Origin of the sequence: Rhizobium mongolense USDA 1844 (genome assembly GCF_000419765.1) — a bacterium.
GTDB lineage: Bacteria > Pseudomonadota > Alphaproteobacteria > Rhizobiales > Rhizobiaceae > Rhizobium > Rhizobium mongolense.
Window position 1 is genome coordinate 172,566 of the sequence record NZ_ATTQ01000011.1, and the last position, 57,671, is coordinate 230,236.

General features: G+C 59.2%; 45 protein-coding genes and 3 pseudogenes (2 of these 48 cut by a window edge). 19 read left to right on the forward strand and 29 right to left on the reverse strand.

Going from position 1 to position 57,671, the window contains the following annotated elements:
• The 3 genes from treS to A3C3_RS0121990 form a co-directional block, all read right to left on the reverse strand.
• Positions 1 to 1,283 carry the start of a maltose alpha-D-glucosyltransferase gene (treS, locus tag A3C3_RS0121980; protein ID WP_022716744.1) on the reverse strand. 2,035 nt of this gene lie to the left of the window's left edge, so 1,283 of the gene's 3,318 nt are visible here — the first part of the coding sequence; the start codon lies at positions 1,281 to 1,283; its stop codon lies off the left edge, out of view.
• 13 nt (positions 1,284 to 1,296) lie between these two features.
• The gene (locus A3C3_RS0121985) at positions 1,297 to 4,542 is read right to left on the reverse strand and encodes a maltotransferase domain-containing protein (protein WP_022716745.1); all 3,246 of its coding nucleotides are present in this window, start codon (positions 4,540 to 4,542) and stop codon (positions 1,297 to 1,299) included.
• Positions 4,543 to 4,845: 303 nt separating this feature from the next.
• The gene (locus A3C3_RS0121990; protein WP_084797000.1) at positions 4,846 to 5,406 is read right to left on the reverse strand and encodes an NAD(P)/FAD-dependent oxidoreductase; all 561 of its coding nucleotides are present in this window, start codon (positions 5,404 to 5,406) and stop codon (positions 4,846 to 4,848) included.
• Between the two features lie 270 nt (positions 5,407 to 5,676).
• Here A3C3_RS0121990 and A3C3_RS0122005 point away from each other — a divergent pair, with 270 nt between their 5' ends.
• On the forward strand, positions 5,677 to 7,212 hold the full coding sequence (locus tag A3C3_RS0122005) for a cation:proton antiporter (protein ID WP_022716749.1): 1,536 nt from the start codon (positions 5,677 to 5,679) through the stop codon (positions 7,210 to 7,212).
• A gap of 75 nt (positions 7,213 to 7,287) precedes the next feature.
• Here A3C3_RS0122005 and A3C3_RS0122010 read toward each other — a convergent pair whose 3' ends face one another.
• Complete coding sequence (locus A3C3_RS0122010; protein WP_022716750.1) at positions 7,288 to 8,529, reverse strand: flavin monoamine oxidase family protein; 1,242 nt, start codon at positions 8,527 to 8,529, stop codon at positions 7,288 to 7,290.
• A 122-nt stretch (positions 8,530 to 8,651) separates the two neighbouring features.
• Positions 8,652 to 9,600, reverse strand: a pseudogene (locus A3C3_RS41690) (IS110 family RNA-guided transposase); the annotation flags it as partial.
• A 189-nt stretch (positions 9,601 to 9,789) separates the two neighbouring features.
• Here A3C3_RS41690 and A3C3_RS0122030 point away from each other — a divergent pair.
• The 3 genes from A3C3_RS0122030 (at position 9,790) to A3C3_RS0122045 (ending at position 14,059) form a co-directional block, all read left to right on the forward strand.
• Entirely contained in the window at positions 9,790 to 11,565 is a 1,776-nt protein-coding gene (locus A3C3_RS0122030; protein WP_022716751.1) for an adenylate/guanylate cyclase domain-containing protein, read from the forward strand.
• A 423-nt stretch (positions 11,566 to 11,988) separates the two neighbouring features.
• A complete protein-coding gene (locus A3C3_RS0122040) occupies positions 11,989 to 12,654 on the forward strand; it encodes a response regulator (protein WP_022716753.1) in 666 nt (221 codons plus the stop codon).
• A gap of 25 nt (positions 12,655 to 12,679) precedes the next feature.
• Positions 12,680 to 14,059 (forward strand): sensor histidine kinase, encoded by a 1,380-nt coding sequence (locus A3C3_RS0122045; protein WP_022716754.1) that lies wholly within the window; start codon positions 12,680 to 12,682, stop codon positions 14,057 to 14,059.
• 62 nt (positions 14,060 to 14,121) lie between these two features.
• Here the strand turns inward: A3C3_RS0122045 and A3C3_RS0122050 are convergent, their stop codons facing one another.
• The 3 genes from A3C3_RS0122050 to A3C3_RS0122060 form a co-directional block, all read right to left on the reverse strand.
• Positions 14,122 to 14,997, reverse strand: a complete 876-nt coding sequence (locus A3C3_RS0122050) for an ABC transporter permease (RefSeq protein WP_022716755.1) — start codon at positions 14,995 to 14,997, stop codon at positions 14,122 to 14,124.
• Between the two features lie 13 nt (positions 14,998 to 15,010).
• A complete protein-coding gene (locus A3C3_RS0122055; RefSeq protein WP_022716756.1) occupies positions 15,011 to 15,829 on the reverse strand; it encodes an ABC transporter ATP-binding protein in 819 nt (272 codons plus the stop codon).
• A gap of 84 nt (positions 15,830 to 15,913) precedes the next feature.
• Entirely contained in the window at positions 15,914 to 16,930 is a 1,017-nt protein-coding gene (locus A3C3_RS0122060; RefSeq protein WP_022716757.1) for an ABC transporter substrate-binding protein, read from the reverse strand.
• A gap of 645 nt (positions 16,931 to 17,575) precedes the next feature.
• On the opposite strand from A3C3_RS0122060, the gene A3C3_RS0122065 reads away from it, so the two are divergent.
• Positions 17,576 to 18,046, forward strand: a complete 471-nt coding sequence (locus A3C3_RS0122065) for a transposase (protein ID WP_022716759.1) — start codon at positions 17,576 to 17,578, stop codon at positions 18,044 to 18,046.
• Positions 18,047 to 18,335: 289 nt separating this feature from the next.
• Positions 18,336 to 18,953 (forward strand): hypothetical protein, encoded by a 618-nt coding sequence (locus A3C3_RS0122070; RefSeq protein WP_022716760.1) that lies wholly within the window; start codon positions 18,336 to 18,338, stop codon positions 18,951 to 18,953.
• Positions 18,954 to 19,010: 57 nt separating this feature from the next.
• On the opposite strand, the gene A3C3_RS0122075 is transcribed toward A3C3_RS0122070, so the two are convergent.
• Genes A3C3_RS0122075 through A3C3_RS0122095 form a run of 5 tightly spaced genes read right to left on the reverse strand, consistent with a single transcriptional unit; the run spans position 19,011 to position 24,976 of the window.
• Entirely contained in the window at positions 19,011 to 20,528 is a 1,518-nt protein-coding gene (locus A3C3_RS0122075; protein WP_022716761.1) for an ABC transporter substrate-binding protein, read from the reverse strand.
• A 19-nt stretch (positions 20,529 to 20,547) separates the two neighbouring features.
• Complete coding sequence (locus A3C3_RS0122080; RefSeq protein ID WP_022716762.1) at positions 20,548 to 22,251, reverse strand: dipeptide ABC transporter ATP-binding protein; 1,704 nt, start codon at positions 22,249 to 22,251, stop codon at positions 20,548 to 20,550.
• A complete protein-coding gene (locus tag A3C3_RS0122085) occupies positions 22,248 to 23,099 on the reverse strand; it encodes an ABC transporter permease (protein ID WP_022716763.1) in 852 nt (283 codons plus the stop codon). Before A3C3_RS0122085 ends, A3C3_RS0122080 begins: the two co-directional genes overlap by 4 nt.
• On the reverse strand, positions 23,096 to 24,034 hold the full coding sequence (locus tag A3C3_RS0122090; RefSeq protein WP_022716764.1) for an ABC transporter permease: 939 nt from the start codon (positions 24,032 to 24,034) through the stop codon (positions 23,096 to 23,098). Before A3C3_RS0122090 ends, A3C3_RS0122085 begins: the two co-directional genes overlap by 4 nt.
• A 51-nt stretch (positions 24,035 to 24,085) precedes the next feature.
• Positions 24,086 to 24,976: a proline iminopeptidase-family hydrolase gene (locus A3C3_RS0122095; protein ID WP_022716765.1), complete on the reverse strand. Its 891-nt coding sequence runs from the start codon at positions 24,974 to 24,976 to the stop codon at positions 24,086 to 24,088.
• A gap of 127 nt (positions 24,977 to 25,103) precedes the next feature.
• Here A3C3_RS0122095 and A3C3_RS0122100 point away from each other — a divergent pair, with 127 nt between their 5' ends.
• Both A3C3_RS0122100 and A3C3_RS0122105 read left to right on the forward strand, forming a co-directional pair.
• A complete protein-coding gene (locus tag A3C3_RS0122100; RefSeq protein WP_022716766.1) occupies positions 25,104 to 25,886 on the forward strand; it encodes a LuxR family transcriptional regulator in 783 nt (260 codons plus the stop codon).
• A gap of 103 nt (positions 25,887 to 25,989) precedes the next feature.
• On the forward strand, positions 25,990 to 26,904 hold the full coding sequence (locus A3C3_RS0122105) for a proline iminopeptidase-family hydrolase (RefSeq protein ID WP_033419752.1): 915 nt from the start codon (positions 25,990 to 25,992) through the stop codon (positions 26,902 to 26,904).
• Positions 26,905 to 27,109: 205 nt separating this feature from the next.
• Here the strand turns inward: A3C3_RS0122105 and A3C3_RS0122110 are convergent, their stop codons facing one another.
• The gene (locus A3C3_RS0122110) at positions 27,110 to 28,081 is read right to left on the reverse strand and encodes a 3'-5' exonuclease (protein ID WP_022716768.1); all 972 of its coding nucleotides are present in this window, start codon (positions 28,079 to 28,081) and stop codon (positions 27,110 to 27,112) included.
• 847 nt (positions 28,082 to 28,928) lie between these two features.
• Here A3C3_RS0122110 and A3C3_RS0122120 point away from each other — a divergent pair.
• Positions 28,929 to 29,441, forward strand: a complete 513-nt coding sequence (locus tag A3C3_RS0122120) for a hypothetical protein (protein ID WP_145611727.1) — start codon at positions 28,929 to 28,931, stop codon at positions 29,439 to 29,441.
• A 182-nt stretch (positions 29,442 to 29,623) separates the two neighbouring features.
• Here the strand turns inward: A3C3_RS0122120 and A3C3_RS0122125 are convergent, their stop codons facing one another.
• From A3C3_RS0122125 to A3C3_RS0122165, 5 genes are all read right to left on the reverse strand, one after another.
• Positions 29,624 to 30,040 carry a helix-turn-helix domain-containing protein gene (locus A3C3_RS0122125; protein ID WP_022716771.1) on the reverse strand — a complete coding sequence of 139 codons (417 nt, stop codon included), beginning with the start codon at positions 30,038 to 30,040 and terminating at the stop codon, positions 29,624 to 29,626.
• A 1,646-nt stretch (positions 30,041 to 31,686) separates the two neighbouring features.
• Positions 31,687 to 31,980 carry a hypothetical protein gene (locus tag A3C3_RS45415; RefSeq protein WP_156890792.1) on the reverse strand — a complete coding sequence of 98 codons (294 nt, stop codon included), beginning with the start codon at positions 31,978 to 31,980 and terminating at the stop codon, positions 31,687 to 31,689.
• A 379-nt stretch (positions 31,981 to 32,359) separates the two neighbouring features.
• Complete coding sequence (locus tag A3C3_RS0122155) at positions 32,360 to 33,256, reverse strand: SMP-30/gluconolactonase/LRE family protein (protein WP_022716778.1); 897 nt, start codon at positions 33,254 to 33,256, stop codon at positions 32,360 to 32,362.
• A gap of 67 nt (positions 33,257 to 33,323) precedes the next feature.
• Entirely contained in the window at positions 33,324 to 34,355 is a 1,032-nt protein-coding gene (locus A3C3_RS0122160; protein ID WP_022716779.1) for an L-idonate 5-dehydrogenase, read from the reverse strand.
• A gap of 11 nt (positions 34,356 to 34,366) precedes the next feature.
• Positions 34,367 to 35,314: a 2-hydroxyacid dehydrogenase gene (locus A3C3_RS0122165; RefSeq protein ID WP_022716780.1), complete on the reverse strand. Its 948-nt coding sequence runs from the start codon at positions 35,312 to 35,314 to the stop codon at positions 34,367 to 34,369.
• Positions 35,315 to 35,400: 86 nt separating this feature from the next.
• Between A3C3_RS0122165 and A3C3_RS0122170 the strand changes: the two genes are divergently transcribed.
• From A3C3_RS0122170 to A3C3_RS0122190, 5 genes are all read left to right on the forward strand, one after another.
• Entirely contained in the window at positions 35,401 to 36,159 is a 759-nt protein-coding gene (locus A3C3_RS0122170; protein WP_022716781.1) for an SDR family oxidoreductase, read from the forward strand.
• Positions 36,160 to 36,172: 13 nt separating this feature from the next.
• Entirely contained in the window at positions 36,173 to 36,664 is a 492-nt protein-coding gene (locus A3C3_RS0122175) for a gluconokinase (protein ID WP_028739892.1), read from the forward strand.
• Positions 36,661 to 37,548: an NAD(P)-dependent oxidoreductase gene (locus A3C3_RS0122180; RefSeq protein WP_022716783.1), complete on the forward strand. Its 888-nt coding sequence runs from the start codon at positions 36,661 to 36,663 to the stop codon at positions 37,546 to 37,548. Before A3C3_RS0122175 ends, A3C3_RS0122180 begins: the two co-directional genes overlap by 4 nt.
• A complete protein-coding gene (locus A3C3_RS0122185; protein ID WP_022716784.1) occupies positions 37,545 to 37,877 on the forward strand; it encodes a hypothetical protein in 333 nt (110 codons plus the stop codon). The genes A3C3_RS0122180 and A3C3_RS0122185 overlap by 4 nt, the downstream gene beginning before the upstream one ends.
• A gap of 181 nt (positions 37,878 to 38,058) precedes the next feature.
• Positions 38,059 to 39,078: a LacI family DNA-binding transcriptional regulator gene (locus tag A3C3_RS0122190; RefSeq protein ID WP_028739893.1), complete on the forward strand. Its 1,020-nt coding sequence runs from the start codon at positions 38,059 to 38,061 to the stop codon at positions 39,076 to 39,078.
• Positions 39,079 to 39,127: 49 nt separating this feature from the next.
• Here the strand turns inward: A3C3_RS0122190 and A3C3_RS0122195 are convergent, their stop codons facing one another.
• The 4 genes from A3C3_RS0122195 to A3C3_RS0122210 form a co-directional block, all read right to left on the reverse strand.
• Complete coding sequence (locus tag A3C3_RS0122195) at positions 39,128 to 39,859, reverse strand: amino acid ABC transporter ATP-binding protein (protein ID WP_022716786.1); 732 nt, start codon at positions 39,857 to 39,859, stop codon at positions 39,128 to 39,130.
• Entirely contained in the window at positions 39,840 to 40,499 is a 660-nt protein-coding gene (locus tag A3C3_RS0122200; RefSeq protein WP_022716787.1) for an amino acid ABC transporter permease, read from the reverse strand. Before A3C3_RS0122200 ends, A3C3_RS0122195 begins: the two co-directional genes overlap by 20 nt.
• Positions 40,496 to 41,200 carry an amino acid ABC transporter permease gene (locus A3C3_RS0122205; RefSeq protein ID WP_022716788.1) on the reverse strand — a complete coding sequence of 235 codons (705 nt, stop codon included), beginning with the start codon at positions 41,198 to 41,200 and terminating at the stop codon, positions 40,496 to 40,498. Before A3C3_RS0122205 ends, A3C3_RS0122200 begins: the two co-directional genes overlap by 4 nt.
• 65 nt (positions 41,201 to 41,265) lie before the next feature.
• The gene (locus A3C3_RS0122210; protein WP_028739894.1) at positions 41,266 to 42,069 is read right to left on the reverse strand and encodes a transporter substrate-binding domain-containing protein; all 804 of its coding nucleotides are present in this window, start codon (positions 42,067 to 42,069) and stop codon (positions 41,266 to 41,268) included.
• A 213-nt stretch (positions 42,070 to 42,282) separates the two neighbouring features.
• On the opposite strand from A3C3_RS0122210, the gene A3C3_RS0122215 reads away from it, so the two are divergent.
• Complete coding sequence (locus A3C3_RS0122215; RefSeq protein ID WP_022716790.1) at positions 42,283 to 43,302, forward strand: LacI family DNA-binding transcriptional regulator; 1,020 nt, start codon at positions 42,283 to 42,285, stop codon at positions 43,300 to 43,302.
• A 97-nt stretch (positions 43,303 to 43,399) separates the two neighbouring features.
• Here A3C3_RS0122215 and A3C3_RS0122220 read toward each other — a convergent pair whose 3' ends face one another.
• The 3 genes from A3C3_RS0122220 to A3C3_RS0122230 are packed head-to-tail and all read right to left on the reverse strand — an operon-like array spanning position 43,400 to position 47,116.
• The gene (locus A3C3_RS0122220; protein ID WP_022716791.1) at positions 43,400 to 44,500 is read right to left on the reverse strand and encodes an ABC transporter substrate-binding protein; all 1,101 of its coding nucleotides are present in this window, start codon (positions 44,498 to 44,500) and stop codon (positions 43,400 to 43,402) included.
• A 38-nt stretch (positions 44,501 to 44,538) separates the two neighbouring features.
• Positions 44,539 to 45,603 carry an ABC transporter permease gene (locus A3C3_RS0122225; protein ID WP_022716792.1) on the reverse strand — a complete coding sequence of 355 codons (1,065 nt, stop codon included), beginning with the start codon at positions 45,601 to 45,603 and terminating at the stop codon, positions 44,539 to 44,541.
• Positions 45,604 to 45,619: 16 nt separating this feature from the next.
• A complete protein-coding gene (locus A3C3_RS0122230; protein WP_022716793.1) occupies positions 45,620 to 47,116 on the reverse strand; it encodes a sugar ABC transporter ATP-binding protein in 1,497 nt (498 codons plus the stop codon).
• Positions 47,117 to 47,973: 857 nt separating this feature from the next.
• Here A3C3_RS0122230 and A3C3_RS43865 point away from each other — a divergent pair.
• Both A3C3_RS43865 and A3C3_RS41695 read left to right on the forward strand, forming a co-directional pair.
• Positions 47,974 to 48,132 (forward strand): annotated as a pseudogene (locus tag A3C3_RS43865) (SDR family oxidoreductase); the annotation flags it as partial.
• Positions 48,133 to 48,158: 26 nt separating this feature from the next.
• Positions 48,159 to 48,378: pseudogene (locus tag A3C3_RS41695) on the forward strand (tautomerase family protein).
• Positions 48,379 to 48,520: 142 nt separating this feature from the next.
• Here A3C3_RS41695 and htpG read toward each other — a convergent pair.
• Positions 48,521 to 50,413 (reverse strand): molecular chaperone HtpG, encoded by a 1,893-nt coding sequence (htpG, locus tag A3C3_RS0122245; RefSeq protein WP_022716795.1) that lies wholly within the window; start codon positions 50,411 to 50,413, stop codon positions 48,521 to 48,523.
• Positions 50,414 to 50,546: 133 nt separating this feature from the next.
• Between htpG and A3C3_RS0122250 the strand changes: the two genes are divergently transcribed.
• Both A3C3_RS0122250 and A3C3_RS0122255 read left to right on the forward strand, forming a co-directional pair.
• Positions 50,547 to 50,777, forward strand: a complete 231-nt coding sequence (locus A3C3_RS0122250) for a hypothetical protein (RefSeq protein ID WP_145611722.1) — start codon at positions 50,547 to 50,549, stop codon at positions 50,775 to 50,777.
• A gap of 518 nt (positions 50,778 to 51,295) precedes the next feature.
• Positions 51,296 to 52,042, forward strand: a complete 747-nt coding sequence (locus A3C3_RS0122255) for a Crp/Fnr family transcriptional regulator (RefSeq protein ID WP_022716797.1) — start codon at positions 51,296 to 51,298, stop codon at positions 52,040 to 52,042.
• Between the two features lie 552 nt (positions 52,043 to 52,594).
• On the opposite strand, the gene atzF is transcribed toward A3C3_RS0122255, so the two are convergent.
• Positions 52,595 to 54,421 carry an allophanate hydrolase gene (atzF, locus tag A3C3_RS0122260; protein WP_022716798.1) on the reverse strand — a complete coding sequence of 609 codons (1,827 nt, stop codon included), beginning with the start codon at positions 54,419 to 54,421 and terminating at the stop codon, positions 52,595 to 52,597.
• Positions 54,421 to 57,671 carry the 3' portion of an urea carboxylase gene (gene uca, locus A3C3_RS0122265; RefSeq protein WP_022716799.1) on the reverse strand. The gene runs 286 nt beyond the window's last position, so 3,251 of the gene's 3,537 nt are visible here — the last part of the coding sequence; its start codon lies beyond the right edge, outside the window; it ends in the stop codon at positions 54,421 to 54,423. The genes atzF and uca overlap by 1 nt, the downstream gene beginning before the upstream one ends.

The following is a 57,671-nucleotide window of genomic DNA, read 5'->3' on the forward strand; positions in this document are numbered from 1 at the left end:
TTCGAGAAACCGCCATTGCGGTCCGGGGACCATTGCATCGGCGTTCGCACGCCATCGCGGTCGCCTAGATAGATGTTGTCGCCCATGCCTATCTCGTCGCCGTAGTAGATCACGGGAGTACCGGGCATCGAAAGCAGAAGCGCGTTCATCAGTTCGACGCGGCGGCGGTCGCGCTCCATCAGCGGCGCAAGACGTCGCCTGATTCCGAGGTTGATGCGCGCGCGACGATCGGCGGCGTAGATGTTCCAAAGATAGTCCCGTTCATCGTCGGTGACCATCTCGAGTGTCAGCTCGTCATGATTTCTCAGGAAGATCGCCCATTGGCAACTCTCCGGAATTTCGGGCGTTTGCCGCATAATATCGGTGATCGGAAACCGATCTTCCTTGGCGATTGCCATATACATGCGCGGCATCAAGGGGAAGTGGAATGCCATGTGGCATTCATCGCCGTTGCCGAAATAATCGCGGGTATCCTCCGGCCATTGATTGGCCTCGGCAAGCAGCATCTTGCCAGGGTGAGTGGAATCGAGTGCTGCACGGATCTTCTTCAGGATTCCATGCGTCTCTGGCAGGTTCTCGTTGATTGTCCCCTCGCGCTCGACCAGATAGGGGATTGCGTCCAGTCGGAAACCATCGATTCCGGTTTCCAGCCACAAGCGCATCACGCTTAGAAGCTCTTTCAGCACCAGCGGATTATCGAAATTGAGGTCGGGCTGGTGGGAATAGAACCGGTGCCAGTAATAGGCGCCGGCGACAGGATCCCAGGTCCAGTTGGACTTTTCAGTGTCAAGAAAGATGATCCGGGTTTCCGGGAACTTCTGATCCGTGTCCGACCAGACGTAGAAGTCGCGTTCTGGCGAGCCGGGAGGCGCATGGCGCGCCCGCTGGAACCACGGATGTTGATCGGAGGTGTGGTTGATGACGAGCTCGATAACGACTCGCAGCCCACGTTGATGTGCGGCTTCGACGAAGGCCTCGAACTCCTCCATGGTGCCGTAGTCCGAACTGACATTGGTGTAGTCGGCGATATCGTATCCATCGTCACGGCGCGGGGACGGGAAGAACGGCAAGAGCCATATGACATTGGCTCCGAGCGAAGCGATGTGATCGAGCTTCTCATGCAGTCCCTCGAAGTCGCCGATGCCGTCTCCATTGGCGTCGAAGAACGACTTGATGTGGAGCTGGTAAATGACGGCGTCCTTGTACCAGAGGGGATCGGAATCTTGCGTGCTTGTCTGCGTCTCGGTCTGCGTCTGACTGCGACTTGTGGTTGCGACATCCATTGTGCTTCCTCCCTTATCTCACACGCCAGATCGAAAACGGCAGCCCGGCGTGCGGATCGAGTCGAAGGCGCTGAACCTTGCCGGTCCAGGTGAATTTGTGACCGTCGATCAGGTCTTCGAGATCGAGCGCGGCATGGTCCGCGAGGTTCCATGACCAGAGCGGAATTTCCACATCTGCCTCGTGGGCATTATGCGGATCGAGATTGACAGCGATCAGCAGAGCGTTCTCGCGCCCGGGGCTCGCCTTTTCGTAGAACATGATGTTGTCGTTCCAGGCTGTGAGAAGCTGCAGGCCATGGTGGGAATGCAAAGCCGGGTTTTCCTTGCGGATGCGGTTGAGCATCGTGATTTCGGACTTGATGTTGCCCGGCCGATCATAGTCCCAGGCCCGGATCTCGTATTTTTCTGAGTCGGCATATTCCTTGCGCTTGGCGTCCGGACGACCCTCGCAAAGCTCAAAACCGTTATAGACCCCCCATAGTCCCGACAGTGTTGCTGCGAGCGCGGCACGGATGAGATAGGCCGGCCGAGGCGCGTTTTGCAGAAAGTCAGGATTGATGTCGTGCGTATTGACGAAGAAGTGCGGACGGAAGAATTCCTTGGGTTCTTCCGTCGTGATCTCACGCATGTACTGTTCCAGTTCCCACTTGGCGTTGCGCCAGGTGAAGTAGGTGTAGGACTGCGAGAATCCGACCTTGGCGAGCCGGTACATCACCTTGGGTTTCGTGAAGGCTTCCGACAGGAATACGACCTCCGGGTGCCGGGCTCGGATATCAGCAATCAGCCACTCCCAGAACGGGAAAGGCTTGGTATGCGGATTATCGACCCGAAACAGCTTTACGCCGTTGTCGACCCATTTTTGAACAACGTCGCGCAGCGCAATCCATAAGGACGGGATTGCCTCACCCGCGTAGAAGTCGACATTGACGATGTCCTCGTATTTCTTAGGAGGATTTTCCGCATAGCGTATGGTCCCATCCGGTCGCCAGTCGAACCAGCCCGGATGCTGCTTTAGCCACGGGTGATCGGGAGAAGCTTGAATTGCAAGGTCTAGCGCTATCTCCAGGCCCTCGTCCTTTGCCGCATCGACCAACCGCCGGAAGTCCTCGAAGCTGCCGAGTTCGGGGTGAATTGCGTCATGGCCGCCCGCCTGCGAGCCAATCGCGTAAGGACTGCCGGGGTCGCCTGATTCTGCACGCAGGCTGTTGTTCTTACCCTTGCGATTTGTTGTACCGATCGGGTGAATAGGCGGAAAGTAGAGCACGTCGAAGCCCATTGCGCGAATGGCAGGCAACCGCTTGATAACGTCATCGAATGTGCCGTGACGGTTCGCATCGCCGCTCTGGGAGCGCGGGAATATCTGGTACCAGCTTGCGAAGGCGGCAGCCGAACGCTCGGCATCGAGCGGGATGACTTGAGACCGGAGCCGGTAAGGACGCCTATCTGCAGCCGCCATCAGCTCGGCGGTTTCTGTGGCGAGCAGGATTTCGGTGCGCCGTGCATCCTGCGTCTCCGTCAGTTCGTCGAACAAGGCTTTCAGTCGGCTCTTGATCTGGCCGTCGGCGTGATCGAGCGCGTCCAGCACGAGGTTGATGCCTTCCTGGATTTCCAGCCGGAGATCGAGACGTGCCTCGTGCTTCTTAACCAGTTCATAGCGGTAGATCTGGAAGGGGTTGCGCCATGCTTCCACGACGAATTCGTGCCGCCCTAGGCGCTTTGTCACGAATTCCGCTCGCCAGCGGTCATTTTCGACGAGCTCCATGCGGACTTCGTTCCACCCGCTCTGGTCGGCCGGGCGCCAAAGAAGCGCCGCCGACAGGGGGTCGTGACCGTCTCCAAAAATATCGGCTTCAACCTTTATCGTTTCGCCGACAACGCGTTTGACCACGAAACGGCCCTCGTCGACCGCCGGCGTGATTTTTTCGATTGCCAATCTGGCAGACGCTGCGGCCTCGCTTGCTGCAGGTACGGCAAATGCGTCAATGATGGGCACGGACGACAGTCCCTCGAAAACGCGAAGCTCACCCGGTTTCAACTTCAGTTGGGCATCAAGGATCTCATCGCCGGCCTGCGGGTTGCTCAGCGGCAGAAATGAGGATGCGGCCTCCCGCACAAGATTGAACGGAGCGCCAACGCTGCGCCGCAGGTCACGATTGAGGACGACGACACGCACTTTCTGTGAGCTTGGCATATCCTCTTGATCCGTCTGCATCAGAGCAACGGCCGGCGTTTGGCTGGTGGAGATGAGCTTGAGCGGGCGACGTGCGAAACCGGCAGCCGTCTTGTTCGTCCAGGCGTTGACGGCGCGGATATCGCCGGAAAGGTCGAACGCGCCCTGTTCGCGAAGGCCGCGCAGGCCGGTCCCGTCCCCATGCATCGGATCAAGCGGTGCGGCGGCACCATACTCGAAGCCCATTGGGATCATGAGGCCGCTGGCAAATGTCGAAGACAGCCGCAATGCTCGAACGGCCTTGCGCTGTAAGACCTCCCAGCTGTCGGTGCCGTGGGCGACGCGCTTGCCGAACGGCGCTTCCGGAAAGGTGATCTGATAACCGAGCTGCCGCTGGATCTGGTATTCCTCCATGATCCAACGTTCCTCGAGGTCCCACCATGCCAGCGAAGAGAAGCTGCCATCAAAACCTGTTCCCTCCAGGGCCTTGCGGACTTCGAAGTCGCTGCCCGGCGTCCAAGCCAGAAAGGCTGTTTCCGGCGCAGACTTGCGGGTCGACAGGATAATGTTGAACCAGGCTTCCGGCGCCAGGCTTGCGATGCCGAGGCAGCGAAAGCCTGCAATTCCGAGGCCGGTAAGCAGCTTCATCCGAGCGAGCCAGTCGTCGAGATGGCCAGGATCACGTGTAGGATCGATGCGCCGGCTGCCGGCTTTGTGCGGCGGCACGCGCGGATCGGCGACGACTGAACCTGAAGCCTCGTCGACCGCCACCCGATCAATGGCCAGGTCGAGCATAAGCTTGAGCTTGTTGTCTGTTGCGGCTCGGACCAAGGCTCCGACGGCCTCAGTGACAGAACTTCCCAGCCCCAATGCCGGATCGAGGCGATTGTAGCCTTTCGTGACAAAGACACTGCTGTTATGACCGCGTTCGAAAAATGGAGCCGTTAGGACCGTGTCGAAACCGAGGTCTCTCGCATGCGCAAAAACCTCCTTCCACGCCGCCAAACCCTTCAACATCAGGGGATGCACGTAGTAGATCTGCGGCGGAAGTTGCGAGCTTCGCGACACGAATTGCGGGCGCGTGTTCATCGTGAGTCCCTAACCTTTTCAGCATTAACTGCAAGGCCGCCGTGCTTGTTCCTTTTTTTTACTGGCGCAATTGACCATCATTTCCGGACATGGCGCCGGGTTGGGTACGGGATCTCGCTGATCGGATGACGATCTGGCGAGCGTGGTGCGCGCTGTAAGCCGCCTGTCCTAAAGGGTCCGGAAAGCCGCAGTTTGCAGTCGATACTGCTGCCATGGCAGCGCGCATAAGACAGCGCCGTCCGGGGCCGGGCCGATCAGCCACGCATCGAGTGCTACCGTTTAGGGAAGATCCTGGAAGCACACCTAAGCGCGCCAATTTCCAGGCTTGGGCCAGCAGTCGCCTATCGTCGGTTTACGCCAAAATTGGCTAAAGCGCTGGGAACGGAACGGCGTCAGATCGATCGACGGTTTCCGGTTTGAGACGAGATCTGCCACGAGCCGCCCGGTGATGCCAGCCAGCGTCAACCCGAGGTGGCCGTGCCCGAAGGCATAGGTCACATTCGGTGATGTCGGCGAGTTGCCGATGACGGGAAGCGAATCCGGCATCGATGGACGAAAGCCGAGCCATTCCGAGGTGCCCTCTCCCGCACCAGGCAAAAGCGCTTCGACGCCCCTGCGGATCATGGCCGTGCGGCCGGCACTAGACGGCGCCGAGAGGCCAGCGAGTTCCACCGTGCCGGCAGCGCGCAGGCCATCGGTCGCCACCGCGTCTGGCGTGCTGTTCAGATGGAAACCAGATTTGGTCTTATGACGGCAAGGCTGCAGCAGCCTTGGTGCCGAGCCCGTTCGGCAAGAAAGCGGCTTTCGGCAAATGGCGGGTGCCGCCCGCCTGGCTCGCAATGAAGTGCCGCTCGGATCTCGCACGGCTTTTTCGCGGTCGGGCTTCGGGAGCTGATTTCAGCGTGTTCGGCGCCGGTGAAACGGGCATCATGGATGCCGCCGAGAATTTGTGATGAAATCAACCGAATTGGGCGGTGAGTGACATCGAGATCCTGTTTTCGATTCGCAGTCAGCCATGGAAGATGAAACCGACCATGACGCCCAGCAGCAACGCTTGATGCTTTTGAAGCACTCAGTCCGGCCAACATCGTTTCAGGAGATGCCGGACGACAAAGAGATGGGATAGTGTCGATTATGAGCTTTTTTGAAAGCCTCCTCGTCTTGTCTCTCGTGGCGATCCTGCTACTGCAGGTTTCGCGACGTCTGTCGCTTCCCTATCCTTCCCTGCTGGCAATGGCGGGCGCTGCAGCTGCGCTTGTGCCGGGAACCCCATATGTCTCACTTGAACCTGAGACCGCCCTTGCTTTGTTTATCGCGCCCGCGCTGATGGACGCGGCATTTGACTTTCCAGTCCGAACTGCCCGGCGCTTCTGGTTGCCGTTGCTCGTCTTTGCCATCGGTGGCGTGATTGTCACAGCATTCGCCGTTGCGCTTGCAGGATCATGGCTTGCCGGCCTGCCGTTTGCGGCCGCCCTCGTCCTTGGGGCCATTGTCGCACCACCCGACGCAGCAGCGGCGACTGCGATCCTTTCAGGGGTGGCGATACCTCGCAGCACAGATGCCGTGCTGCGAGGCGAAAGCCTTTTCAACGACGCGGCCGCCCTCCTCATATTCGCGGCCGCGCTCGCGGTACATTCAACGGGGAATCTTGGTGTCACCGTCGGCCTGCATTTCGCCCTTGCGGCTCCCGGCGGCATCCTTCTCGGTATTTTGGCGGCTTTCGTCGGCAAGCATCTTTCCGGTTTCGTGTCCGGCACCTTGGGCGGAAACCTGCTTCAGTTCGTCCAGACCTATCTGGTTTGGATTCTTGCCGAACATCTGGGGCTGTCGGCGGTGCTTGCGGTCGTGGCCTCGGCCATGGCCATGGCAAGCAGCGTCGCGACATCTGCGCGCATGCGGGTCCAGTCCTATGCGGTCTGGAGTGCCGTCGTCTTCGTCCTCAACATCATGGCATTCCTGTTAATGGGCATGCAGATCAGAGGCATCGTCGCAGGCATGCCGGAGGGTCAGCTCGGCCAGGCCTGCACATTCGCTGCGTTTGTTGTCGCGATCGTCGTTCTCGTTCGGTTTGCGGTCTGCATCGGCTATAACCGTATCCTGGCTCGCCTTGCACGCCGCCGCGGACGAAAGGAACCAGCGACGATCAAGCAGGCGGTTCTGGCCAGCTGGTGCGGAATGCGGGGACTGCTCACCCTTGCGACAGCATTCGCGCTTCCGAGCGATTTTCCTGAGCGCGATACAGTCGTTCTGACTGCTTTCGCGGTGGTCCTTGCAACACTCGTCATCCAGGGACTGACGCTTTCGCCCTTGATCCGATGGCTGGGTCTCGACGGGCGCGCAACGGCAGCCGAGGAGCTGCGGGCCCGTCGCGCGCAGATCACAGAGGCCGGCATCTGCGCACTGGAGGATCAGACCGGCCCGGAGGCGGAGCTTTTGAGAAGCAAGTTTCTGATCGAGCAGAAAGCACTTTTCAATGTTGAAGGACCCTCCTCACTTGAAACCTACCGAAAACTAGCGCTGGGCTCGATTGCCGCCCAACGCATGGAGCTTGAGCGGCTTCGTGCCGAGAATGAACTCAACGTCGATGAGTACAATCTGCTGCTTGAGGAGATCGACTGGCGAGAGCTTTCTGTCTTGCCGCTCGAAGATCGGAAGATTGAGGAGATCTGAAATCACGCACTGCATCCCTCGTGTCGCCGCGAGAATGTTTGGTCCTGTCGCGTGCTGAAATTCTTGCGCAGCCCTTCAGGCGATCGTCTTCATAAGCTCCTGCGCCGCCATCACTCCAGTATCATATGCGCCGTGCGCAGTCGAATAGCGCCCAGTCGAACAGGCTTCACCTGCAAAGAAGATGCGATTGTCATGCGGAGCGGCAAGCGTTCTGCGAAGGTCAGAAGCTCCCGGGCTGGCGTATGAATAGGAGCCGCCGATGTGCGGATCGGAGCCCCAAGCCGAAAAGGAGATCAATGAAAGCTGCCCTCCGATGTCGGACCCCAAAGCGCGCTTCAGCTCGTCAAGTCCGAACTGGAATGCCTCCTTCGGTCCCCCACGTTCTAAGTCATGTGCCAAATCCCCTGCATAATATCCCTCCACAACGGGATTTCCGAGGGGCCTGATTTGGTAGGCACCTGTCCGGCGTTCGCGATAGGTGCCTAGAAGATGACTGTCCAGCGGTAGGGCGTCTGGCCTTTCCACCTTCATGAACAGTTTGTTCGCAAGGCCGAGAGGCAGGCGGGAGGCTGCATCGATTTTTTCCGGAAGCGGGGGGAAAAACGCGATGCGCTCACTCGCAAGCACATTCGTAGAGACGGTGACGATTACCGCCTTGACACGGAAGTGACCTTTCGATGTCAAAATACCGACATGATCCGCTGCGCGATGGTCGATGCGTTCCACGGCAGTCTGCAGCTCGATCGCCAGGGGTCCACCATAGGCGGAGACAACCGTTCCATAGCCTTCACGCACTCGCCAGTCGGGACCGGGACCGGGCTCATACCGCTGGAGGTCGACCACCGACGATCTATCAAGTCCGGCTCCCGTGATGAACGCACCGACCGCATGGACGTACTCGTTCCACCTGCCGCTGGCCGGGAGCATGCTCGAAAGCGCCGTATCCTCGCCCTCATGGGAATTGATCCTGTCAAAGAATGCTTCGAGGGCGCCGATTGCGGGCCGGGCGTCAGCGTTTGTTTCGAGCTTACGTCCTCCCTCGTCCCATGGGGCGCGGGTGTCATCGATCGTAAACCCAAGTTTTCGGGCGATCGCCGTCCAGGCATTCGTTCTTGCCCCATGCAGCCATCCGCATCCGACGTCAAGGGCGCCCCGTCCCGCACCGAAATGCTCCGTCCGCGCTCGCCCTCCTATACGTGTGGACGCCTCCAGAACGACGAGCGAAAGGTCCGGTCGCGCCGCCATGAGGTGCCGGCCCGCCGCTATACCGGCTGCGCCAGCGCCGATGATCGCCACATCTACTTCGTTCTCAGTCACAATGGAGCCTCCCGATTGAGCTCAGAACTGCCATGGTAATCCATATGCACCAGCGTCAGCATAGCTTCTGACAGAGCCGGAGAACAGCTGCGGAGACTGACCGCTTCCATCAGCCAGATTCGAAGGAGATGCCAAATGATCCGCGCCGTCTTGTTGGCGAGGGCGACGGCTGCGACCTTGGAGGGCCGTCTGGCGAGAAGCGCGCTCAACCACGGCCGCGTCCGGGCGTCGTTGCGAGCGATCCGCAGGACGGATGTCGCGCCTAGAACCAGAAGAGTGCGCAGCTCCCGATTGCCCATCTTCGATATTCGTCCCAGCCGCTCCTTGCCGCCACTCGAATGAGCCTTTGGGGTCAGTTCCAGCCAGGCCGCAAAATGACGGCCCGATTTGAACCCACCGGGATCAACGCCTTAATGGTGGCTGCCGTGATCGCGCCCACGCCTGGGATCGTCGTCAGGCGGCGCATATCCTCGTCGCGTCTTGCCTCAGTGATGATAGCGTGCTCAAGCCTGTCGATCTGGTCTGCCAGGGCGTCGACCTGATCGGCCATCGCAACTAATGCGAAGCGAGCCGCCGCGGGTAGACGAGCATCTGTTTCGTCTCGTACGATCGCAACCAACGCCTCAACCTTCGTCTCGGCCAGATGTGCGCGCAGGGCGTTGATGGCCTGTGTTCTCTGCCGCACCACAAGAGCGCGGGTCTTCAGCACCATCGCGGCAGCCTGCTACTCGGCCGTCTTGATCGGGACGAAGCGCATGATCTTGCGGGTCACCGCCTCACTGATCGCCTCTGCGTCGGCGGCTCCGTCTTGCCGCGCTTGACAAAGGGCTTCACATAGGCCGGCGGGATAAGCCGCACCTCATGACCGAACTTGCCGATCTCACGCGCCCAATAATGGGCGCTGCCGCATGCTTCCATCCCGACCAGGCAGGGCGGCAGCTTTTCGAAGAACCGCAGCACTTCGCCGCGACGTAGTTTTCGGTTGAAGATTGGCGAGCCATCGCCGTCTGCGCCGTGAATCTGGAAAACGTGTTTGGCCAAATCGAGCCCGATGGTGCTAACATCCTTCATGGAACGGTTCCTCCTATTGTGGCGTTCGAACAACGGCCACCCTAGTACATCGATGCTGTTGGAGCGGGCCGTTCCACCTCATCAATTTTCTCGAGCAGGCCCCTCACCTCTAAACCTCATACAAATTCACGCCTATGCTGAGGCATTCTCTGGCCTATGTGCTAATCTGGGTCGACGGGAACTGGAGCTATGAGTGAGACGCGAAAACTTGCGGCGATCCTAGTTGCGGATGTAGTCGGCTACAGCCGTCTTGCTGGTGCGGACGAGGATCGCATCTTAGCGCGGCTGCGGACGCTGCGCAGCGATCTGATCGACCCGACAATCGACGTCAATCATGGCCGCGTAGTCAAGCGTACCGGGGACGGAATTCTCATCGAGTTCCGTAGCGTCGTGGACGCCGTGCGCTGCGCGATCGAGGTGCAGACGGCCATGATCGATCGCAATACCGGCGTGTCGGGTGAGCAGCGCATCGAGTTCCGGGTCGGGATCCATGTGGGCGATGTGGTCGAGGAGAGCGACGGCGATTTAATGGGCGACGCCGTCAATATCGCTGCGCGCTTAGAAGGAATTGCCAAGCCCGGCACGATCTGTCTCTCCGAAGATGCTTACCGCCAGGTGAAAGCGCGGCTTGATTTTGCGGTGACTGATCTCGGCCAGCTCGATCTGAAAAATATTGCAGAGCCGATGCGGGTCTATTCCCTCCAGATCGGAACTGCACCCCCAGCGGCGGTACGGACGCCGCCGCCTGCAACGGAAATACCTTTGATTGCGGCCAATCCTGATAAAATCTCCATTGCCGTATTGGCGTTCAACAACATGAGCGGCGATGCCGAACAGGAATATTTCTCCGACGGCATCAGCGAGGACATCATTACCGACCTCTCGAAGCTGTCTGAGTTGCACGTGATCGCCCGCAACTCCTCTTTCGTATACAAGAATGCAGCAGCCTCTGTGCCACAGATGGCCAGGGCGCTTGGTGTCCGCTACGTGCTCGAGGGCAGCGTGCGCAAGGCCGGAAACCGGGTTCGTGTCACAGCGCAATTGATCGATGCAAGCAGCGGCGGACATGTCTGGGCCAGCAGGTATGACCGTGACCTGAGCGACATATTTGCGGTTCAGGATGAACTCACACAGGAGATCGTGGCCGCGCTCAAACTGAACCTCACGCGTGGCGATCAGGATCGGCTAACTCGGGCGCGCGCAGTCAATGTCCAGGCCTATGAGTTTTTCTTGCGGGGGCGGGAGCAGGCGTCCGCACATACCCGAACCGGAAATGTCGCAGCTCGCAGCTTGGCGACCGACGCGATCGCTATCGATCCAGGATATGTCGCAGCCCAGGCACTCATTTCTTTCACCCATGTGCTCGACTACGTCAACGCCTGGAGCACCGATCCGGAGGAGTCGCTGCGCTTTGGACTGGAACTCGCGCAGCAGGCAGTGGAGATGGCCGAAGAACAGCCCGACGGCCACTTCGCACTGGGGATGGCTTGCATGTGGAATCGGGAACTGGAGAGGGCGCGGATAGAAGCGCAACGAGGCCTCGTGCTTTCGCCCAACTCCGCCGAACTCCTCATGTTGACGGCCCATATCCAGATATTCTCCGGCGATCCCGCAGATGCCCTTGAGACACTTGATGCTTCCATGCGCTTGGACCCGCATTATCCAGAAGTTCTTCTCCAGTTTCTCGCCGATGCGCGCTTTTCTCTTGGCGAGTATGAGCAAGCGATTTTTGCAATCAAGCAGCGCCTCGCACGAAACTCCCAATCGGAGACCGCCTATGCGCTGCTTGCGTCATGTTACGGACACCTGAGCCGGCTGGAGGAAAGTCGACAGGCTTGGGAGACTGCGCTCCGGATAAACCCTGACTTTTCTATCGAGCGCCGCCGCCGCGTCCTTCCATTCAGAAACCCCCAGGACTTTAACCATCGCGTTGAAGGCCTCCGCAGGGCAGGACTGGCGGTCTGATACGCTCTGATCCATTTCCACCTGCCAACTGCGTGGCCGAGATCGTCTAGTGCAACGATTGGAGTCAATCGGCCGCCTCGCGAGGCATAAACCAATAATCGGTCAGGGCGCATGCAATACGTTTGTCAAAACTTCGAGGTCATCCTCGATTTAACGAGCTTGAGCCAATTCAGCGTTTCGTTCATCCCAGTCAATCTCGCAGCACATATGGTGCAAGCCGAAATCCAAGTCGTCAGGCCCGAAGCGGTATTTCGGCAACCCACCCGGGCCGGTGCCCGACATTGCTACTCAACCGATTGCTATCAAGGTAACAACACGTCCGTTATCAATACAAAAATGATAGGATGGGAGATTTTATTCCCAGTAGTTCTGATCGGCATTGACCAATGATAGGTTGGTGGTTGCCTATGGATGTGAACCAAAATGCGTCTGCTTATTGTGGAAGACAACGCCGATCTTGCTGCCTGGCTCGCAAAGGCCCTCAGACAGACGCAGTACACCGTGGATATTGCGGCGGACGGCCTTGATGCTGAGCATATGCTGCGGCTTGCAACCTATTCGGCTGTTATACTCGACCTCTCCCTACCGAAGTTAGACGGAATGACTGTCTTGAAGCAGCTGCGGCGCACCGGCAACAAGGTGCCCGTCATCATTCTCACTGCAAACGCTAGCCTGGAGGGCCGTGTCGCAGGCCTCGATAGCGGTGCGGATGACTATCTCGCCAAGCCGTTTGAAATTGCTGAGCTCGAAGCGAGAATCCGTGCTGTGATCAGACGCGGTCATGACGTCGCCGCGCCACAAATTGCGGTTGGAGACCTTGTTCTTGACGGCAGAACGCGACAATTTTCTCTGAGTGGGCAAGCACTACAACTCACGCCTCGCGAACACGCTGTGCTCGAGCACCTGATAATGAAAGCAGGGGTGACCGTGACCAAGGCATCCCTTTCCGAAGGTGTCTTTGGATTCGATGATGTCGCCGACCCGAGTGCAATCGAAATATACGTCCATCGACTCCGAAAGAAGCTTGAAGGCAGCTCCATTCAGATCGTAACGCTCCGCGGCCTTGGCTATCTTCTGCGCCATGTTTAAAGGGCCAGAACCGCTCACCCGAAGGATGGCAGGCGGAATTGCTCGGATAAGGCGCAGCCTGCGTGTCCAACTGTTCTCATGGGTCGTATTGACGCTAGCTGGAGCAATCTGCGTCAACCTCTATTTGAGCTTTCGTTCTGCCACTGCCGCCTCCCGGCTCGTCGCTGATCGCACTTTGCTGGCATCGGCTCGTGTCATTGCCGAGGCCGTGCACGTCGATGACAGCGGTTCCGTTGAGGTCGAAATTCCACCGGCCGCATTGGAGATGTTTGACACAGGCTTCGGCGACCAGGTGTTCTATCGCGTGACGACGCCCTGGGGTAACCTGCTCTCAGGATACCCCGATCTGCCGACGCCGTCGGTGGCGACAAAGGGCGAGGATTTGATATTTCATGATCATAGCATTCGAGCCCTCAAGCTTGAGCATCCAGTCGTGGGACTTGGGGGCGACGGAACGATTGCCGTGACGGTCGGCGTCACTCATGGCAGCCAGTATGCAATTCGGCGCCAGCTGTGGCTTTCCGATTTTGTGAACCAGCTCGCGCTTGTTCTACTGGCGGGCGTCGTCACCATCATCGGTCTCCAGCGAGGACTTTCGCCCATATTGCGTCTGCGAGACGCTGTGCGCCAACGTGATCGTGACCGCCTCGACCCCTTCCCGCCATCGATGGTGCAGACAGAACTGCAGCCGCTCGTTCGCGCCTTGAACGACCATATGGAGAGCGTGCAAAGGCAGATGGCCGCTCAGCAGCGGTTTGTTGCCAACGCCGCTCACCAATTGCGAACCCCACTGGCGCTGATCGCCACGCAGGCCGCCGTGGCTGCCAGGGAAGTTGACATTCGTCAACGCGATGAAGCACTTCAGGCTCTGCAGAAAAGCACGCGTCAAGTTACGCGGCTGGCCGGGCAGCTACTCGCTCTTTCGCGAGCCGAACCCGGAAACTTCCTCCCACGCACAGAACATATCGACTTGGCGACCCTGGCACGCTGTGTTCTCGAAAATCTCGCCGAAGAGGCTTTGAAACGCAATATCGACCTCGGTTTCGACGATGGCGGCCCAGCAAATGTAACTGGTGATGCAACCATGCTCGGCGAGTTGGTAGTGAACCTGGTCGACAACGCCCTGCGTTATACGCCGCCGGGCGGCTCAGTGACCGTTTCTGTCAAATCACTGCAAAACATGGCAATCCTGATGGTTGAAGACACGGGACCGGGAATTGCTGAAAGTGAGCGCACGCAAGTATTCGAACGCTTCTATCGAGTAATGGATACCGGGGCCGAAGGTAGCGGCCTGGGGTTGGCAATCGTTCAGGAAGTGGTCGATGGCGCCGGCGGCACGATCGAACTGCGCGATGGAAAAGACGGAGGACTCCTTGTCCTTGTAACATTGCCGCTTCGAGAGTGAAAAACCAAAAGGGTCGGGCGTGTCACCCGACCCTTTTTGCGTTCCAGCAATGCTTGGGAAAATTACTGAACGTCAATCTGCTGTGGCCGCCACTTGGACAGACGGCTCTCGATCACCGTCATGATTGCCTCTGCAACCAGTGTGAAAATCATGACGAGAACAATCGCCGCGAACATGCCAGCGGCATCGAACGTGCCCTTGGCAATCGAAATCAGCTGGCCAATACCAAAGCGGGCACCGACAAATTCCCCAACAATCGCGCCGATAATAGCAAAGCCGAACGAAACATGCAGACTAGCGAAGATCCAGCTCATCGCCGATGGAACGATAACACTGCGGGTGACCTGCCAATTGGAGGCACCGAGAATACGTGCATTGGCGATCATGTTGCGGTCTGCTTCCCGCACGCCCTGAAAAGCGTTTGCGAAAACCACGAAAAACACCATGATGAAGGCAAGCGCAACCTTGGATGGCAAGCCGAGCCCCATGATCATGATGAAGATCGGTGCAAGCACAACACGCGGGATGGAATTGATCGCCTTAATGTAAACCGAGAAGATATCCGAGAGGAAGCGGTTGCGGCCAAGTCCGATGCCAACCAGCACACCTGCGATCGAACCGGCTAAAAAGCCGATCAACGCCTCTTGCATGGTAACCCAAAGGTTATACCAAAGCGAACCTTCCGTCGTGCCGTTGAGGGCCCAGTCGTAGAGTCGCTCGGCGATGGCGCTCGGGCTTGCATAAAAAAACGGGTCGATCCACAGCATCGTGGAAGACAGCTCCCAAAGCCCGAGTGTCGCGGCGAGAATACCGATTTGCCAGAACAAAACCGTCTGCTTGCGGCGCTTGACCGACTTCAACGCCGCCGCTTCAATTTCGGCATCAGACGTGCCGGGGCGAAAAACGGTGCCGGTTGTCTCCATGGTTGCGTTTGCCATTTCTAAATCCTTCCTATGCGGCTTCGCTTGCGCGGCGATAACTGGTTTCGACCTCCTGTCGCAGATCATTCCAGATGGTCTTGCAATAGTCGATGAATTGCTGCTCGTATCGGATTTCCGACACGACGCGCGGCCGTGGCAGGTCGATTTTGTAGACCGATTTGACAGTTGCGGGTCCGGCGGTCAGGACATAGACTTTGTCGGCAAGAGCGACAGCTTCCTCAAGGTCGTGCGTGACGAACACCACTGATGCCTTGCGCTCAGCCCATAGTTTGAGCAATTCCTCGTGCATGACGGTGCGTGTCTGCACGTCCAGTGCGGAAAAGGGTTCGTCCATCAAAAGTATTTCCGGCTCGTTGATGAAGGTCTGAGCGAGCGAGACGCGCTTGCGCATTCCGCCGGACAATTGATGCGGATAGTGGTTGATGAACTTCGAAAGGCCGACGCGCGCAAGCCAGCCCTTGGCCATTGCTTCCGCAACATCGCGCCGCTTGCCACGGAACAAGGGGCCGGCCATTACATTGTCGATTACACTCTTCCAGGGGAAAAGAGCATCCATTTGAAAGGCAAAGCCGACGCGCGGATCGATTCCGGATACGGGCCCGCCCATCAGACGGACTTCGCCGGCGCTCGGCCGCGCGAGGCCGGTGACAAGATTGAGCGTAGTCGACTTGCCGCAACCCGTTGGGCCGACCACGGCGGCGAACTCACCGCGTTCGACAGTCATGCTGAAATCGCGAAGGGCTGCGAGCGACTTGCCGGTCGGGGAAACGAAGCGGCGGCTCACATTGATCAGTTCGATCGCTGGATCCAGGGTCATTTGCTCTGTCATGAGATATCCTTACGCATGCCTTGAGGTGCATGCGGGTACTTTGTTCAAGGGAACCGCTTCCGGTTTGGCCGGACGTGGAGGGGCTTAATTGACGTTCTTCACAAATTCCGTGGTGAAGGTCTTCGAAAGGTCAATCCGCTTACCCTTGACGTTTTTGGAGAATTCGGAGAGGACGGCAAGAACAGTCTTCGGGCCGTCTTCTGGCATCACGCCGTCCGGCGTGAACATACCCTTGCCCGCGTTGAGTGCGGCGATATAGCCCTCCTTGTCGCCGACGTAGAAATCCTTCGGCACCTTTTCGGCGATCTCGGCGGCAGAATGAGTGTTGATGAACTTCAAAGTTTTTACGAATGCAGTGGCCAGCTTTTGGGCCTCCTGCTTATGCGCATCGACCCAGGCCGTCTCCATGTAGAGAGAGGCAGCTGGATATGTGCCGCCGAGCGCTTTGCGTGTAGACTCGACGGTGCGCATGTCGACCAGAACCGATGCCTCACCAGTCTTCACCATGCGCGAGATTGTCGGCTCCGTCGTCATTCCCGCCTGAATCTGATCCTGCTGCATGGCGGCGATGAAGGTGCCCCCTGCGCCCACGGGAACGGTGACAACATCTCCGGATTGTAACCCAGCCTTTGAGGCCATGAAAAGGGTCAGGAAATTGGTCGAGGAACCAAGTCCGGTCACGCCGAGCGTCTTGCCCTTAAATTCGCTTGGGGCATTGATTTCCGGGTGCTTGCTCGAAACAAGCACAACCTCGCCCGGCGCCTGACTGAACTGGACGATCGATTCGACGAACTTGCCTTTTGCCTGCAGATCAACGCAATGATCATAGAAGCCGACAACTCCCTGTACGGCGCCGGCGAGCAGTTGATTTTCTGCATCAACGCCCGCAGCCTCGTTCAGAAGTTCGACATCAAGGCCTTCTTCCTTGAAGTATCCCAGCGCCTCGGCGAGCTTTGCTGGCAAATAGATCTGCTTTTCATAGCCGCCAACCATGATCGTGATCTTGTCAGCAGCATTGGCCGAATGCGCCGTCGCCATGGCGGCGCCAGCAAGGAAGACGGAAACGGCAGCGGTGTGAAAGAGCGGGCGTGTAGAACGCATAAACTATATCCTCCTGATGGTTTTCAGCATCGCCAATAACACACGGGCTCGTGTCTCTCCTCCACGATGCGACGACAACAGTAGCAGCCCAAGCTTTCAGTCAGCTTTCAGCCATGTGGCTTAATCTCCAAATCACGAGCGCCGTTCCGCAACGTTCCGAGCAGTCTTGAATCGACGAAGGTGAACACCTTTCCGGTCAGGTTGGGATTTACTTCGTGTACCGGCGGCCTCTTGCCGGTTTTCCGACCGGCGGCTGGAATAGATCTCAAGTGGCAGTCTGTGTCGCGTACCAAGCGTCAGAGTTTCACCGCTAGCCATAATCGCGCTTTGGCTAATTCGTATTCCGTCGCGAGCTTCCACGATAGCTCGCGGTTGCTGCGGAGACAATTCACCGTTTCGAGCCTGTCAGAGATCTCGCACCAGTCGAGGAAGCAATCAGGGTTCGACGTCGGCAATGGACGATATACCCTAAGCAAAAGCATGCGCGTTCTTCAGGATAGAGCGAAGTTTAAGCGCCAGACGCGCAGCGATCGCCGGCAGAATATCTCCCCATCTTCAACGACTGCAAATGAGGAGGCTGGCGGTAGTGTTGACTCTGGAGTTCACTCAGCAGAAAACAGGCGATCGAATAGAGAGGAAGTAATGATGGCTAACGAGAACACCCCAGGACCGGTTGCTGCAGTTGAGGCGACGGATGCAGAGGCAAAAGCACCTGCTGCCAAGAAGCAGAAGCCACCACAGCGTCAGAAGACGACCGTCGAACCGGCGCGAGCCGCGGCAAAGGCAAGTGCCGCAAAGTCGCAGGTCGCCAAGCCCAGGACGTATAGCGAACAAGAAAAAACCGGCAAGCTCAAGCTGATCGAAAAGGCAATCACCGAAGCCAAGAGCACCCTCAAGGATGCGATCAAGAGTGCCGGCATATCGGAGCAAACGTACTATAACTGGAAACGGACCGCGACGCCCGTTGTTCAGAAAAACGTGAAGCCTGTTCCTGCCGGCGATGAGCTGGCAGATCTTGTCCAGCTCGAAAAAGAGAACCAAAAGCTTCGCAAGCTTCTGGCGGATAAATTGCGCTCGGAAAATACGGAACTGCGCAAGAGGCTCGGGCTGGATTGATCTAGGAACGACGCCGTGCAGGCGGTCATCTGCTCGATTGACCGCCTGATCTTCTTTGACTCCAGAGGCTTGGTCGCCTCCAGTCTCTCCGTTGAGGAGAGCAATCGCGGGAGCGAATGTCTCCTGCTCAAATGACCGTTGCGACGGGATTGTTGGCGCGAAGGATTCGTCGTTCTGTCGGACACTGGCCAGTTGAAGCGCGCAGCAAGGCGATATATGGGTTCCAGCAGGAACGCAGTCGCGCTGCTCGGCGCCTGCTATTTAGCGATTTGCTCAAGGTTGAAACCATATGAAAACGCCACAACGGAAATTCGTTGTTGAATTCAAGTCGGGTCGACGACAGACGAAGGCGCGAACGAACTCAATTTGGGGTGACACCGATCTCAAGGCTTTGGTTCGTGAGGCGGAAGATAAGGCGCCGCATCTGTTCAATTCAAATGCGGCACCTGGTAGGCCTGACGAGGGCGGAGAGGACGTAGCGTCTGATGCGATGAACTCGGCCTCAGCTGGCGGAGACGCAGGCGAGGCGAGCGTTGCGGTAGCATCGACATCATTAGGTGACGGCGCAAAGGTCGACCTACCAAAGCAAAATGAGACCACTGTTGCGACTGCCGAAGTTGTTGAACCGGTGCAGGAGCGCGCGCTGGTGTTTCAGCCCAAGCGAACATCAAGCAACACCCCTCGAAAGCCTGCTGAGCGCGGTCCCCTCCGCGCGACCGCGCATGTTGCGATGAGGAGGAACAAGCCCCAAAGCGTGGAGGCCGTAACGGCTCGGGATGCGGTTTCCCTCGAGGAGGTAACTACACTTGATGCAGAAAACAAGCGGCTCAAGAGGCTACTGGCAGAACGGCTTCATGCACAGAACCTGCAGCTCAAGAAGATGCTCGAGCGCTTTGATGTCACGTAAGACGCCAAGGGTCGCGCAGGCACGCGCGACCCCTGCCGCGAGGTATGAATACAACAACTACTGGTTCTTCACGGTGTCTTCCAGGAAGAACCGGCCGAGCGGGTTCTGGTAAAAATTCTCAACATTCTTGCGCGCTACGTTGATGTAGGGGCTGTAATAGAGGTCGATCCAGTTCACGTCCTCCTTGGCCATCTTCTGCAGATCGAAATACATCTGCGCGCGCTTGGCCGGATCCAGTTCCTGACGCGCTTTGGCGACGAGGTCCTTCACCGCATCACTTTTATAGTTGGTCATGTAGTTGTTATTGGAGTCGTGGCCGAGAACGAAGGTCGTCTTCTGGTCCGGGTCGAGAATGTCGTTGGTCCAGTAGTTGACCGAAATGTCGTAGTCGCCGTTGACAGTCATATCCCATTCCTGGCTGGGATCGACCTTCTGAAGATTGGCGGTAATGCCGGCCTTGGCGAGCTGCTGCTGGATCAACACGGCCGTCTGCTCATCCACTTCATCGCCGGCACGCAGCAGATAGGTGAGCGTCAGGTTGGAGACGCCGGCATCCGCCAGCATTTGCTTGGCCTTTTCCGGGTCGTAGGGCCGCCGCAGATTGTCGGCATAGTGATAGAGCGCGCCCTTCGGAATGTAGGAATTAGCGATCGTACCCTGTCCGAACGTGACGGCATCAACGATCGCCTTCTTGTCGATCGCCATGTCGAGCGCCTGGCGCACTTCCCTCTTGCCGAGATCGCCATGGGCGTGGTTGATCAGCAGATGGTCCTCGCGGGTCGAGGGATCGGTGAGCACGTTGAGGTTCGGATCCTTCTTCAGTTCCTCGACGCGAGAGAAAGGCACGAAAATCGCCGCATCCAGTTCCCCCGCCTCAACGTTTAACATGCGGGTATTGTCGTCAGGAACCGAGATCCACTCGACTCCGTCGAGCTTCACCCGATCCGCCTGCCAGAAGTTCGGGTTTTTCTTGAGGATGATGCGGTCACCGCGTCGCCATTCCTCCACGATGAAAGCGCCGGAAGCGATCGGCTTTTCGGCATAAGCGTCAGCGCCCAGGGATTCCATGCCCGCCTTGGAGATGACCGAGGCGTTCGGAAGCGCGAGCGTTGAAAGGAATGGCGCGGAGGGGTTCTTCAGCTTGATGGTCAGCGTGCGCGGATCGGTCGCGACCGCAGTGTCGATCACCTTGTAGGAATCGCTCCAGAGCGAGCCTTCGTCGTCGCGAATGCGCAAGAGGCTGAAGACGGCATCTTCGGCCGTCAGCGGCGTTCCGTCGGAGAATTTCGCATCGCGGATCTTGAATGTATAGGTCAGGCCGTCATCCGAGGTCGTCCAGCTTTCGGCAAGGCCAGGCTCCAGCTCGGTGCCGGTCTTGTCGACCCGCACCAGCACGTCATAGACGTTCGAGAAGACCCAGTTGTCGATGTTCTGCGCCGTCTTGATCGGGTCGAATGTCGTCGAATCCTCGCGGCGGCCGATCGTCAGAACGCCGGCCGCTTCCGCATAGCTGGCGCTGAGGGTGAGGGCAGCGGCGAAGGCGGCAAGCCCGATAGATTTCCACCTGATGGTCATGATGTCGTTCCCTTCGTTGTTATGGCATGCATTTGATGGATTGGATCGGTTTGCCCGGCGTCGGCTCGACACCTTTGAACCTCGGCTTATCCGGATCGATATCTGGGATCGCCGCGATCAGCGCGGCGGTATAGGCATGCTTCGGCCGCGAAAAAACCTCTTCGGACGGCCCCTCCTCGACCACCTCGCCGCGGTACATGACGACGGTGCGTGTGCAGAGATGGCGCACAATCGCCAGGTCATGGGCAATGAAGATCAACGTCAGGTTCATCTTGGCCGCCAGATCCCGGAACAGGCCGATGATCTGCGCCTGGATGGTCACGTCTAGCGCTGCTACGCATTCATCGGCGACGATCATCTTGGGATTTACAGCCAGTGCCCGCGCAATGCCGGCCCGTTGGCATTGGCCGCCGCTCATGCTGCGCGGCTTTCGGAGTGCGAATTCGCGGTCGAGTCCGACGAGGTCGAGCAATTCCCCGATGCGTGCCGGAATGTCGCGTTTGGCGACCGTGGCCTGCACCGTCAGCACCTCAGCCAGCGTCTGGCCGATCGTCAACCGCGGGTTCAGCGCGTTGAACGGGTCCTGGAAGACCATCGCCGTCTCCCGGCGCAGCTTAGCCAGTCCCGCCCTCCTCTGCTGGGCAAGGTCGATGCCGTCGAAACTGACATGACCGGACGAGATCGGCGTCAGGCCGAGGACGGCGCGGGCAAGCGTGCTTTTGCCGCTACCGGATTCGCCGACGATGCCGACCGTCTCGCCCGGCATGATCTGCAAGCTGACGCCGGAAACCGCGCTGACGGTCTTGGCGGCAGCTCCTTTGAAGAGCCTGCCGCCGGAAGGAAAGCGCACGTGCAAGTCGTCGATCTCAAGAAGCGGCTTCAACGCTTCTGCCGAGCGCGCGGTCTCGCTCCCGGCGGAGACGCCGATCTCTGGCATGGACGGATGGCTTTGGATCAGATTGATCGTGTAGGGGTCTTTCGGGCGGGAGAGGATCGCCCGCTTCGGGCCTTCCTCCAGCAGCCTGCCACCACGCATAACGGCGATACGGTCGCACGTCTGTGCCACGATGCCGAGATCGTGGGTGATGAGGATGATGGACAGCCCGCGCTTGTCCCGCAGATCCATCAGAAGGTTGAGAATTTGCGCCTGGATGGTCACGTCGAGCGCCGTCGTCGGCTCGTCAGCGATCAGGATTTTCGGATTGCAGGAAAGCGCCACGCCGATCATCGCGCGCTGGCGCATGCCGCCCGAAAATTCGTGCGGATAGCTGTCAAAGTGCCGAACGGGATCCGGAAAGCCGACCTGCGCCAGGATCTCGACGGCGGCCGCGCGCGCATCGCGCGCATTGAGGTCCTGATGATAGCGGATGCCTTCTGCGATCTGGTCGCCTATGCGCATGACTGGGTCGAGATGGCTGGTGGGGTTCTGGAAGATCATGCCGATTTCGCTGCCGCGCACGCTCAGCATCTCAGCATCGCTGACGGCGGTGAGATCACGGCCCTCCAGAAGCACGATGCCTCTCTCGATCGTTAGTCGCGAGGAGGGCAGGAGGCGGACGAGCGAGCGGCAGAACAGGCTCTTGCCGGAGCCGCTTTCGCCGACGAGACCCAGAATTTCGCCTTTTGCGAGATCAAGCGACACGCCATCGAGCAGAATGCGGACCCCGCTGTCGAGATGCGCTTTGACGGTCAGGTCGCGGACGGAAAGAACGGACGCGCTCATTCGTGCACTCCGAGCCGTTCGCCGAGCGCATCGCCGAGCATGCTGAAGCCGAAGGCGAGGCAGACGATGGAAAGCCCAGGAAACAGGGTGATCCACCAGGCCGTGGTGATAAAACTCTGGCCCTCCGCCACCATAACACCCCATTCGGCGACCGGCGGCTGCACACCGAGGCCGAGATAGCTGACGGCCGCGCCGCTGAGCAGCACCAACACCGCATCCGACATCGCAAAGACGATCGAGCCGGCAACCGCATTCGGGAGCAGGTGTCGGAACATGATGCGCATCCGCGAAAAGCCGAGGCTGACGGCGGCCACCGCATAGTCGCTGTTCTTGAGCACCAGCATCTGCGCCCGGATCAGCCTGGCATAAGAAACCCAGCCGACCAGTGCCATGGCGATGTAAAAGCTGCCGAGCCCCGGTCCGAGGATGGCGATGATCGATAGCATCAATACCAGGAAGGGAAAGGCGAGGATGATATCCACGAGCCGCATGAACAGCGCATCGACGATGCCACCGAAGAAGCCGGCGATGGTGCCAACCGCGGTGCCGATGAGAAAGGGGAAAGCGACGCCGATCAGCGCGATCTGCAGGTCGATCCGCGTGCCCCAAATGACGCGGGAAAGCACGTCGCGGCCGAAATTGTCCGTACCGAACGGATGCAGCAGCGAAGGCGCCTGCAGGCGGGCGTCGCCGTTCTGAAGGATTGGGTCATAGGGTGCCAGAACGGGCGCGCTTGTCGCCAGCAGGACGAAGAACAGCAGGATGCCGGCACCGGTCGCAAGCATCAAGTGCTTGCTGAAGATCGTCCGCCAGCCGACGAAGCCTGAAGAGAGGGTATCGACGCTCATAGCTTCACCCTCGGATCGATCGCAACGGTGACGATATCGGCAACGAAATTGACGAGCACGGTGGCGCAGGCGAAAACCATGGCAACGCCCTGGACCACCATATAGTCGCGCGAGAAGATGGCGCGCACGAGAAGCTGTCCCATGCCGGGAAGCGCAAAGACGCTCTCGACGACGACGGTGCCGCCGATGAGCCAGCCGATATTGACCGCGAGAAGATTGACAGTCGGCACCAGCGAATTCGGTACGACATGGCGCCAGAAGACGATGCGTTCGGGCATGCCGCGGGCGCGCGCTGCCGTCGCCACGTCGGATTTAAGAGATTCGATCATCGCCGCCCTGAGGCTGCGCGTCAAAACGGTCGAGAGCGACAGGGCCACGGTCAGGCTCGGCAGGATCAGATGCGCGAGCTTGTCGCCGGTCGTTGCGCCATAGCCGGAGACCGGCAGCAGGCCGAGCTCGACGCTGAAGAGGATGATGAGCATCAGCCCGAGCCAAAAGGGCGGGAAGCCGATGCCGAAGGTAGAGACGATACGCACCGCATGATCGGGCGCCTTGCCGGCATTGCGCGCGGCAATCGCCGCCATCGGCACGGCGATCAGGATCGACAGAACGACGCTGGAGGTGACGAGCGCGACAGTCGGCTCGATGCGGGTGACGATCAGTCTCAGCACGTCGATCTTGTAGAGGATCGATTTGCCCATCTCGCCATTGGCAAGGTTTTTCAGAAAATACAGATATTGTAGCCACATAGGCTGATCGAGGCCGTACTGGGCACGGATATTGGCAATCGCCGTCGGCGTGGCGCGCGCGCCGAGCAGGTTGCGTGCCGGATCGCCGGGGATCAGCCGCACCAGAATGAAGGTGATGACGCTGATGCCGAAAATGACGGGCAAAAATTGCAAGGGTCGGGTGAGGACGAACCTATAGCGATGCATGGCGATGCCAGCGCCTCCGTATTGTTCGGATGTCGGTCGCCATTCTTTGCATCAGTTCCGCCTGTGCCGCGACAAGAAATCGATCAGCGCTGGATAGTAGTCTGCGGGATTTTCGTAAAAGGGCATGTGGCTGGCATTGGCAAAGACCTTGAGTTCGGCATTCGAAATGGCGAGCTTCATCTTCAGTGCGCAGGCCGGCGTCAGTTCGTCGTGCTCGCCCGTGGTGATCAGTGTCGGCACGGCGATGCGCGGCAGGTCGGGAATACGGTTCCAATCCTTCAGGTTGCCGATATAGAGGAATTCGTTCGGTCCCTGCATCGTGCCATATGGCCCCAAATTCCAGTCGTTGAGCGACCGGCGCACCGGCGCCGGCCATTCCGGCAACCGGCAGACGTGGCGGTAGTTCAGAATAGTGATGGCTGCGAGATATTCCGGATGGTCGTAGGTGCCCTGCGCCTCGTGCTTCTGCATCATGGCGACCGTCTCGGGGCCGAGCGCCGCGCGCAACCGCTCGAGCTCGGTAATGAGATGGGGCATGTCCGCGACCGTATCTTCGAGGATCAGCGTCTGCAGGTTTTGTGGGTAAGTGAGCGCATAGTCGATTGCCAGCCAACCGCCCCAGGAATGGCCGAGCATGTGCACCTTGCCAAGCCCCAGCGCCTTGCGCACCGTCTCCGTCTCCTCGACATAGCGCCCGATCGTCCACAGCGCCGGACTGGTCGGGCGATCTGAAGCGCCCGTGCCGAGCTGATCGAAGGCCACCACGCGATAGCCTTTGTCAATAAGACAGGAATGCGCATCGCGCAGATAGTCACAGGGCAGTCCCGGCCCGCCGTTCAGGCAAAAGATCGTCTCGGGGCCGGAGCCGAAGCTATAGGCGACGACCTTATAGCCATCGACTCCGATTTGGTGTCGCGCCTCGGGTTCGATTTCACGCCACATTGACGACTCCGGCGAAGATTCTCCTTGCTCAATATTTGAGCATGTCTAAATTTTTATCTCAAACGACGGCCCGCGCCAGCTATAAGAAGTGATAGGGTCGCCGGGGAATACGAGCCGGAGCCAGCCGATGCTTGACGAAATCGAAACCATCAGACGCCAGTTTACGGTTCATCAGACACTGGATGGCCGCATCGATCAGATCTTCGAGGCCATGAAGACAATCGGCTTCGAAGCGCTGATATATGACTATACCCCGGTGGCCTACGATCTCGACGGCGCGATCATGTTTCCGTCACTGCTGAAGCTTCGCAACATTTGCGGCGACATGCATGACTACTGGTTCAACCGCGGGTACTTCCGCATCGACCCGGTGCAGCAGGTCGCGCTTCGCACCTCGACACCCTTCTTCTGGAGTTATGATGCCGACGCCGACACGCTGATCCGCCGCTTCATGACCGAGGACACCGCGCCCGTGGCCCGCTATCTGAGCGAAAGGGATATGTCGACCGGCGTGACGGTGCCCATTCACATGCCGCGCGGTGACTATGCCACAGTCACCGGCATCCGCTTCGGGGGCAACAAGGAATTCGAGCGGCACGCCCTGCGCTATATCGCCGATTTCAATCTGCTCGCCCATGTCTTCCATGAAGCGGCTTACAACCTGTTCGATGCCGACGTCTTCCATGTCGGCAAGGCCAGGCTGACAGAACGGGAGCGCGAATGCCTGCGCTATTCGGCCGAAGGATACTCCGCCAAGGAAATCTCGCGCATCATCGACCGCTCCGTGCCGACGGTGGTCATGCATCTCACCGCCGCGGCCAAGAAGCTCGGCGCCAAGAACCGCACGCAGGCCGTGGTTCGCGCCACCCATTATCGCCTTCTGGAAGAGCGCTCATCCTATAACTTGTGATAGCTGCCCCGCTCTAAAGCACCACGCTATGCTTTCTCAATTGCTCACCGCAGCGTCGCGTCTCAATCGTGGCGCGCAGGCGGCTGTGACGCTTCGAATCTGAATGGAGATCCATGTGGCTGCAATTGAGTCGAAGGAAGCCTTTCTGCCCTTTCGCGAGTACCAGACCTGGTATCGCATCACCGGCTCGCTCGACAGCGGCAAGCTGCCACTCGTTGTCGCCCATGGCGGTCCTGGCTGCACCCATGACTATGTGGATTCCTTCACCGGGATTACCGAGATCGACGGCCGCCCGGTCATTCACTACGACCAGCTCGGTAACGGCAATTCCACCCGCCTGCGGGAAAAAGGACCGGATTTCTGGACGCCGGCGCTCTTCCTGGAAGAGCTGGATGCGCTCCTGAAGCAGGTCGGCATTCACGACCGCTATGCCTTCCTCGGCCAGTCTTGGGGCGGCATGCTCGGCGCGGAACATGCTGTGCGCCGGCCGAGGGGCCTGAAGGCGCTCGTCATCGCCAATTCCCCAGCCAACATGCATACCTGGGTCGCTGAAGCCAACCGGCTGCGCGAGGAACTGCCGCAGGAGGTGCAGGATACGCTCTTAAAGCACGAGCAGGCCGGAACGATTACCGACCCCGAATATATCGCCGCCTCGCGCGTCTTCTATGATCGCCATGTCTGCCGCCTCGTACCCTGGCCGCCGGAAGTCGCCCGCACCTTCGCCATCATGGACGAAGACAACACCGTCTATCGCAACATGAACGGCCCAACGGAGTTCCATGTCATTGGCACGATGAAGGATTGGACCATCGAAGATAGGCTGCCGTTCATCGAGGCCCCGACGCTGCTGATCTCGGGCAAGTTCGATGAGGCAACCCCGCTGGTCGTCAAGCCCTATGTCGACCGCATTGAGAGATGCGAATGGGTGCTCTTCGAGCATTCGAGCCACATGCCGCATGTGGAAGAGAAGGCACTCTGCCTGGAGACGGTTTCGGCCTTCTTGCGACGACACGATTGACGGGAAGCAGGTTGCCGCAGACCGCCGGTGTGCTGGCAAGCCCCGGGCTCGCAGCACTTTTGGACAACCTTGACCGCTTCGCCGAAGCGATCAAGGCTGGAGCTGCGGCCCAGAACTGCGCGCTCGTCGGTTTAGCCAGATGCTCCGGCGCAAACCCAGTCGCAGATCGGCCGTCCAGCCATGCGCGATGCGCACCGAGCGATTGTTAGGCCGCCCTGAAGCGGTCAAAGGCGGTGAGACGCTTGATCGGTGGATCTGCGTCATCCCAGCGATAGACTTGCGTACGCAGATAGCGGAGTTCGTCATCGAGTGCGTCTTCGGCAATCTCGACCCACCAGGACTTCGGACGGCCGTCACTGCCATCCGACCAGCGGTAGCCGCGTGCTTTCAATTGATCCTTCATGTCGAAGGGGCTGTTTTCCGCAAAGATGCGGGCGCGTGATCGCTGGCTTGCTTCGTAGAGCTCGGCAAAAGGTGTTCGTCCCGATTCCCCTCCACCCTCCGCGATAACCTCAAGGAGAGCAAAGCAGTCATCAACCGCTCGGTGGCCTTCATGAAAATAACCGGCCTGCCCAATCAGATAACCGAGCTTTGTTCCTTCAAAGCCGCGCGACGCCCAGTCGATTTCAGAGACCGAACAAGCCCAGGCTTTTCCGGCAAAGATTGGTGAAAAGGTTTCGCAGAACGGCCGGTCGAAGCCGGCATTGTGGGCAATTACGAGATCAGCAGGCTCGATGACGGCACGAACCTGATAAAGATCAATCATCTGGTCGGCCACCATGTCGTCGGAGATACCGGTGAGACGTGTGATCTCCTCCGGGATTGGAATGCTGGGCTGCTGGAGAGCGCTATAGACGCCGATGACATCGCCGATATTGCCCGTCTCATCGAATGTGAACGCAACCGCGCCAATCTCAATAATCTCGTCCTTGCGATGATTAAGGCCGGTAGTTTCAGTGTCGATGATCACGCCCTTCAGCGGAAATCCGGGTCGCGCAGCCGTGGTCACCAAACGTGGCTCGAGTTTTCTCAGGATACGGTAGCGGCCAGTCTCGTGGAGTTGCCGCACCATATCATCTTCGCTCAACGCAACAGGAGAATGGCGCTTCATCGATGAGCCTGCGCCCTTTGCAGGTGCTGCCCCGTTAGCATCAAACAGATCGAACTGCTGCGTCATTCGCTATCTCGGCCTAATTCTCAAAATGGTTCTCCGGACTGCACCATCCGCCAAAGTCGCTATAAGACATCCGCTCGAACAAATCAGGAAGAAAGTTGAGGCCTGAAATGATCAGTGGCCGCTCCCGGGGCCCCTGTTGTCGTCGCGACCGAACAGCAGCGCCGACAGTATGCGTCGGGAGACAGCGGCGGGCCTGCGGCGGAGTTCATCTTCAACCGATCGCCGGGGCCGCAGGAGAGAACCAAACAATCCCTGCGCCTGCTCAAGAAAGGGCGCTGCCCCGTCGCGCAGGAGGGAGACCACCTCGAGACGCAGCTCCGAAGCACCATCGAGCTCGGCATAGGAAAGCTGGTCGAGCCGGCAGGCGGCGTCTCTCTGCGCGAGGGATGCGAGTCGCCAATGCGTGTTGTTGCGGTAGCTCGGCGCGCGCCAATCGCCGTCCCTCGCGTCGCGGCCGAAGTTGATGAAGCAGGCATTGCCATAGCGGCTCTTCTGGATCTCGACAAAGGTCGTCCGAACCAGCCGGTGCGATGCCAGCGGACCCCTTTCCGGACAAAGCCGCGCGGCAGAAAGATATCATCCACCTCCTTCGTCAGAAGCTTCAGCGCCCGTTTGCGCGTCGTCGGATCGAGCGCGGCCTTCCACGACTTAATGGCATTTCTGTCGGCGTCCTCCATCGTTTTGTCGGTCTTTTCCACCTCTTGGCGTCCCCTCACTCGGGTCGAATGGCAGCGTCAGCAGACAGGAGGCGAGCGCCACGGTCAAGAGTTTGCTGGTCGTGCGTGGTCGACGGCGGCTGATTTGGATCCTCTGCCGGGCGAGGTGCAATCGCGGTTCGCGAGGCGTCTTGATCGTGCTAGGATCAGGCTTTTCTCTCAAGGGTATTCTTGCATTGGTAATGATGATGAACGGTAAATGTGTCGGCGGCGCGCACCCAACGATCCCGGCGTTATATGGTGGCATTTTTCTGCTCGTTGCAAACGTAGCATTCGCCGAAACCTTCGTAGACACGAATGTCGTGTCTGTCGTTGAAGGCGGACACTGGCAAGAAGACGGCGTCGGCGAAGGAAGTTACCGCATCATCGTTGTGAACCAGGGCTTTGAGCACGTATCGTCGCGCGTCGTGGTGGAATGGAAATCAGTGCCGACTGACACGGATGACGCCCAAATCGTCCACTCCGTGGAACTGGTTAAAGGTGGCTTCTACAGCATAGGCATGCCAGAAATGACTTTTTCCAAGGACGGGGCACGCGTCGAGTTGAGGGGCACCGCTACCTACACGCCCGCCATGCCGGTCGTTTGTCGTTTCAGTCTATCTCCTGGCGGCAAAGTCGCCCGGATCAAAGGGTGTGAGGATTAATGATCGATCCTGCTTAAGCGGCGGAAACTGCGTGAACGGCGGCCAGGCCACGTCAATTGTCCGGCTGTCGCCTCGCCTGCCCAACCACCGCATCTTGCTGTTGTCGGTTTTGCATCGGAAGTGAACAGCAAGCCTACAACCGCCATGGGCCGGAAGCATCCTATTCTTGGAATCCGTGAGTATCAGTCGTCGCCTTCCAGCGATGCAAGCGACTTTACCAAACCCACGATCTTTTGTCGTATTCGGGGGTCTTTTACAGCAAGGAATGCGCGGTTTAGCGCGAGCCCCTCGGCGGTGGAAATAAATCCCGTCAGATCGTCCATGCCCTTCACTAAACCTGATTCACTTTCATCCGCTCCCGCCATTCCTTCGAAAAAGAAGGAAACAGGCACGTTCAGACAGTCGGCAATGCCCTGAAGCCGGCTCGCCCCCACCCGGTTGCTGCCCTTCTCGTATTTCTGTACCTGCTGGAATGTGACACTGACCCGTTCAGCAAGCGCTGACTGGCTCATGCCAAGCACCCGTCGCTGCATACGGATTCGCCTTCCGACTTCTATGTCGACTGCACTTGGCTCCTTCGCATTAACGGCTTTATTCATGATCTCTCCAATGCGCTCAGGGAATTAAAATGAGATTGTGCCAGTGTGGAAACGTTGTCGATTGATCCAATCTAGCTAGTTCTTGAAGAGGTGTCCCTCCCAATCGCCCGATCCGTTCTCTTCAATGACAGGCGTGCCTTTCAATCCCGGCCTAATGTTCCGCCTGTTCTGCGCCTGTCGGGCATCGATGAGGACATTCCCGACCCCATCCCCGATAGGCCCTCCCTCGGCCAGTGGAGTGGCGACCGGTACGTCCACCAAATGTACTACGCTTGGGTAATAGCGCTTCTCGTCGAAGACGCTATCATGGATTCATCAAATTCGTACTGAGGGCTGACCACGGATGTACTGGCAGCCGTCGTCGATTGATCAGGAAGGGCCGGTGCGCGTGTCGCCCGGCCCTTTCCTTTAGGATTGCGGCTGCCAGATTGCCACGGTCCTTCATGGAGATGGGCTCAAATGCCGCGCCGAAACACCGTCAGGCCCAGTCGGGCACGTGTAAAGAGCGAATATCAGACCAACGTCCGACCGTTTCTCAGACTTCGTGCCGATACCCCCTCTCGGCAGCTACAGTATGTTTGCACGCGAAAGGGTTGTGAGTTTTCGCTATGGCTAAAATCTTCGTTATTGCGATGTCACTCGTGATGGTTGTTTTCTGGGGTTCCGTCGGCGTTCTGATGTACTCCCTGCTTACGTGAAGGCGTTTTGCGAAACTCGTCCCTCCCGGCCGGGTCTTGATTCGATTGCTCGAGGAATAGTTGACACCCATTGGGTAGCCGAACCTCCTGCTGTGCCCTATAGTTTCCTTACAGCAATGGAGGTTGCCTAAGGAGGGTTTAGATTATGAGCGATACCGCTGTTGGTTTTATGGTGGCAGCTGAACTGTCGGCCCTGTTCTGGGCCGCAGCGCTCATGGTGGCGTTATCGATCTCTTGACGACGCACGGCCTCTTCATCTTTACCTTGGCTGTCGCGACGTCAATGAGCAGCATTTGCAATAGGTTTCGACCTTCTGGCTGGTCGGCACATACTCCCGCTTGCAGTCGTCTTCTCTCAGTTGCGAACGCCAGGCGGGCTGGCAAGAATCTGCCGAGAACTCAAGCGGCCAAGGCACACCGATTCATCCGAAGCGGCTGACGACGCCCAGACCATGAGAGGCAAAGACCGCCCCACGAACCAATCCCGATACAGACACTGCAGGGTTCTGAACCATCCGTCTCTTTCGCGATCGTCCGACGCGCTCGAGACTTCAGGCATCCGACATTTTTTCGTCGCCAACAAGGAGTGTCTTCCTAAGTGCTAGGGATAAATCCGCAGGCTCCATCAGGAAGATCTTTGCCGGCTCGCCGGTCACTTCCCATCGCAGAAATATGAATGCGGCACGTGGTTCCGGCGTCACGCCTACCACAGATGTTTAAGGCCATCGCCGATCTCGTCTCTCCCGCAGAGCGCCTGGGGGCTGTTGGACGCCGTGATCTTTAACGTGTTGACCTGCAATTCCGCTCTCCGGCGAAGAACTGCTCAGTCCTGATCGGCGCGGGCGGAACTGCAAAGCTCGCGCCCTGCGATCTGATGTGCGCAGCAATCTACGACCGGGTAGATCAACACCTGCCGCAAAATATTGGCGGCAGCTTTCTCGCGGCTGATTTACATGGGAAGCAGTGGAAAGCCTTCGCCGAAGAGACTGGGCTGAGCCCGGCAGCGACCGTAAAGCGCGTTGGCCACCTTGCCGCCAAGGTCGATCCGGTCAAAGGAGGTGTTCCCAAGCAGATCGCCACAGGAGCCGGTGATCCCTCCCGAGTACTGGAGCGGATCGTGCACGAGGTCCGCAAGAGATGCCGACGGATTTTGAGGCAGCTTTAGGAGATGTGGCGGACTTTCGATCGACTTGCACTTCGCCCGGCAATCGCGGTAAAGCTGCGTGATGGACGACAATGTCATCAAGTTTCGCAAGCCCAGGCCGCCCCGTCAGCGAGATCCCCGTCTTCGCAAGATTCTCATTGTACTCGGCGTGCTTGTTTTGTTTGCGGTCGCCTGGCTCTATTTCGCATTCGTGGGTGCCCCGGTGGCTTCTTGAGGCTGCCGCAAGCTTCGAAGGGGCACTGGCTGCGGTGATCTTCAGGGGCAGGTTTGTCGACATGAGGCGATGAGCGCTCGGTTGCACCACCGGACTGCTTTCGCCAACCTCCAAGTCCTTTGGCGTGACATGCAGCTTCAACGGCGGTGTGCGAGACAAATGCACCAGCAAAATCGCCTTGAAGAGGTTCGAACTGAAAACCCTCGTCTTCGATTTCAGATTCGATCGCGCGATCGGGTGAACTCACGGATCTTGAGCACCTCTTCGATTAAGGACGATTCCATAAATGCTCGTTGTCGCAGCGATGAAGAGCTGATGTTTTGCACGACCACCGAAGCAAAGGTTCGACACAAGCTCCGGGACGAGGATCTTGCCCATCAGATGACCGTCTGGGGCGATGCAGTGTACCCCATCGGCTGCCGAAGACCACAAGTTACCTTCACCATCGATCCGAAAACCATCCGCGCATCCGGGATTGATGGCACAAAACACCTCTCCACCGGCAAGCCTACCGTTGGAGGCAACATCGAAGACCCGGATATGTCGCGGATCTGAGCTGAACATCCGCCCGGTATCGGCAACATAAAGGCGAGATTCGTCTGGACTAAAGGCCAGGCCGTTCGGGCAGGCAAAATCCGTCAGCACGGCTTCGATTTTTCCGGAGGGCTCCACCCGGTAGACGTGGCATGGCAGTTCTTGCTCGGCACGAAAGCCCTCGTAGTCGGTCATGATCCCGTAGTGCGGATCGGAAAACCAGATCGAATTGTCCGATTTTACCACGACATCGTTGGGAGAGTTTAGCCGCCTGCCCCGGTAGCTGTCGGCAATTACAGTGACGGAACCGTCGAGTTCCGTCCGTGTCACCCGCCGCGTTCCATGCTCGCATGTCACTAGTCTGCCCTGCTTGTCCCGCGTATTGCCATTGGCAAAGTTTGACGGCTCTCGGAATACCGATACCCCAGCGCCCGCAGACCAGCGAAGCATGCGATTATTCGGAATGTCCGAGAACAGTAGGCATCCCGCGTCGCCGAACCAGACCGGGCCCTCGACCCAGTCAAAGCCGGTGGCGATCTGCTTGACCGGCGCATTGCCGAGCACATAGGTGCTAAACAGCGGATCAAGCACTTCGAAACATGACATTGCGCTCTTCTCCCAGATTTACCGGGCCATTCTCATTCGGACAGCCGGACGCGAGTTGGCACTGGTGTCAATTGAAGGCAATCTGCGCCTTCATCGCCTGGCTCCGATCAGTTGCCAGTTCGAAGGCTGTCACAGCGTCTGATAGGCGAAGTGTGTGGGTAATCAGCGGCTTCACGTCGATCAGCCCCTTTTGCATCAGTCCGACACCGGTCGCAAACTCCTCGTGAAAGCGGAAGGAACCATGCAGGTCCAGCTCCTTGGCTGTAATCGCCATCATCGGGAGGTTCATGTCTCCACCAAGGCCAAGCTGAATAATCACCGCGCGCGGGCGAAGAGCAGCTATGCCGGCAACCAAGGCAGGCGCGGCACCGGAGCACTCGTACAGGACGTCGAATGAGCCCTTTTGGGCTGCGTAAGGGGTCAGGGCATCCGGCTCGCTTCCCATATTGATGGCCCTGTCCGCGCCGACCTTGCGTGCCAGCGAGAGGGTGAAATCCGAGAGATCCGTTGCGACGATTTCGGCGGCGCCGGCACGGCGGGCTGCGAGGATCGACAGAAGGCCGATCGGCCCGCAGCCGGTCACCAGAACCCGTTTACCCAATATTTCTCCCGCCCGGCGAGTGGCGTGAAGAGTAACGGCCAGGGGTTCTGCGATCGCCGCTTCGCCTGGGGTAAGACCGTCCGCCGACACGCATTGAACGGCATCGGCGACGAGAACCTCTCGAAAAGCTCCCTGGACATGCGGGAAAGGCATGGCACTGCCATAAAACCGCATATTGAGGCACTGATTGTGAAGCCCTTCCTGGCAGTAGAGGCAGGATCGGCACGGCCGGGACGGAGAAACAGCGACGAGCTGGCCCGATTTCAATCCCTCAACGCCCGGGCCGAGGGCTTCCACATACGCGGACACCTCGTGACCAAGGATCATCGGCTCCCGCAGCCTGACTGCGCCGAAGCCGCCGTGATTGTAATAATGCAGATCGCTGCCGCAGATGCCACCGGTTGCAAGGCGCAGGCGCACTTCTCCGGGTCCTGGCGCTTCGATCGGGCGCTCCTCGATACGCAGGTCTTTCGGACCGTGAATGACGATGGCTTTCATCGGCGCGCTCCTTAAAGAACCGGGGTCAGCAGGGGCTGACCGGAAAAATGCGCCATGAGATTGTCTCGAACAAGCTGTCCCATGGCCTTGCGTGTTTCGATGGTTCCAGATGCGTGGTGTGGCTGCAAGAGCACGTTGTCGAGGGCGAGAAACCGTGGATTGAGCTTCGGCTCACCTTCGAAGACGTCAAGGGCGGCGGAGCCCAACGCACCGCATTCGAGTGCATCAAGCAGGGCTTCTTCATCGATATTGGAAGCGCGGGAGATATTGATCAGCATCCCCTCCCCGCCGAGAGCCGCAATTACCTCGCGGCCGACGATGTGGCGGGTGGCGGCGGAAGCGGCCAAAGTGACGAACAGGAAATCCGAACGCGCTGCGAGTGCGACCGGATCGGCGACAAATTCCCAATCGGCGGCAAAATCTTTTGGCGCCACATCGGAATAAGCGATTTGCATATCGAAGCCCTGAAGGCGTTTGGCCACTTCATAGCCGATCCGGCCAAGGCCGAGTACGCCGGCGCGGCGGCCCCACACACGACGCTTCAGCGGGTAGAGCCCCTTTGCCGCCCAGCTTCCGTCCTTTACCCAGCTTTCCGCGCCAATCATGCCGCGCGACAGGCACAACATCATCGCCACGCCAAGATCCGCTACGTCGCTCGTCAGCACGTCCGGTGTGTTGGTGACGCGGATGCCGCGTTCCCGGCAAGCCGCCAGGTCGACGGCATCAAAACCAACCCCATAGACCGAGATCAGCTCGAGTGAAGGGCAGGCCTCGATCATGGCCCGGCTGGCGCCGAGTTCGCCTCGCGTGGCGATCGCCCGGACATTGGGACCGACACCAGCAAGAAAGTCCGGCTTGTCGGCGGCCTCGAAGTAGCGATGAACCGAAAATGCAGCATTCAGAGGCACTTCGTCCCATTCCGGATAGGGCCCGACTTGAAGGATCTGGGGTTTGCTCATTTCGGTGTTTCCGTCCCTTGACAATTAATGTTATCGATAACATAAAGGTGAGCATTGCGATTGTCGAGACAAAAATGAGGGAAACAATGGGGCAGGACTTGTTTGATTTGACGGGCCGCCGAGCCCTCGTCACGGGATCGTCGCAGGGGATCGGCCTTGCCCTTGCGCGCGGTCTTGCCAATGCCGGTGCCGAAATCGTGCTCAATGGCCGCAACGCCGCAAAACTTGCGGAAGCCGCGAGAGGTCTCGGCGGCAGCACGCATCAATTGGCATTCGACGCGACCGATCATGAGGCCGTTCGCGCAGCAGTGGATGGCTTCGAAGCAACGATCGGGGCGATCGACATCCTCGTAAACAATGCGGGAATGCAGCATCGCACGCCGCTCGAGGTCTTTCCGGCGGACGCGTTCGAGCAGCTTATGCGGACCAATATCTCCACTGTTTTCAACGTTGGCCAAGCGGTCGCACGGCACATGATCAAACGCGGAGCGGGCAAGATCATCAATATTGCCAGCGTACAGACTGCATTGGCACGTCCCGGCATTGCACCCTACACGGCGACGAAGGGCGCCGTCGGTAATCTGACCAAGGGAATGGCCACCGACTGGGCCAAATACGGGCTGCAATGCAATGCCATCGCGCCCGGCTATTTCGATACGCCATTGAACGCCGCATTGGTTGCCGATCCCGCGTTTTCCGCCTGGCTGGAAAAGCGCACGCCGGCCGGCCGCTGGGGCAAGGTGGACGAACTGGTCGGCGCCTGCGTGTTCCTCGCCTCCAACGCATCCTCATTTGTGAACGGACATGTGCTTTATGTTGACGGTGGCATTACGGCCTCTCTTTGAGGTTCCGCAGCGAATGGTGCTGATGGGGGTTGCAGGGTGCGGCAAGTCCTCTGTCGGGGCCACGCTCGCCGCACGATTGGGGGCGGCATATCTCGATGGCGACGACCTTCACCCGTCGGCGAACATCGACAAGATGAGCCGCGGCATGGCCTTGGACGATGAGGATCGCTGGCCATGGTTGACCCTCGTGGGCGAGACTCTAACCAAGTCCGAAGGGCCGCAGATCGTCGGCTGTTCGGCGCTCAAGCGTGCCTACCGCGCTCACATCACGCAAACTTCCGGAGAGACGATCACCTTCGTTCATCTTGCCGGTACGCCCGAGGTCATCAAGGCGCGAATGAATGCAAGAAAAGGTCATTTTATGCCGGCCGGCCTGCTGACGAGCCAGTTCGCCGCGCTGGAACCACCGGAGGCGGACGAAAACGCGTTCAGCGTGGATATCGACCGGCCGCTTGGCGCGATCGTCGAAGCAATCGTCACGCAATTGGAAGGAATGAAAACATGACGAACAAGGTTGCATTGATTGGCGCCGGCGCGATGGGCGGCGCCATCGGAACGCGGCTCGTCGAAACCGGGAACCATTTGACGGTCTTTGATCTCGACACGACCAAGATGCGCGAGCTGGTCGACAAAGGCGCTCTGCCGGCGGCAAGCGCGGCGGAAGCAGCCGCCGGCTCGGACTATGTCATCCTCAGCCTCAACTCGGCGAAAATCGTCCGGCTCGCCGTCTTCGGCGAAGGCGGCGTTGCAGGCGGCGCCAGGCCCGGAACTGTCATCATAGACATGTCCTCGATCGACCCGGAGGCGACGAAGGCCCTGGCGTCCGAGGCGGCGGAAAAGGCCCTGCGCTGGGTCGACAGTCCCCTGTCGGGTGGCGCGCCCAAGGCATTGGTCGGACAGCTTACGCTTATGGCCGGCGGCAAGGAACAAGATGTCGTTGATGCCTACGAGGTGCTGCGGCACGTTGCCTCGAATTACACGCATATGGGGCCTTCCGGCGCCGGCCAGACCACGAAGCTGATCAACCAGGTTCTCTGCGGGCTCAATTTTCTGGCCGTGGCGGAAGCGACGCAGTTGGCTCTCGATGCCGGCGTGGATGCGGCAAAGATCCCGCAGGCGTTGAAGGGCGGCCGGGCCGACAGCGCAATCCTGCAAGAATACATGCCGCGCTTTGTCGTCAAAGATTACCGTCGCACCGGAAGGATCGACAATATGGTCAAGGATTTGAGCGGGGCGCAGGATCTCGCCCGCCGCACCAACACCGCCATGCCGCTGACGGCGCTGTGCGCCGAAATTCACCGCATGCTGACTGCCGCCGGTCTCGGCGGTGAGGACCAGGCCGCCCTGATGGAATTTTTCAAGGGACCCAACAAGGACATCGTACAATGATAACACGCTATGCCCTCTTCGAAGGAAAACTGAAGGACGGTCAAACGGAGGCGTTTCGGGCCGCAGTGCTCAACGACATCCTGCCGAAATGGAAGGCCTTTCCCGGCGCCCTCGATGTCCGGGTAACCTTTGCCGATGCCCGCGATGAAGGAGCGCCGGAAATTCCCATGATTCTTGCGATCAACTATCCCGATCTCGCAACCGTCGAGGCCGCGCTTGCGAGTCCAGCGCGCACCGCGGCCAAGGCAGCGACGGAAGAGGTATTGGCACGCTTTTTTGACGGGCGGATCCATCATCATGTGACCCAGGCAAACGAATTCCCGCTCTAAGCTCGACGCCGTGGCGGCTCGCTGCCCTCTTGGCTGTTCGACCACCGGCAAGGGGGCAGACCCAAAGTCCGACCAAAGCATCGGCCTTTTGCTGCGCGTTGAACGAGGCGAAATCACAACCTGCTTGCAAATTAAGCGTAAAGGCGGTTGTATTCATCTGGTAACGATAACATGGATGCAAATGCCCAGTATTCGTAAACCACCAACCATGGCGGATGTCGCCCGCATGGCGGGCGTGTCGCCGATGACGGTGTCGCGCGCTTTCAAGCGCGACACGTCCGTCAGCCAAGAGACACGCGAGGCTGTCAGACGTGCAACCGAAGAACTTGGTTACGTCTTCGACAGCACGGCTTCCAATCTTCGATCACAGCGCACGGACTTCGTGGCCGTTACGATCCCCTCGATCAACAACGCCAATTTCGCTGATACGGTGCGGGCGCTGTCGGACGGCTTGTCGGATAAGGGCTTGCAGGTCCTGCTCGGCTACACGAACTACGACGTTCGTGAAGAAGAGCGGCTGATCGAGCAGCTCTTGCGGCGCAAGCCCGAAGCAATCGTGGTAACGGGCGGCAAGCATACATCGCGAGCCCGCAAACTCCTGTCGAATGCCGGCATCCCCGTCATTGAAACCTGGGATCTTCCGGAAGATCCGATTGGACACGTTGTCGGCTTCTCCAACGCATTGGCGGTGCGCGAGATGATCGATCATTTTGTCACCGTCGGCTATAGAAAGGTCGCCTTCATTGGTGGTGATGCTGATCGCGACACGCGCGGCAGCGATCGGCGCGCCGGCTTCATAACCGCGATGGAGGATCACGGGTTGGACGCGACGCGCCTGATTGCCGCCGGGCCGCCGCCGATTTCAATGCGCGAGGGCGCGAACGCGATGGGCCGGTTGCTGGAGCATTTCCCAGATACCGAAGCGGTCATCTGCGTTTCTGATCTTTCGGCCTTCGGCGCACTTACCGAATGTCAACGGCGCGGCATTGCGGTGCCGGACCAGATTGCCATCGGCGGCTTCGGCGACTACGAGATCGGCGCAATTTGCGTTCCCAGTCTGACAACGATCAATGCCTTTGCTGCCGAGATCGGAGCAAAAACGGCGCAGCTCATTCTCGACGTCCTGGACGGGTCGCTTTCGGACAGCGCGGGCGTGATAACGATCCGACCGGATTTGATTCTGCGCCAAACAAGCCGCTGAGGAAATAGCGGGCCGGAAGAAGATCGCTTGCCCACCCGCTCTGTCACGATTACTTAACGTCCGATTTCACAAACTGCCGCAACTCGGGCGTCTGTGGATTAGCAAACAGCTCGGCGGATGCCCCCTGTTCCCAGATCGTGCCCTTGTGCATGAAGATCGTCTGCGTAGCCACCCGCCGCGCAAAACCCATCTCATGCGTGACGAGTATCATGGTCATTCCATCGCGGGCCAATTTCTCCATGACCGTCAGCACTTCCTCGGTCAGTTCCGGATCGAGCGCAGAGGTGACTTCGTCGAAGAGCATCACCTTCGGGCGCATTGCAAGGGAACGGGCAATCGCCACGCGCTGCTGCTGGCCACCAGAAAGCTGGTCCGGATAGGCATCGAATTTTTCCGACAGGCCCACGAGCTGGAGCACCTCGCGGGCGATCTCTTGTGTCTGCGCCTTCGCAACGTCTTTGACAATGCGGGGCGCCAGCATGATGTTCTCGCCCACGGTCAAATGTGGAAAGAGGTTGTAGCTTTGGAAGACGATGCCGACATCGGTGCGCAGGCTTCGCAGCGCCTTTGCGTCGCCTCCAAGCGCATGGCCGGCGATCTCGATGCGACCGGAGTTGATCTTTTCTAAGCCGTTCATGCAGCGCAGCAGCGTGCTCTTTCCAGAACCGGACCGACCGATCAGTGCAAAGACCTCTCCGCGCCCGACGCTGAGGGATACGCCCTTGAGAACCTCGAGCGCACCGAAGCTCTTGTGAACATTTTCAACGATTACTTCCGGCATGAAGCCTCCTTTCCAGCCAACGCGACAGCTGGGACAATGGGTAGCAGACGACGAAATAAAGAGCGGCCACCGCGATGAAGACGCGGAAGGGCTGGAATGTCGTGTTATTGACAAGCTGCCCTGCGCGGGCGAGTTCGACGAAGCCGATGATCGATGTGATCGACGTATTCTTGACCACCTGCACCGCAAAGCCGACGGTTGGCGGCAGCGAAACACGGATTGCCTGCGGCAGGATGATGTAGCGGTATTGTTGAAGGCGGCTCATGGCAAGCGATTCCGACGCTTCCCATTGCTGCTTCGGCACCGCCTGGATGCAGCCGCGCCAGATTTCCGCGAGATAACCTGATGCGTAGATCGTCATCGATGCGCCGGCGGCAAAGAGCGGCGGCAGCTCAAGCCCGGCAAGGCTGAGGCCGTAATAGGACAAAAACAGGATCATCAGCACCGGAATGCCCTGGATAACCTGAATATAGGAGCCTGCGGCAAAGCGCACGGCCTTGATGGGTGAGGTTCGGGCAAGCGCCACGGCAAAGCCCAGCAGACCTCCACCGACAAGGGCGATGACCGTCAGGAGAATGGTCCACTGCAGGGCTTGCAGCAGGAAACCGAATTCGTCGAAACCGAATGTTCTCAGCGTCATGCCGGCACCTCCGGCAGGGCCGTCATCGTGCGGCGGGCAACCCGCCTGCCAAAAAGCCACATGCCGATGAATCCCAGGGCAGCGCGCAGCGCCAGCGCCAGCGCGAGATAGATCAGCGTGACGACAATATAGACTTCGAAAGACCGATAGGTCTGCGATTCGACGAAAGCGGCCGAGGCGGCAAGCTCATGGGTCGAAATTGCCGAGCAGATGCTGGAGGCCAGCATCATCAACACGAACTGGCTGCACAGCGCCGGGTAAACCTTGGCGACCGCCGGAACCAGAATGACGTGGCGATAGATCTGGAAACGCGAAAAACCAAGCGCCTCGCCCGCTTCGATCTGAGATTTGTGCACGGCTTCGATGCCGGCACGGATGATTTCCGTTGAATAGGCGGCAAGATTGATGGTCATGCCGATCAGCGCCGCCGTATCGGCGCCCACGCGAATACCAAGCCCAGGCAGGCCGAAATAGACGATGAAGAGCTGGACCAGAAAGGGCGTGTTGCGGATCACCTCGACGTAAGCATCGACAAGATACCGCACGGCACCGCCCTTTATGGAGCGCAAGGATGCAAGCATGACACCTGCTGCCGAACCTAGAACAATCGAAAGGATCGACAGCTTGATCGTCAGCCAGATACCGCTCAGGATTTCGCCCTGATACTGGGCCAGCACGCCGAATTGAAATGTGTAGGACATAAACGAGCTCCGTCGAAGTTTCGCTCCTGCCGGTGCCTCACCGGCAGGCTCTCACGCAAGCTCAATCAGAAGGACGGAAGGGTCGGCATCGGACGGCCTGTCCATTTCGTCGCGATCTTGTCGAGATCGCCGGAGATCTTCATCAGATAGATCGACGTATTCAGCCATTGACGCAGTTCGAAATCGTCGAGCTTCGTCGCCATCGAGTTGCCCTGCTGGAAGAAGGTAAAGCCGACCTGGAGGCCAGCGTCCGGACGCTGCTTGATGATCGCTTCTCCCACAGTCGACGGCAGTGCGACCGCATCCGCCTGACCGGCAATCAGCGCCTGCGCACTGGTGGAGTCGTCTTCGAAAACCAAGATCTCCATGCCGGGGACCGCCGCCTTGCGAAGAGCGGTTTCCTGTGACGAACCTCGATTGACCGCGACGCGCTTGCCCTGAAGATCGGCAAGGCTCGCGAACTTCTGGTCGGGACCGGATATGATATCCATGTTAAAGGCGCTGTAGGGCTGCGTAAACATGACGGTCTTGGCCCGCTCACCCGTCGGGGCCAGCGTCGCAACGAGAAAATCGACCTTGCCGGTCTGGAGCGCTGGAATGCGGGCCGGCGGCGTCAGTGGGACGAGTTCGACCGGCAGCGAGAGATATCCGGCAATCAAGTTGGCGACGTCGACGTCGTAGCCGGTCGGATTACCTTTTTCATCCACCATCCCCATCGGCGGCGCACCGGTCAGAACGCCGATCCGGACCGTGCCGCGTGATATGATGTCATTGAGCGTGACCGCCCCGGCTTCGGCCGTCATCGCCAAGGACGCGATGGCGAGTGCGGCTGCCGTTACAACCGCGCGCATAGAGTTACGAACATTCATGACATTCCTCCACCTAATTTGACTGAGCTCTTGCTCGTGCATGCGACCTCTGGAGCGACGGAAACCGCTCCATTGCTCGCCTCCTCTGGACTCCCTTGCACCGGGCATTGCATCTGAATCATGCAAGGGTTATCGTTAACCTCATCTTATGTTATCGATAACAATCGGGCTGTCAAGCCGGTTTTTACTTGTCAAGGCGTGGGGATGAGGCAAGTGGCAAAGGATAAGACACGGATCGTCACGCTGCTTGATGTGGCGGCAAAGGCAGGCGTAAGCAGCATGACAGTCTCAAAGGTGATGCGAGGCGTCGGCAAGATTTCCGAGGAGACACAACAACGGGTGAGATATGCCGCAGACGAGCTTGGCTATCTGCCGAACAACCTTGCCGGATCATTGAGTTCGCGCAAGAGCCGGATGGTAGCAGTGATCATCCCCTCGATCAGCGACATCGTCTTTTCCGAAGTGCTGAGTGGGGTGAACGCCATCCTGCGCCCCAATGGACTTCATACTTTCATCGGAGAATCGCATTTCGATCCCGGCATCGAAGCAGAGCTTGTCCGCGAGATGCTGTCCTTCCGCCCTGCAGGGCTTTTGCTAAACGGCGGCATGGCACGAAGCGCGGCTTGCGACAAATTGCTAGAAAGACGCACCTGCCCGGCCATTCAATTGTGGGATTGCGACAATGAAGATCTCGATTTCAGCGCCGGCCCTTCACACAGGGAGGCAGGGCAACTCGTTGCTGCGCATTTCCTGGAGCGCCGCCTCAGGCGCGTTGCCTATGTCGGCGCCGAACTGGAGAAGGATCTTTGCGCCCGATGGCGCTACCTTGCCTTGCGGTCTTCGCTTGCGAGCGCCAACATCGACGTGATCAGCATGGTTTGCGAAAATCGGCCGAGACAGGCCCAAACAGGACGCGCCCTCACGCAGGAATTGATCCGTGACCATCCCGAGATCCAGGCTATTCACTTCTTGAACGACGCGATGGCGCTTGGTGGCCTCTCCTATCTGCACGAAGCGGGAATTCCAGTTCCAGAGCAGATCTCCGTGGTGGGATTTAACGGCACGTCCATCCCCAACACGGTCCGAACCAGACTTACGACCGTTGATATACCTCGCGCCGAGATCGGAAAGACGGCGGCTCAGGCGCTGTTGAATATACTTGCAAACGTGCACGTGGACAGATCGTGGCGGGCTGAGATCCGGCTCATCCAGGGCAACACGACGATACGATAATCGATCGTCTGTTCATCCTTCCATCAATATCGCTTGCGACGCAACGTGCAAAAAAATGGCACCATTCGCGGTGCCCTAGTTTCCGGGAGGGAGGCTGCTACATCTTGCCCCAGAGCTTTTTATACTCGTCGCGGTAACCGTTTTCCGGATCGAACGAGTTCTTGGGGCCGCCATCGAATTCGACATTGTCGGCGGTGACGACATGGAGCGGGGAGAGATAGCCAGACCACTGTTGGCCGGCAAAGGCGCGGTTCAACTCGTCGACAAGCTGCCAGCCCTGCAGGTTGAGGGGCTCGGCGACCGTAACTTTCTGGAACTGGCCGGCGCGGATGCGCTGGTAGGCCGATTCGGAACCGTCACCGGCAGCGACATTGATTGGCGCATCCGTACCGCCCTTGCCGGCGGCTGCCAGCGACGGTCCCATGAAGTCGAAATAAAGATCGTTGATGGCGAGCGAATGGGTCCACTGGTCGCCGTATTTTTGCAGCAACGATGTCGTCAGCTGCGGCATGCGCTGGGAGGTTTCGGCAATAGGCGTATCGACATATTCAAGAACCTTGCCGCCGAGTTTTTCGATCTCCTCTTTCATCTTGTCGGCCTTGGCGATGGCGATCGCATAGGTCGAGTCGGTGAAGATCACGACGCCTGGTTTGCCCTTCGCATCTGCATAGGCCCAGTCCGCCGCCGACTTGGAAACCTCCATCGCATCGGTGCTGACGTTGGCGAAAAGGCCGGTTTTTTCGTCAGGGCCGATGACCGGGCCTGCGTGCCAGGCGACGAGCGGAATTCCCGCAGCCCTCGCCTGCTCAAGAGCCGGCGCTTGCTCGACGGCATCGAAGCCGTTGATGATGATCCCGGCGGGCTTCAGCGCCATGGCCTGGCCGAACGCTGCCGTGCGGCCGCCGATCGAGCCCGCACCGTCGAGAACCTTGACCTGCCAACCGATGGCGGCTGCGCCCTCCTCGACGCCGGTAGTCACGCCCAAGATGCCGCCGTTCTTCAGATCGCCGGCGAGCACGACGATCGTCTTTCCCTCCTGCGCCTTGGGTCCTGTCTTCGGTCCGTCCCAGGTGGTGACGCGGGTCGCATATTTTTCGACCACCGCCTTGGCGTCGGACATGGCATCTGCCAGTGCCGGCCCCGCGAGCATCAAGGCCAGTGCGGCGACGGAACTCTGGATAAGCGTTCTGCGTTTCATGGTTCTTCCTCCCTTTGAAGATTGTGTGCCGACGGCGATCAGTTTTTCGGTGGGTTTGCAGATGCCGGACTGGTGGCTGCGGTTTTTCCGGCTGCACCCCGTTTCCTTTGCGCATAACCGGCGATGCCGATGGCCACGAGCAGGGTGATGCCGTTGAAGAGTGGTTCGACGAAGAACGAGCCACCGAATTGCTGGATGCCGGAAATGCCGACGGCAAGAATAATGACACCGGTCATCGTGCCCCAGACATTGACGCGTCCAGGCTTGATGGTGGTTGAGCCGAGAAAGGCACCGACGAGCGCCGGCAGCAGATACTCGAGGCCAACACTGGCCTGGCCGATGCGAAGCTTCGAGGCGAGCAGGACGCCTGCAAGCGCAGCAAGGGTGCCCGAGGAGACAAAAGCTGCGATGACAAAGCGGCGGACCGGAATGCCGTTCAGCGCTGCCGCTTTGGGATTGGCACCGATCGCATAGATATAGCGGCCAATCGGCAGATATTCGAGAATGAGCCAAAGCGCGACGGCAAGCAGCAGCACATAAAAGCCAGTGATCGGCAGGCCGAATACCATGGTGCCGTTCAACGAGTAAAAACCCTCCGGCAAGACGCCAACGACCTGGCGCCCGCCGGTGTGCCAGAGTGCGAGCGCGTAGAGGACCGTGCCGGTGCCGAGCGTCGCAATGAACGAGTCGATGCGTGCGACCTCCACCAGAAGACCGTTGAGGAAGCCGGTGATAGCACCGAGCGCAAGCACGATGACGACTGCGACCGGCCAAGGCACGCCGAACACAGTTTGCAGGCTGATCGCAAGAATGTGCCAGAGCACGATGCCGTAGCCGACCGTAAGATCGATGCGGCCAGCAGCCATCGGGATCATGGCCGCCAGCGACAGAAGAGCGATGATCGCCTTGTCGGAGACGATCGAGCGGAGATTGAGAACCGTCGGAAAGGTCTGCGGCAGGAGAAGCGAAAACAGCACGATAAGAGCCAAAGTAAGGATGACCAGGCCGTAAACCGGCAGGAACCGCAGGAGCTTCTGCGTATAGCTGAGGCCCGCCAGTTCGGCTCGGGTCGGCTCAAGGGCGGTGGATTCGATCGACTGCATTATCTTCTCCCGGAACTCAAGCGGCCTCTGAAGCCGACGCGGCAGCGATCACCGCCGATGTGGTTAAATCCGCACCTTGCAATTCACGTACAATCCGTCCGCGTGAAAACACCAAGGCACGATGGCAGATATGGGCGATTTCCTCGAAATCCGTCGACACGACGACGACAGCCAGACCCGCCTCAAGCGCACGGGCGATCAGCCGATAGATGTCGGCCTTGGCGCCGACATCTACGCCTGCGGTCGGATCCTCGGCGATCAGAAGCTTGCGGCCAGTTGCAAGCCAGCGGCCGACAACCACCTTCTGCTGGTTGCCCCCCGATAGCGCCTCGATCGGCAGGCTCTGGTCGTTCGGCCTCAATCCGACACTCTCGCCGATCGTGCGCGCCAGGGACGCTTCTTTAAACGGCGACAGGAAAGAAAGGAGCCTGCGTCCGGACGCTGCCGGATTGAGGAAGGTGTTTTCCCGAAGCGACAGCGACATGGCAACGGATTCTTCGGTGCGGTCGCGCGCAATCAGGCCTATGCCGGACCTCATTGCAGCGACCGGGCTCGACAGGTCCGGTACCGCCCCACCGACATCTACCGCGCCGGAAAAAGCATCGCAGCCAAAGAGGGCCCGGCCGATCAGTTCCTGACCGGCGCCGCGCAAGCCAACCAACCCAAGCAGCTCTCCTTTCCGGATATCAAACGAGACAGGTCCGGCACTGCGGCAGGCAAGATCCCGAACGGTGACGATCGTCTCACCCGGATTGCTTGTCGCTTTGGCGAAGAGTTGGTCCGTCTTGCGGCCGACGATCATTTCAATCAATTCGTCCGGCGTCGTCTGTGCGACCGGCTTCTGGCCAACCAGGCGCCCGTCGCGCAAGACCGCGACCCGGTCGGCGATGCGGAAAATCTCATCGAGCCGATGCGACACGTAGATCATCGCCACCCCTCGCGCCTTCAGCGGACGGATAGCATCGAAGAGACGCTCCACCTCATCAGCCGGAAGGCTGGCGGTCGGCTCGTCGAGAACAAGCACGTCCGCTTCCACGGCGAGCGCGCGGGCAATCGCCACAAGCGACTTTTCCGTACGGGTGAGATCCTGGACACGCGTCGACGGATCAAAATCGCAGCCGACGAGATTCAGCGCCTCCCTGGCCCGCTCCTCCGTTCGCTTCCAGTCGATCAGGCGCGAACGCATGGAGAAACCCTGCGCCAATCCGACGTTTTCGCCGACCGTCATCCATTCGATCAGGCCAAGGTCCTGATGGATAAAGGCGAGAGGCTGACGTTCGTTAGGCTTTGGCGGCCGATGGACATAGGGTTCACCACGGAACTGAATATCGCCGCCGTCCGGCTTGTAGATGCCGGCTAGGGTCTTGATGAGTGTCGATTTGCCCGCGCCGTTTTCTCCAAGAAGCGCCAGGATCTCCCCCGAATGCAAATCCAGCGATACCTGCGATAAGGCGCGGGTGCCGCCGAACTCCTTGGTGATGGAGCGAAACTCCAGCAGTTTTTCGCTCGACATCGGCGCTCCTCCCAAAGCACTGTGAACCTGCAAGACATGGTATGTTATCGATAACAATGCTGTCAACAGGGAATTGCGCGTGGGCTGGTCGCGTACAAGGAGTGGCTGCTTTCTTTCGGGACAGAGCTCATATAGTCGCCACGCATTACATGCTCCCGCGGCAGCCGTTCGTGATCGTTGACGGCCAAGGTGAAAGGCCACCCGTCTAGAAGAGCGCGCCGCCGCGCAGCCCTTTGACATATCGGGATGTCGCTTGGATCCCTAAGCTGGCTTGCGCTTATAGGGGCCACTTCCAGAAGCAAATCGTTGAAATCCTTATTGCAGTGTTCGGGATTACTGCTCGGGCTGACAAATGAACACGATGCATGAGTGGGCTTGCTCGCAATGCCCAGACGGAATGCCCCATTCAATTCCTCCAAATTGGTGGAACGTCGGCTCAAACCCTCATAAAAAAGGCCCTGCGGGCTGGGGGCAGACGGGGCAGGGCCAGATGCCAGAATAGGACTGGCGGAACGCACGCCCGTGGGCGTCGATGGTCTGGGAGGCGTGCGCGAGATCGAAGCATAACATATTTCTCGTGCATCGAAGCCTGTCCCAAAGGCTTAAGCGAAGGAGTAATAAGACGGCTATGTCTCCGAGTAAGCAAGCATTTCTAGATCCACGAGTGATCTGACACGCGCGAAAAGGTATGTTCAAAATTTCGGCCGCGGTTTGTCGCACCGTCAGACGACCCGACATCATCGACCTGATCCGCTCCGCTTTCAGGTCACCCGCCACTCCTCGAAACTGACCCCTTTTCTCCGGGCGATTGTGCGACGTGTACTGCCCAGTGGCAGCAGCGATGTTTTGATATGATCGGCAAATCGGATGAACTGGGCCATTCCATCGTCAGAACGATACCGCTGAACCGGCTTGGCCAACCGGAGGATGTCGCTTCGGTCGTTGCCTTCCTGGCCGGCTCGGAAGGTGCCTGGGTGAACGGTCAGGTACTTCGCGTCAATGGCGGCATGATCTGAAGCAAGCTCGAACCGAGGATAAAACCATGCCATTCGTGAACATCAAGACACCGGAAGGCGCGCTGAACCGCGCCCAGAAGCAGGAGATCGTGCACCGCACGACGAACATGCTCGTCGAGTATTTTCCAGAGGCCGCAAGGCCGCACACCATGGTGCTTATCGAGGAGGTGAAGGAACGGCGGTTACGGCCGCGCCGATGAGATCTTTATCCTGCCGGACGTCTATCGCAGCAAAGAAAACGGTTAGGTGGCCCCTTTGCCGGCGGAACATGCCGTCCGCCGACAAAGTCACATTCGTAACGCGTCCTGCCCATGTCGAGCACGGTTCCGCAAGCGTTCCCTGGTGACGCTGACTATTGCGGCAGGGTAAGCCTACCGCCAGCTCTCCATCAAGATTGCAACGCTCTTTGGAATACCCGTGTCAGTCTCTCGGCAAAGGCACGGGGATCGACGGGTCTGTCGCCATCAAGGATCCGTGCTTGGTCAAGCAGGAGCAATGCTGCATCCTCCCTTAGCGAAGAGCCGTCGTCTTTGGCAGCAATTCCTTTCACCAGCGGATGCTCGAGATTGATCTCCAGGATGGGCTTTGCAGCCGACTGGAGCCGTCCTGCGCCCTGCAGTATCTTTTCCATCTGGCGGTCGTAGCCTTGCTCAGATGCGACGAGGCAAACCGCACTTTCCGTCAGTCGATCGGAGGCACGAACATCCGACACCTGGCCTGCAAGCGTCTCGCGGGCAAAGGCGATGAAGTTCTCGAGATCCGCCGACACTTCGCTGTTCGTGGCTGCTTCGTCATTGGACGTGGCGAACTGCGCCAGGTCGGCTGCGCCTTGCGTGATCGATTTGAAGGTCCTTCCTTCGAATTCGGGTGCATTCATCACCCAGAAGCTGTCGATGGAGTCGGTCAACAGCAGGACCTCGATGCCGCGAGCGCGAAATCCTTCTAGCTGTGGCGATGCCTTCAGCTGATTCAGGCTGTTGCCGGTCAAATAATAAATTGCGCTCTGATCCTGTTTGGCATCTTTCACATAATCTGCCAGAGAGCGATACCCGTCACTCGAGACCGTGGTTCGAAAGCGCGACAGGGCAATCAGCTGCAAGCGGCGTTCGAAATCCTCGTAAATGCCTTCCTTAACGACTGAACCGAAATTCTCCCAAAATCTGATGAAGGCGTCCGCATCGGTCTCGGCGAGTTTTTCGATTGCTGCTACGACCCTGCTGGTGACGCCCTTCCTGATCGCCGCCAGAATGGGGCTCGCCTGGATCATCTCGCGCGAAACGTTGAGGGGAAGATCTGCGGTATCGATCAGGCCTCTCACAAAGCGAAGATAACGCGGCATGAGTTCGGTGTCGTCGGTGATGAAGACACGCTTTACATAAAGCTTCATCCGGCCCTTGCGGTCAGGATCAAACATGTCGAACGGCTGCGATCCCGAAACAAAGGCTAGTGCAGTATACTCATGCCGTCCTTCCGCCCGGAAATGAACAGTCACGGCAGGCTCGTCATATTGTCCGGAAATACCGCGGTAGAAATCCGTATACTCTTCGGCCGAAATGTCACTTTTCGAACGAGTCCAAAGAGCGGTACCGTCGGTGAGCTGGATCGCTTCGGCGCCCGGCTTTTCAATCATCGTGATCGGCACGGGAACGTGGCCGGATTGCTCCTTGACGATCCGCTCGACCGACCAACGGGATGTGTAGGTCTTGGCGTCCTCCATCAAATGCAAAGTGATGCGCGTGCCACGCGGCGGAGCATCCACCACGTCCACGGGGCTGACGCTATAGCTGCCCCGACCATCGGACGACCACAACCAAGCCTCATCGGCGCCCGCACGCCGGGAAACCACGTCGACGCGTTCGGCAACCATGAAGCAGGAATAGAAGCCGACACCGAACTGTCCGATCAGTTGTGCGCTCTCGCCGGTCTTGTTGGCCTCAATGCGCTCCATGAAGGCACGGGTGCCCGAGCGGGCAATGGTGCCGAGCGCCTCGATCAATTCGTCACGGCTCATACCAATACCGTTGTCCTCGACGACCAACTGGCGCTTTTCCTCGTCGAGCGATAGCGTAATCCGGCCGTCCGGATCGTTTGCAAGCATTGTGGGTGTGGCAATCGCCTCGAACCGCAGCTTCTCGGACGCATCGGCGGCGTTCGAGATCAGTTCACGCAGAAAGACATCCTTATCCGAATAGACCGAATGCACCATCATATGCAGAAGGCGCGCCACATCGGCTTCGAAGATGTGGTTTTCGGCAGTGTTGTGCGTGGCGGTCGTCGTCATACGTCATGATCTCCCATGATAAAAAAACGATCGATCAGGTGGCAAAGACTTCGATCGAATTCAAGATGTTTCTCTAACACCGAATGAAGTGCAAGGCTCAGTTCGCTTGCGCCGCAGGCTTTCGGAATTCGCAGTGTCGATTGTCGGTAACGCGTCCAATTCTCCGCTGACGATCTCGGGTGCTTGGCGAGGCCGCCTCTTCCCGGACCGAGCAGCAGCGCCCGCAGGACGCGCCGGGGCCTGGCTGACGGATCGCGGGCACTGCCCCGTTTTTCGGGAGGAAGACCACTTCGATACGCAGCCGCGAAACACGAGTGAGCTCGACACAGGCAGGCTGGTCGAGCCGCCTGGCGAGTCCGTCTGAGCGAGCTACACGAATGTGCCCTTGCGCGTGGTTGCGAGTATCTGGGCTCATACCGATCGGCATCCTCCGGGTCGATAATATCGCTCCGGCATTGGCGATGCTTCTCCCTCTTCAACCGGTCATAGACGGCGCTGGCGGTTCTCAGACCGGCTCTTCCAGTATAACTTTCCTTTGGCAAAGAACGAGCGCATGATTGCTGCTTGTCCGCAGATGGGAAACGCTCTCGCCTGCGAACCGGCTCTTTCAACGGAGCAGAAGCCTTTGACTGGCGGATGATCGCTGCGCGGGAGGATGGAACAACCATTCTCGTCCTATCGGTCGCAGCGACCATCGAGTACCCTGGCCGTCATCGAATATGGCGCCTCTGAGCTCCCCGGCAACCGCCGCAGATATGTCAGAACTGTACAGAGCGCTTTCAAGTTCTAGCCCTGTGCTGTGCTTGGATGCATAAACCAGCGAATAGCTAATCCTCGTGGCGCTTGGCGTGGGACCGGGCTCTAACCTGATTGGAGACGTCAATGCCATCCTTCTCACAGGCGACCGTTGCGAACAGACTGCTTAGGGCATTGGCGCCGGAAGCCTTCGAGCGGCTCAGGTCGGAAATGACCGCAATCGATCTTGGCCTCAGACAAGTTGTTGTCGAATCCGACACGCCCATCTTACATGTTTGCTTTATCGAGAGCGGCCTTGCGTCAATGGTTGCCGTCAGCTCCGACGATGAGGCGGTTGAGGTCGGGCATATAGGACGGGAGGGTCTTGGTGGTCACCATGTGCTGTTAATGACCGACCGCACCCCGAACAGAACATTCATGCAAGTCGCCGGAACTGGAATAGCCGTTCCGGTCGAACACTTCATGACCATTATCAACAACCATAAGCCGACGAGAGATTTGCTGCTGCGCTACGTGCATTCGGCGAGCTTGCAGCTTGCTCATTCAGCTCTCGCAAACGCGCGCTACAGCATGCAGGAGCGCCTCGCGCGATGGCTGCTGATGTGTCATGACCGTCTCGAGGGTGACAATCTCGCGCTTACCCATGAATTCCTGGGAATGATGCTCGGTGTTCGGCGTGCTGGCGTGACAAACGAGTTACACATCCTCGAAGGCATCCACGCCATCAGATCAACGCGGGGTAACGTACGCATCATCGACAGGGAAAAGCTCAAGAAAATTGCCGGTGGCTGCTACGGCCTGCCCGAGGCGGAGTACGAGCGGCTGATAGGCATTCCAATGAGCGTGGCGCATCGGGCTATTCGCATCGCTTGATCGCATCAGCAAACTGAACAACACAAAGACGGCCGGCATCAAGCTGGCCCTGAGTCTGGCTTTCAACGCTGCTGACCAAGGACCGTGATTCTTGAAGCCGGTGGGAAGTGCGGCCTCAGATGCTGTGTACGTCCTGGCCCAGTAACATCGGCCCAGCTGGTCCAACATTGCGCGCCACCGCCCGGTGGCCATCCTACGTCTCTCGCGGGCGACGAAACCAGAACCGGCTGACTACTTATTCCAGTTCGAAACCTTCGGCCACGCGTGGCGTGATGTGCCAACCTTGCCGCTGCTTCCGACGAAGGACTTGACATGCCGGCAAAAATTTGGCGGCCGCAAGTGGCTTTCGCTAGATTGTGCTGCTTCTGTGAGGGCTATTGCTTGCGGCGCCTGGTTGTGTCCTCAGCGCTTCACGTCCTCCCATAACGTCGCGTAAGCCGCTATCCGTTGGGGATCGCACGAGGCGAACGACACGAAGCCAAAAAAAGCCATACCCAGTCTCGGAGGGGGAGCGTCGTTTTTGCACGGGAGGCCGAACCGCCAGTGATGTCCTCATCCTCTGTCCTTTTCCTCTGTTTCGGTCTTCATCCGCATGTAGTGTCGCCAGCCGCCGAGTTCGGTAATCTCGTGCGCGCCATCGACGGCATAGGCTTCGCAGATAAATCCTGAGACGCTGGAGCCATCATCGAGAACAAGCTTGCCGATGCCGAGCGGTCCGGGGATATTTTGCACGAAGCGACCAAAGGCTTCTGGAGCCAGCGCCCAGACTTCGACTTCGAGACCTTTTCCCTGATACCCAGGTTGGCGCACCAGACCGGGTTTTGGCGGGGCTGTGTTCGGAAGGACAAATAGCCGGTAGTCACCTGCAGTCCGGCAAGTTTTGACAAGGCGCCCACCTCCTGCCGTGAGCTCGTAATTGAGCGGCATGCCAGTCAGATGTGCCCCGACGACAGCGATCGGCACCGAGCGATCATCGGCCTGCGGCACATGGCTTACCTCGGGGATGACGGCCGCGCGGTCCTTACCCATCCCCATGTTCAAGGTCCGGTGCATGGCGTCGGCTAAAGGGGCGAGAGCGTCGTCGGAAAAGGCCGGGCCGATCAGCGTGACACCGGCCGGCAGGTGGCCGTCCGCATCAAATCCGGCTGGGACGGCGATCGCCGCGCAATCGAGCAGGTTGACGAAGTTGGTGTACCGGCCGAAATGACCGTTTTTGACAATCGGATCCGCCATCATCTGCTCGACCGTATAAGTGGTCGGCGAGGTCGGCAGCATCAAAATATCCGCCTTTTGCCATTCCTGCCTGGTCTTCTGCCGGAGCGCTTCGAGCTTGTATCTGCCCTCGAAGGCGGCAACGGCATCATAGGCTTTCGCACCCTCAATGATAGTGCGCACCGTCGGATCAAAATCACCGGCATTCGTCGCGAGAAACTCCTTCACCGCGGCCAGCCGTTCGGCGACCCAGGGGCCGTTATACAGCAATTCGGCCGCCTGCCGGAACGGGGCATAATCGAAAGGAACGATGGTGGCACCGAGAGCACGCGCCCTTTCGATGGCCGCATCATAGAGGCCTTCGACATCCTTGTTGCCGAAGAATTCCCGTTCGGCTCCGTCGAGCACGCCGATCCTCAGGCCGGATGCGGGCAGGCTGGCGGGAACTGCCTTGCGTGAGAAGGGGTCGGCGGCGTCATAACCCTCCATCACTTTGCGGATCGCAACGCCGTCGCCGACCGTCGCGGCAAAGACGGTGACGACATCGACGCTGCGGCAGGCGGGAACCACGCCGACATTCGGCACGAGCCCCGGCGTCGGCTTGATGCCGACCAGATTATTGAAGGCCGCCGGCACGCGGCCGGAACCGGCCGTATCGGTGCCGAGCGCGAAGCTCGCCAGGCCCGAAGCAACGGCAACGGCCGACCCGGAACTCGAGCCGCCCGACACATAATTCCTGTCGAAGACCGAGCGCGGCGCGCCGTGGGGCGACCGCGTGCCGTTGAGGCCGGTGGCGAACTGGTCGAGATTGGTCTTGCCGATCACCAACGCGCCGGCGGTTGTCAGCCGCGCCACCACCGTCGCGTCCTGCTCGGGGCGATAAGCAAAGGCCGGGCAAGCCGCCGTCGTCGGCAAGCCGGCAACATCGATATTGTCCTTGACCGCGAAGGGGATGCCCCAGAGCGGGAGACTGTTTGGCCCGGGAGCGCGGGCCATCAGATCCCTGGCGGCGGCGCGCAAATCATCGTCGGGGGTCTGTGTGATGAAGATCGCCGGATCATCGGCAGCTCTGCGTCGGGCGATCAGCTGCTCGACGAGATCGAGGGGCGAAAGGCCGGCTGCATAGGCGGATTGGAGCGAAGCGAGATCGAGAATGGTAGGGAGCATCAGATTTCCTCCAGCACGACGAGGACATCGCCGGCTTTCACGTTGCGGCCGGGGCCTGCGCGCAGATCGCGGACGCGACCTGGGGCATGGGCGGTCACATTAATTTCCATCTTCATGGATTCGATAATGGCGAGCGTCTGACCGGCGGCGATCGGCTGGCCCTCCTCGACGAGGATCTTCCAGACGTTTCCGGGGACGGCGCTTTCGACGCCAAAGCAGCCTTCGGGTATTTCGCCCCCAAGGCCACTGCCGGTGCCCTCGTCGACGACGAAGCTGTCAAGGCCGAGATCCTTCCAGCGCTTGCGTTCGGCCTCGAACGCCGATTGCTGATTGGCCTTAAAGCCGCCAATCGCCTGTGCATTGGCGGAAAGCTCCGCCTCATAGGCCGCATAGCTGAATTCGGTTTCCTCGATGCGGACTGGATAACCGCCATAAGGGAAGGCGGCGCGCGCCTCGGTCAGTTCCTCGTGGCTCACGGGGAAGAAGCGGATCTGGTCAAAAAAATCGAGCAGCCAGGGCTTGTCCTTGGAAAAGAACGGCGTCTGGCGCCAAGTGTTCCAGACTTGAATCGTCCGGCCGAACAACTGATAGCCGCCGGGACCTTCCATGCCGTAGATGCACATATAGGCGCCCCCGATGCCGACGGCATTTTCCGGCGTCCAGGTTCTGGCGGGATTGTATTTTGTCGTCACCAGCCGATGCCGGGGATCCACCGGTGTGGCAACCGGAGCGCCGAGATAGACGTCGCCGAGCCCGAGTACGAGATAACTGGCGTCGAAGACGACCTTGCGCACCGCCTGTTCGTCGGCCAGGCCGTTGATGCGTCGGATGAACTCGATATTCGACGGGCACCAGGGCGCATTCGGCCGGACGAGTTCCTGGTACTTGCGCATCGCAAGTTCGGCATCTGAATCGTTCCAGGAGAGCGGCAGATGCACGATCCGGCTTGGCACCTTCACTGCCTGCGCCGGCGGCAGGGAAGCTTCGATCTCGGAGAGCAGGCCAAGAAGGCTTGTACGGGTGAGGCCGCTTCCGCCATAGTGGATCTGCAGCGATCGTATGCCGGGTGTAAGATCGATAAGCCCGGTGAGTTTCTCCTCCTTGATCGCCTGCATCAAAAGATGGACACGCAAGCGGAGCGCAATGTCGAGCTGCATTGGCCCATATTCGACCAGCAGGTTGTCGTCTCCCTGCCGGCGATAGATCACGGGGACCGGCCCCGTCTCGTTCCGTCCGACGATCGGGCAGCCGGCGGCATCGCCGATACGCTTGACCATCGGCCCGGCGATCGGGTCTCCGGTGCGTTTCACCGCGTGGAAGCGAATCTTGTCGCCCGGTTTGAATTGGCCCATCTTCCATTGTTCGTCGCGCGCAATCACCGCCGGGCAAACGAAACCGCCGAGACTCGGTCCGTCGGGGCCGAGGATGATCGGCATGTCACCGGTGAAGTCGATTGCGCCGACGGCATAGGCATTGTCGTGCAGGTTCGACGGGTGGAGCCCCGCCTCGCCGCCATCGGTGCGGGCCCACGTGGGCGCCGGACCGATCAGCCGCACGCCGGTGCGGGCACTGTTGAAATGGACTTCGTATTCCGTCGAAAACAGCGTTTCGATGTCTTCCGTCAAAAAGAAATCGGGAGCGCCATGCGGGCCGTAGAGGACGCCGACCTCCCAGGCGCGCGTGAGCTCGGCTGGGTCGTCGGCCGGCTTCGATGTCGGCTGCGGCGTGCGGGCAAGCCGCAGCACATGTCCGGCGCGAAGCGTGCCGGTCGCATGGCCGCCGAACTGTCCCAGGCCGAAGGTTGCTCGTGAACCGAGCACTACCGGTGCTGCAAATCCGCCGGCGACGGCGAGATACGAGCGCTGGCCGGCGCCAGCAATCGTCCCGATCGCAAGCGTCTGGCCCGCCTTGACGAGGATCGCCACTCCCTGCTGAATCGACGCACCGTCGAGGGTCATCGGCATGTGCGCGCCGGCAAGTGCGATCCTGACATCCGAGAGGAATTTGAGCACTGGGCCGGATACGGTGAGTTCGAGAGCTGCCGCCTCGTCGGCATTTCCGACCAGCCGGTTGGCATGGCGGAAGGATCGCTCGTCCATCGGCCCGCATGGCGGTACCCCGACGTGCCAGAGACCCAGCCGCCCGGGCAATTCCTGTAAGCTCGACTGGGCGCCTGGCGCGATCACCTCGACGACTTCGGGCACGAAGGCGAAATCATTAAGCGCCGTCGTCGCCACATCACCACTCGACAGGAGCTGCGAAGCCGCAATCGCCCTCAGATATTCGAGATTGGTCTCGATTCCGGAAATCGCGCTTTCCTTAAGAGCCTTGCCGAGTGCCGCGATTGCGGCGGGGCGATCTTCGGCCTTCACGATCACCTTGGCAAGCATGGGATCGTAATAGGGGCTGACCTCGGTGCCGGTCTCGATCCAACCATCGACACGCACGTTTTTCGGAAAGACGACCTCGGTCAGCAGTCCAGCGCTTGGTCTGAACTCCGCATGCGGCATTTCGGCATAGATGCGCGCTTCGATGGCCGCGCCGCTGGGTATAAGGGCCGCGTTACTGGCCAGCATATCCTCTCCAGCCGCCTGGCGGATCATCCATTCGACGAGATCGATGCCGAAGACTGCCTCAGTCACCGGATGTTCGACCTGCAGGCGGGTATTGACCTCGAGGAAGTAGAATTCCTCACGCGCAGGATCGTAGATGAATTCGACCGTTCCCGCCGAGCGGTAGCCGGCGGAGGCGCCGAGCGCGACGGCCGCAGCATGCAGCCGCGTGCGAACCGCATCCGGCAATCCCGGCGCCGGTGTCTCCTCGATCACCTTCTGGTTCCTGCGCTGTAACGAGCAGTCGCGATCGCCAAGCGCGATCACTCGGCCATTGCCATCGCCAAAGATCTGCACTTCAACATGGCGGGCCTTGGCGACAAAGCGCTCGAGATAGACGCGCGCATCACCGAAGCTTGCGCACGCCGTGCGCTGCACGCTCTCGAAGGCCGCCGTCAGCTGTTCGGGGTCATCGCAGAGTCGCATACCGATGCCGCCGCCGCCGGCGGTCGATTTCAGCATCAGCGGATATCCGATGCCGGCTGCGGCCGTAAGCGCGGCTTCGCTCGTCTCCAGCAGGCCGCTGCCGGGAAGGAGCGGCACCCCGCAGGCTTGCGCCAGCTCGCGGGCGGTGTGCTTGAGCCCGAAAGCCGCGATATTGCCGGGCGTCGGGCCAATGAAGGCGATGCCTACCTTTG

Coding starts and splice junctions, on each gene's coding strand:
- A3C3_RS0122125 (WP_022716771.1), bottom strand. CDS start 30,040: ATGAATAAAGCCGTTAATGCGAAGGAGCCAAGTGCAGTCGACATAGAA.
- A3C3_RS0122040 (WP_022716753.1), top strand. CDS start 11,989: ATGCGTCTGCTTATTGTGGAAGACAACGCCGATCTTGCTGCCTGGCTC.
- A3C3_RS0122050 (WP_022716755.1), bottom strand. CDS start 14,997: ATGGCAAACGCAACCATGGAGACAACCGGCACCGTTTTTCGCCCCGGC.
- A3C3_RS0122005 (WP_022716749.1), top strand. CDS start 5,677: ATGAGCTTTTTTGAAAGCCTCCTCGTCTTGTCTCTCGTGGCGATCCTG.
- A3C3_RS0122255 (WP_022716797.1), top strand. CDS start 51,296: ATGCCATCCTTCTCACAGGCGACCGTTGCGAACAGACTGCTTAGGGCA.
- A3C3_RS0122170 (WP_022716781.1), top strand. CDS start 35,401: ATGGGGCAGGACTTGTTTGATTTGACGGGCCGCCGAGCCCTCGTCACG.
- A3C3_RS0122210 (WP_028739894.1), bottom strand. CDS start 42,069: ATGAATGTTCGTAACTCTATGCGCGCGGTTGTAACGGCAGCCGCACTC.
- A3C3_RS0122075 (WP_022716761.1), bottom strand. CDS start 20,528: ATGACCATCAGGTGGAAATCTATCGGGCTTGCCGCCTTCGCCGCTGCC.
- A3C3_RS0122175 (WP_028739892.1), top strand. CDS start 36,173: ATGGTGCTGATGGGGGTTGCAGGGTGCGGCAAGTCCTCTGTCGGGGCC.
- A3C3_RS0122225 (WP_022716792.1), bottom strand. CDS start 45,603: ATGCAGTCGATCGAATCCACCGCCCTTGAGCCGACCCGAGCCGAACTG.
- A3C3_RS0122160 (WP_022716779.1), bottom strand. CDS start 34,355: ATGAAAGCCATCGTCATTCACGGTCCGAAAGACCTGCGTATCGAGGAG.
- A3C3_RS0122085 (WP_022716763.1), bottom strand. CDS start 23,099: ATGAGCGTCGATACCCTCTCTTCAGGCTTCGTCGGCTGGCGGACGATC.
- A3C3_RS0121985 (WP_022716745.1), bottom strand. CDS start 4,542: ATGAACACGCGCCCGCAATTCGTGTCGCGAAGCTCGCAACTTCCGCCG.
- A3C3_RS0122110 (WP_022716768.1), bottom strand. CDS start 28,081: ATGACGCAGCAGTTCGATCTGTTTGATGCTAACGGGGCAGCACCTGCA.
- A3C3_RS45415 (WP_156890792.1), bottom strand. CDS start 31,980: ATGACATTGTCGTCCATCACGCAGCTTTACCGCGATTGCCGGGCGAAG.
- A3C3_RS0122200 (WP_022716787.1), bottom strand. CDS start 40,499: ATGACGCTGAGAACATTCGGTTTCGACGAATTCGGTTTCCTGCTGCAA.
- A3C3_RS0122185 (WP_022716784.1), top strand. CDS start 37,545: ATGATAACACGCTATGCCCTCTTCGAAGGAAAACTGAAGGACGGTCAA.
- A3C3_RS0122165 (WP_022716780.1), bottom strand. CDS start 35,314: ATGAGCAAACCCCAGATCCTTCAAGTCGGGCCCTATCCGGAATGGGAC.
- atzF (WP_022716798.1), bottom strand. CDS start 54,421: ATGCTCCCTACCATTCTCGATCTCGCTTCGCTCCAATCCGCCTATGCA.
- A3C3_RS0122045 (WP_022716754.1), top strand. CDS start 12,680: ATGGCAGGCGGAATTGCTCGGATAAGGCGCAGCCTGCGTGTCCAACTG.
- A3C3_RS0122220 (WP_022716791.1), bottom strand. CDS start 44,500: ATGAAACGCAGAACGCTTATCCAGAGTTCCGTCGCCGCACTGGCCTTG.
- htpG (WP_022716795.1), bottom strand. CDS start 50,413: ATGACGACGACCGCCACGCACAACACTGCCGAAAACCACATCTTCGAA.
- A3C3_RS0122100 (WP_022716766.1), top strand. CDS start 25,104: ATGCTTGACGAAATCGAAACCATCAGACGCCAGTTTACGGTTCATCAG.
- A3C3_RS0122195 (WP_022716786.1), bottom strand. CDS start 39,859: ATGCCGGAAGTAATCGTTGAAAATGTTCACAAGAGCTTCGGTGCGCTC.
- A3C3_RS0122090 (WP_022716764.1), bottom strand. CDS start 24,034: ATGCATCGCTATAGGTTCGTCCTCACCCGACCCTTGCAATTTTTGCCC.
- A3C3_RS0122070 (WP_022716760.1), top strand. CDS start 18,336: ATGAAAACGCCACAACGGAAATTCGTTGTTGAATTCAAGTCGGGTCGA.
- A3C3_RS0122105 (WP_033419752.1), top strand. CDS start 25,990: ATGGAGATCCATGTGGCTGCAATTGAGTCGAAGGAAGCCTTTCTGCCC.
- A3C3_RS0122065 (WP_022716759.1), top strand. CDS start 17,576: ATGGCTAACGAGAACACCCCAGGACCGGTTGCTGCAGTTGAGGCGACG.
- A3C3_RS0122190 (WP_028739893.1), top strand. CDS start 38,059: ATGCCCAGTATTCGTAAACCACCAACCATGGCGGATGTCGCCCGCATG.
- A3C3_RS0122180 (WP_022716783.1), top strand. CDS start 36,661: ATGACGAACAAGGTTGCATTGATTGGCGCCGGCGCGATGGGCGGCGCC.
- A3C3_RS0122095 (WP_022716765.1), bottom strand. CDS start 24,976: ATGTGGCGTGAAATCGAACCCGAGGCGCGACACCAAATCGGAGTCGAT.
- A3C3_RS0122205 (WP_022716788.1), bottom strand. CDS start 41,200: ATGTCCTACACATTTCAATTCGGCGTGCTGGCCCAGTATCAGGGCGAA.
- A3C3_RS0122030 (WP_022716751.1), top strand. CDS start 9,790: ATGAGTGAGACGCGAAAACTTGCGGCGATCCTAGTTGCGGATGTAGTC.
- A3C3_RS0122230 (WP_022716793.1), bottom strand. CDS start 47,116: ATGTCGAGCGAAAAACTGCTGGAGTTTCGCTCCATCACCAAGGAGTTC.
- A3C3_RS0122055 (WP_022716756.1), bottom strand. CDS start 15,829: ATGACAGAGCAAATGACCCTGGATCCAGCGATCGAACTGATCAATGTG.
- A3C3_RS0122060 (WP_022716757.1), bottom strand. CDS start 16,930: ATGCGTTCTACACGCCCGCTCTTTCACACCGCTGCCGTTTCCGTCTTC.
- A3C3_RS0122080 (WP_022716762.1), bottom strand. CDS start 22,251: ATGAGCGCGTCCGTTCTTTCCGTCCGCGACCTGACCGTCAAAGCGCAT.
- A3C3_RS0122155 (WP_022716778.1), bottom strand. CDS start 33,256: ATGTCATGTTTCGAAGTGCTTGATCCGCTGTTTAGCACCTATGTGCTC.